This is a genomic window from Desulfosalsimonas sp. (assembly GCF_055149105.1).
Map to the genome: position 1 here is coordinate 1 of NZ_JBSRLA010000041.1, position 45,943 is coordinate 45,943.

Annotated in this window: 50 protein-coding genes, 1 tRNA gene and 1 riboswitch; of the genes, 35 read left to right on the forward strand and 16 right to left on the reverse strand. The window is 54.3% G+C overall.

Going from position 1 to position 45,943, the window contains the following annotated elements:
• Window positions 1–203 precede the first annotated feature (203 nt).
• The 4 genes from ACTCIA_RS10765 to ACTCIA_RS10780 form a co-directional block, all read right to left on the reverse strand.
• A complete protein-coding gene (locus ACTCIA_RS10765; protein ID WP_463001820.1) occupies window positions 204–1,196 on the reverse strand; it encodes a zinc-dependent alcohol dehydrogenase in 993 nt (330 codons plus the stop codon).
• A 45-nt stretch (window positions 1,197–1,241) separates the two neighbouring features.
• The gene (trpD, locus tag ACTCIA_RS10770) at window positions 1,242–2,354 is read right to left on the reverse strand and encodes an anthranilate phosphoribosyltransferase (RefSeq protein WP_463001821.1); all 1,113 of its coding nucleotides are present in this window, start codon (window positions 2,352–2,354) and stop codon (window positions 1,242–1,244) included.
• A 48-nt stretch (window positions 2,355–2,402) separates the two neighbouring features.
• A riboswitch (cobalamin riboswitch) is annotated at window positions 2,403–2,625 on the reverse strand.
• A 166-nt stretch (window positions 2,626–2,791) separates the two neighbouring features.
• Window positions 2,792–3,826 carry a DUF933 domain-containing protein gene (locus tag ACTCIA_RS10775; RefSeq protein ID WP_463001822.1) on the reverse strand — a complete coding sequence of 345 codons (1,035 nt, stop codon included), beginning with the start codon at window positions 3,824–3,826 and terminating at the stop codon, window positions 2,792–2,794.
• On the reverse strand, window positions 3,823–4,647 hold the full coding sequence (locus ACTCIA_RS10780; protein WP_463001823.1) for a TatD family hydrolase: 825 nt from the start codon (window positions 4,645–4,647) through the stop codon (window positions 3,823–3,825). Before ACTCIA_RS10780 ends, ACTCIA_RS10775 begins: the two co-directional genes overlap by 4 nt.
• A 263-nt stretch (window positions 4,648–4,910) precedes the next feature.
• Between ACTCIA_RS10780 and ACTCIA_RS10785 the strand changes: the two genes are divergently transcribed.
• Window positions 4,911–5,483 carry a nicotinamidase gene (locus ACTCIA_RS10785; RefSeq protein WP_463001824.1) on the forward strand — a complete coding sequence of 191 codons (573 nt, stop codon included), beginning with the start codon at window positions 4,911–4,913 and terminating at the stop codon, window positions 5,481–5,483.
• Here the strand turns inward: ACTCIA_RS10785 and thiD are convergent.
• The 4 genes from thiD to panB all read right to left on the reverse strand — a co-directional run bounded on the left by thiD (window position 5,471) and on the right by panB (window position 9,902).
• Window positions 5,471–6,322: a bifunctional hydroxymethylpyrimidine kinase/phosphomethylpyrimidine kinase gene (gene thiD / locus ACTCIA_RS10790; protein ID WP_463001825.1), complete on the reverse strand. Its 852-nt coding sequence runs from the start codon at window positions 6,320–6,322 to the stop codon at window positions 5,471–5,473. The genes ACTCIA_RS10785 and thiD overlap by 13 nt on opposite strands.
• Before the next feature lie 176 nt (window positions 6,323–6,498).
• Complete coding sequence (locus ACTCIA_RS10795) at window positions 6,499–8,145, reverse strand: glutamate synthase-related protein (RefSeq protein WP_463001826.1); 1,647 nt, start codon at window positions 8,143–8,145, stop codon at window positions 6,499–6,501.
• A gap of 233 nt (window positions 8,146–8,378) precedes the next feature.
• A complete protein-coding gene (locus ACTCIA_RS10800) occupies window positions 8,379–9,089 on the reverse strand; it encodes a GAF domain-containing protein (RefSeq protein ID WP_463001827.1) in 711 nt (236 codons plus the stop codon).
• A gap of 24 nt (window positions 9,090–9,113) precedes the next feature.
• A complete protein-coding gene (panB, locus tag ACTCIA_RS10805; RefSeq protein ID WP_463001828.1) occupies window positions 9,114–9,902 on the reverse strand; it encodes a 3-methyl-2-oxobutanoate hydroxymethyltransferase in 789 nt (262 codons plus the stop codon).
• Between the two features lie 313 nt (window positions 9,903–10,215).
• On the opposite strand from panB, the gene hisS reads away from it, so the two are divergent.
• The 21 genes from hisS to ACTCIA_RS10910 all read left to right on the forward strand — a co-directional run bounded on the left by hisS (window position 10,216) and on the right by ACTCIA_RS10910 (window position 28,831).
• Window positions 10,216–11,400, forward strand: coding sequence for a histidine--tRNA ligase (hisS, locus tag ACTCIA_RS10810; protein ID WP_463001829.1), 1,185 nt, complete (start codon window positions 10,216–10,218; stop codon window positions 11,398–11,400).
• Window positions 11,401–11,450: 50 nt separating this feature from the next.
• Complete coding sequence (aspS, locus tag ACTCIA_RS10815) at window positions 11,451–13,235, forward strand: aspartate--tRNA ligase (protein WP_463001830.1); 1,785 nt, start codon at window positions 11,451–11,453, stop codon at window positions 13,233–13,235.
• A gap of 74 nt (window positions 13,236–13,309) precedes the next feature.
• Window positions 13,310–13,385: transfer RNA gene (locus tag ACTCIA_RS10820), tRNA-Asn, on the forward strand.
• Window positions 13,386–13,773: 388 nt separating this feature from the next.
• Window positions 13,774–14,010: a helix-turn-helix domain-containing protein gene (locus ACTCIA_RS10825; protein WP_463001831.1), complete on the forward strand. Its 237-nt coding sequence runs from the start codon at window positions 13,774–13,776 to the stop codon at window positions 14,008–14,010.
• A 46-nt stretch (window positions 14,011–14,056) separates the two neighbouring features.
• Entirely contained in the window at window positions 14,057–14,659 is a 603-nt protein-coding gene (locus ACTCIA_RS10830; RefSeq protein WP_463001832.1) for a type I restriction enzyme HsdR N-terminal domain-containing protein, read from the forward strand.
• The gene (darT, locus tag ACTCIA_RS10835) at window positions 14,659–15,297 is read left to right on the forward strand and encodes a type II toxin-antitoxin system toxin DNA ADP-ribosyl transferase DarT (RefSeq protein ID WP_463001833.1); all 639 of its coding nucleotides are present in this window, start codon (window positions 14,659–14,661) and stop codon (window positions 15,295–15,297) included. The genes ACTCIA_RS10830 and darT overlap by 1 nt, the downstream gene beginning before the upstream one ends.
• Window positions 15,298–15,315: 18 nt before the next feature.
• The gene (gene darG / locus ACTCIA_RS10840; protein WP_463001834.1) at window positions 15,316–16,353 is read left to right on the forward strand and encodes a type II toxin-antitoxin system antitoxin DNA ADP-ribosyl glycohydrolase DarG; all 1,038 of its coding nucleotides are present in this window, start codon (window positions 15,316–15,318) and stop codon (window positions 16,351–16,353) included.
• 22 nt (window positions 16,354–16,375) lie between these two features.
• Complete coding sequence (locus ACTCIA_RS10845) at window positions 16,376–16,558, forward strand: DNA modification system-associated small protein (RefSeq protein ID WP_463001835.1); 183 nt, start codon at window positions 16,376–16,378, stop codon at window positions 16,556–16,558.
• Window positions 16,559–16,563: 5 nt separating this feature from the next.
• The gene (locus tag ACTCIA_RS10850) at window positions 16,564–17,436 is read left to right on the forward strand and encodes an AAA family ATPase (protein WP_463001836.1); all 873 of its coding nucleotides are present in this window, start codon (window positions 16,564–16,566) and stop codon (window positions 17,434–17,436) included.
• Between the two features lie 3 nt (window positions 17,437–17,439).
• Window positions 17,440–18,483 (forward strand): DndE family protein, encoded by a 1,044-nt coding sequence (locus tag ACTCIA_RS10855; protein WP_463001837.1) that lies wholly within the window; start codon window positions 17,440–17,442, stop codon window positions 18,481–18,483.
• Entirely contained in the window at window positions 18,477–18,965 is a 489-nt protein-coding gene (locus ACTCIA_RS10860; RefSeq protein WP_463001838.1) for a hypothetical protein, read from the forward strand. The genes ACTCIA_RS10855 and ACTCIA_RS10860 overlap by 7 nt, the downstream gene beginning before the upstream one ends.
• A gap of 4 nt (window positions 18,966–18,969) precedes the next feature.
• Window positions 18,970–19,677, forward strand: coding sequence for a hypothetical protein (locus ACTCIA_RS10865; protein WP_463001839.1), 708 nt, complete (start codon window positions 18,970–18,972; stop codon window positions 19,675–19,677).
• 71 nt (window positions 19,678–19,748) lie between these two features.
• Window positions 19,749–20,252 carry a hypothetical protein gene (locus ACTCIA_RS10870; RefSeq protein WP_463001840.1) on the forward strand — a complete coding sequence of 168 codons (504 nt, stop codon included), beginning with the start codon at window positions 19,749–19,751 and terminating at the stop codon, window positions 20,250–20,252.
• Window positions 20,246–20,875, forward strand: coding sequence for a hypothetical protein (locus ACTCIA_RS10875; protein ID WP_463001841.1), 630 nt, complete (start codon window positions 20,246–20,248; stop codon window positions 20,873–20,875). The genes ACTCIA_RS10870 and ACTCIA_RS10875 overlap by 7 nt, the downstream gene beginning before the upstream one ends.
• Before the next feature lie 48 nt (window positions 20,876–20,923).
• Complete coding sequence (locus tag ACTCIA_RS10880) at window positions 20,924–21,298, forward strand: desulfoferrodoxin (protein WP_463001842.1); 375 nt, start codon at window positions 20,924–20,926, stop codon at window positions 21,296–21,298.
• Window positions 21,299–21,395: 97 nt separating this feature from the next.
• Window positions 21,396–22,484, forward strand: coding sequence for a sulfurtransferase (locus ACTCIA_RS10885; protein WP_463001843.1), 1,089 nt, complete (start codon window positions 21,396–21,398; stop codon window positions 22,482–22,484).
• Between the two features lie 2 nt (window positions 22,485–22,486).
• A complete protein-coding gene (locus tag ACTCIA_RS10890; RefSeq protein ID WP_463001844.1) occupies window positions 22,487–23,017 on the forward strand; it encodes a YeeE/YedE thiosulfate transporter family protein in 531 nt (176 codons plus the stop codon).
• Window positions 23,014–23,547 (forward strand): YeeE/YedE thiosulfate transporter family protein, encoded by a 534-nt coding sequence (locus tag ACTCIA_RS10895; RefSeq protein ID WP_463001845.1) that lies wholly within the window; start codon window positions 23,014–23,016, stop codon window positions 23,545–23,547. Before ACTCIA_RS10890 ends, ACTCIA_RS10895 begins: the two co-directional genes overlap by 4 nt.
• A 1-nt stretch (window position 23,548) precedes the next feature.
• A complete protein-coding gene (locus tag ACTCIA_RS10900; RefSeq protein ID WP_463001846.1) occupies window positions 23,549–24,166 on the forward strand; it encodes a hypothetical protein in 618 nt (205 codons plus the stop codon).
• Window positions 24,167–24,427: 261 nt separating this feature from the next.
• The gene (gene rbr / locus ACTCIA_RS10905; protein ID WP_463001847.1) at window positions 24,428–25,003 is read left to right on the forward strand and encodes a rubrerythrin; all 576 of its coding nucleotides are present in this window, start codon (window positions 24,428–24,430) and stop codon (window positions 25,001–25,003) included.
• A gap of 144 nt (window positions 25,004–25,147) precedes the next feature.
• Entirely contained in the window at window positions 25,148–28,831 is a 3,684-nt protein-coding gene (locus ACTCIA_RS10910) for a transporter substrate-binding domain-containing protein (protein WP_463001848.1), read from the forward strand.
• Window positions 28,832–29,033: 202 nt separating this feature from the next.
• On the opposite strand, the gene ACTCIA_RS10915 is transcribed toward ACTCIA_RS10910, so the two are convergent.
• Window positions 29,034–29,351 (reverse strand): J domain-containing protein, encoded by a 318-nt coding sequence (locus tag ACTCIA_RS10915; protein WP_463001849.1) that lies wholly within the window; start codon window positions 29,349–29,351, stop codon window positions 29,034–29,036.
• Window positions 29,352–29,921: 570 nt separating this feature from the next.
• Between ACTCIA_RS10915 and ACTCIA_RS10920 the strand changes: the two genes are divergently transcribed.
• Entirely contained in the window at window positions 29,922–30,275 is a 354-nt protein-coding gene (locus tag ACTCIA_RS10920; RefSeq protein WP_463001850.1) for a DUF5320 domain-containing protein, read from the forward strand.
• 351 nt (window positions 30,276–30,626) lie between these two features.
• Complete coding sequence (locus ACTCIA_RS10925; protein ID WP_463001851.1) at window positions 30,627–33,251, forward strand: PAS domain S-box protein; 2,625 nt, start codon at window positions 30,627–30,629, stop codon at window positions 33,249–33,251.
• Here ACTCIA_RS10925 and ACTCIA_RS10930 read toward each other — a convergent pair.
• Window positions 33,234–34,037 carry a response regulator gene (locus tag ACTCIA_RS10930; RefSeq protein ID WP_463001852.1) on the reverse strand — a complete coding sequence of 268 codons (804 nt, stop codon included), beginning with the start codon at window positions 34,035–34,037 and terminating at the stop codon, window positions 33,234–33,236. The two genes, ACTCIA_RS10925 and ACTCIA_RS10930, sit on opposite strands and share 18 nt — an antisense overlap.
• A 222-nt stretch (window positions 34,038–34,259) precedes the next feature.
• On the opposite strand from ACTCIA_RS10930, the gene ACTCIA_RS10935 reads away from it, so the two are divergent.
• The 3 genes from ACTCIA_RS10935 (at window position 34,260) to ACTCIA_RS10945 (ending at window position 37,980) form a co-directional block, all read left to right on the forward strand.
• Window positions 34,260–35,180 carry a DMT family transporter gene (locus tag ACTCIA_RS10935; RefSeq protein ID WP_463001853.1) on the forward strand — a complete coding sequence of 307 codons (921 nt, stop codon included), beginning with the start codon at window positions 34,260–34,262 and terminating at the stop codon, window positions 35,178–35,180.
• A gap of 159 nt (window positions 35,181–35,339) precedes the next feature.
• Complete coding sequence (locus ACTCIA_RS10940) at window positions 35,340–36,713, forward strand: transporter substrate-binding domain-containing protein (protein ID WP_463001854.1); 1,374 nt, start codon at window positions 35,340–35,342, stop codon at window positions 36,711–36,713.
• Window positions 36,631–37,980: a transporter substrate-binding domain-containing diguanylate cyclase gene (locus tag ACTCIA_RS10945; protein ID WP_463001855.1), complete on the forward strand. Its 1,350-nt coding sequence runs from the start codon at window positions 36,631–36,633 to the stop codon at window positions 37,978–37,980. The genes ACTCIA_RS10940 and ACTCIA_RS10945 overlap by 83 nt, the downstream gene beginning before the upstream one ends.
• A gap of 37 nt (window positions 37,981–38,017) precedes the next feature.
• On the opposite strand, the gene ACTCIA_RS10950 is transcribed toward ACTCIA_RS10945, so the two are convergent.
• The 3 genes from ACTCIA_RS10950 to ACTCIA_RS10960 are packed head-to-tail and all read right to left on the reverse strand — an operon-like array spanning window position 38,018 to window position 39,913.
• Window positions 38,018–38,245: a hypothetical protein gene (locus tag ACTCIA_RS10950; RefSeq protein WP_463001856.1), complete on the reverse strand. Its 228-nt coding sequence runs from the start codon at window positions 38,243–38,245 to the stop codon at window positions 38,018–38,020.
• Entirely contained in the window at window positions 38,214–38,696 is a 483-nt protein-coding gene (locus tag ACTCIA_RS10955; protein WP_463001857.1) for an oxidoreductase, read from the reverse strand. The genes ACTCIA_RS10950 and ACTCIA_RS10955 overlap by 32 nt, the downstream gene beginning before the upstream one ends.
• A gap of 38 nt (window positions 38,697–38,734) precedes the next feature.
• Window positions 38,735–39,913 (reverse strand): FprA family A-type flavoprotein, encoded by a 1,179-nt coding sequence (locus ACTCIA_RS10960; RefSeq protein ID WP_463001858.1) that lies wholly within the window; start codon window positions 39,911–39,913, stop codon window positions 38,735–38,737.
• Window positions 39,914–40,158: 245 nt separating this feature from the next.
• On the opposite strand from ACTCIA_RS10960, the gene ACTCIA_RS10965 reads away from it, so the two are divergent.
• From ACTCIA_RS10965 to ACTCIA_RS11000, 8 genes are all read left to right on the forward strand, one after another.
• Window positions 40,159–40,401 carry a DUF6364 family protein gene (locus tag ACTCIA_RS10965; protein WP_463001859.1) on the forward strand — a complete coding sequence of 81 codons (243 nt, stop codon included), beginning with the start codon at window positions 40,159–40,161 and terminating at the stop codon, window positions 40,399–40,401.
• Window positions 40,398–40,838, forward strand: coding sequence for a PIN domain-containing protein (locus ACTCIA_RS10970; RefSeq protein WP_463001860.1), 441 nt, complete (start codon window positions 40,398–40,400; stop codon window positions 40,836–40,838). Before ACTCIA_RS10965 ends, ACTCIA_RS10970 begins: the two co-directional genes overlap by 4 nt.
• 200 nt (window positions 40,839–41,038) lie before the next feature.
• Window positions 41,039–41,272 carry an AbrB/MazE/SpoVT family DNA-binding domain-containing protein gene (locus tag ACTCIA_RS10975; protein WP_463001861.1) on the forward strand — a complete coding sequence of 78 codons (234 nt, stop codon included), beginning with the start codon at window positions 41,039–41,041 and terminating at the stop codon, window positions 41,270–41,272.
• Window positions 41,259–41,663: a PIN domain-containing protein gene (locus ACTCIA_RS10980; RefSeq protein WP_463001862.1), complete on the forward strand. Its 405-nt coding sequence runs from the start codon at window positions 41,259–41,261 to the stop codon at window positions 41,661–41,663. Before ACTCIA_RS10975 ends, ACTCIA_RS10980 begins: the two co-directional genes overlap by 14 nt.
• A gap of 31 nt (window positions 41,664–41,694) precedes the next feature.
• Window positions 41,695–42,099 (forward strand): type VII toxin-antitoxin system MntA family adenylyltransferase antitoxin, encoded by a 405-nt coding sequence (mntA, locus tag ACTCIA_RS10985; RefSeq protein ID WP_463001863.1) that lies wholly within the window; start codon window positions 41,695–41,697, stop codon window positions 42,097–42,099.
• Window positions 42,100–42,101: 2 nt separating this feature from the next.
• Window positions 42,102–42,521: a type VII toxin-antitoxin system HepT family RNase toxin gene (gene hepT, locus ACTCIA_RS10990; RefSeq protein WP_463001864.1), complete on the forward strand. Its 420-nt coding sequence runs from the start codon at window positions 42,102–42,104 to the stop codon at window positions 42,519–42,521.
• 199 nt (window positions 42,522–42,720) lie between these two features.
• Complete coding sequence (locus ACTCIA_RS10995) at window positions 42,721–42,861, forward strand: hypothetical protein (protein WP_463001865.1); 141 nt, start codon at window positions 42,721–42,723, stop codon at window positions 42,859–42,861.
• 248 nt (window positions 42,862–43,109) lie between these two features.
• A complete protein-coding gene (locus ACTCIA_RS11000; RefSeq protein ID WP_463001866.1) occupies window positions 43,110–43,526 on the forward strand; it encodes a hypothetical protein in 417 nt (138 codons plus the stop codon).
• Here the strand turns inward: ACTCIA_RS11000 and ACTCIA_RS11005 are convergent.
• The 3 genes from ACTCIA_RS11005 to ACTCIA_RS11015 all read right to left on the reverse strand — a co-directional run bounded on the left by ACTCIA_RS11005 (window position 43,502) and on the right by ACTCIA_RS11015 (window position 45,673).
• Window positions 43,502–43,837 carry a PIN domain-containing protein gene (locus ACTCIA_RS11005; protein WP_463001867.1) on the reverse strand — a complete coding sequence of 112 codons (336 nt, stop codon included), beginning with the start codon at window positions 43,835–43,837 and terminating at the stop codon, window positions 43,502–43,504. The two genes, ACTCIA_RS11000 and ACTCIA_RS11005, sit on opposite strands and share 25 nt — an antisense overlap.
• Window positions 43,834–44,073: an AbrB/MazE/SpoVT family DNA-binding domain-containing protein gene (locus tag ACTCIA_RS11010; protein ID WP_463001868.1), complete on the reverse strand. Its 240-nt coding sequence runs from the start codon at window positions 44,071–44,073 to the stop codon at window positions 43,834–43,836. The genes ACTCIA_RS11005 and ACTCIA_RS11010 overlap by 4 nt, the downstream gene beginning before the upstream one ends.
• A gap of 247 nt (window positions 44,074–44,320) precedes the next feature.
• The gene (locus ACTCIA_RS11015; RefSeq protein WP_463001869.1) at window positions 44,321–45,673 is read right to left on the reverse strand and encodes an alanine/glycine:cation symporter family protein; all 1,353 of its coding nucleotides are present in this window, start codon (window positions 45,671–45,673) and stop codon (window positions 44,321–44,323) included.
• Window positions 45,674–45,943: the final 270 nt, after the last annotated feature.

Genomic DNA, 45,943 nt, shown 5'->3' on the forward strand with positions numbered 1-45,943 from the left:
TTTCTCTGTGATGCAAAAAAACGACAAGCAAAACATTGCGAAAGGAAGAAGCCGGCCTCCCCATCATTGGGGGCTCTTATTGGTCACCGTGAATTGCTGCTATTGCAGTTTTCTTTTATTCTAAAAGTTTCCTGGGATACCTATTGTCCATCCCAAAATCTCTGATTTGGGATGGACAATAGGTAAAAATTCAGCTGATCATTTTAGCCGGGGATTTCTCCGTCCAGTGAGCCGGTAAAATCCAGTATATACTTAAATCCCTTTCCGGCCAGCACTTCCGGCAAGAGATCGGGGGCGTTTTCCGGGGCAGCAATGCCCTGGATCAATGTTGCCGGAATCCGTTGATGGGTATCCAGAAAGTCCACGGCGCGCTGCATATCCGCAGGTGCCAATCCGTAGCTGCCTGATATTGTAATTTCATGGTAGTGGATCAGGTCAATCAGGTCGGTGTCAATGGCCCCGTTTTTTGTCAGGCCGCTGAAAAAGACAAAATTTCCGCCTTTTCGCAGTTTTTTCAATCCATCGGCAAAGGCCCCGGTATCCGGGCAGGCATTGATGACAGCATCAAAGCCGTTTTTGCTGGTATGGGTCGTGCAAGTTATTCCGGTGGATCTGAGAAAGGGGCCTGCGGCCTGGATTTTTTCCTTGTTTTTTTCAATGACCATGGGATTGCCGCCGGCCGCCTGAATGAAGAGGCCGGCCAAAAGCCCCATGGTGCCGCCGCCGTAAATCAAAAAGCGCGGGTTTTTCTTTACAGGGAAGTTTGCCAGGGCATGGAAAATACAACCCATTGGCTCGGCAAAACAGGAAATGGCCGGATCCAGAGTTTCGGCAACGGAAATCAGGCTTTCTGCAGGGGCGATTATTTCGTCGGCAAAACCGCCGTCCCTGTGAAATCCCAGAATTTGTAACCGCTCACAACGGTTTTCCCGTCCTGCCCGGCAGTGCGCACATGCGCCGCAGCTCACACCCGGCCATATGACGTAACGTTTTCCCCGGGTGTCGGCAACCGCCATTTCATGGCCGGGCACCCGGGGCAGGATCAGATCCCGGTGCCCCTGGTCCCACATCTTTGCATCGGTCCGGCATATGGCGCAGTAGAGCACCCGAAGGCGCACCCCGTCCTTGCCGGTTTTTTCCGGTTTGTTGTTGTTTTGGATTTCCAGGCATCTGCGGCCGGTCAAAACCATCCTCATAAGGCCTCCTCTGCGGCAATCATCCCATTGTTTGCAGGGCTGTGGCTATTGAATCCATTTCTCCAGGGTTTGCAGTCCTGTCTCCGGGTCCCGGTTCTGGGCGGCAACCCAGGCCCGCAAGGTGTCAAATGTCTCGGCGCTTTCCATGGCATTGGCGGCGATTTCCAGGCCGTGATCAACGTCTGCAACCATGTCCGCGGCATAGAAAATCAATGCGGCATTGAGCATGATGGCTTCTTTCCGGAGACTGTTTTCCTTGTTGCACATAAGGCGGACAAAGCGGCGGGCCTCTGTGTCCATGTTGCCTGAAGGCGCCAGGTCCCCGGGATCGCCTTTGCCCAGTCCGTATGCCCGGGGATGAAGCGTAAAGGTTTCAATGTCCCCGGATTCAAAAAGCCTTGCACAAAAGGTGGGGCCGATTACAGAGGCTTCATCCATTCCGGCCCGCTCAGAAGCTGCGCCATCTGCCACCCCGTGGACAACAACGGCTTTTTGGTAGCCGATGGCTTTCATGGCGCGAATGACCGGCAGGATCATTTCCCGGTCATACACGCCCCGCAAACCCACTGTGGGCATGGCCGGATTGGCCAGTGATGCGGCAATATTCAGGGTGGAGCCAAAGTGAATCCGGGACAGAATCCGGCCCAGGGCCCCGGGATGAACAGTGGCACTCATCCCGTTGAAAAGGCCGATACCTGCGGTTTCAATGCTTTTGGCCACCATTTCGGCCGGGCATTCAACATCCACGCCAAGGGCCTCGGCCATATCCACAGTTCCGCAGCTTGAGGTAATGGATCGGGAGCCGTGCCGGGCCATGCAAACACCTCGTGCGGCTGCAACCAGGGCTGCTGCAGTGCTGATGTTAAAGGTCTTGAAGGTGTCCATGCCGGTGCCGCTGTTTTCAACAGGCAGCAGGCGGGGGCTGAGGGGGATTTTGACCGTGTCCAGGTGATAGATGGCATCCCAGGCGCCGGCGATTTCCGCCTCGGTTTCGCCTTTTGTCCTAAGGGCCGCAAGAAAAGCCCCCTGCTGCATTTGGGTGGTGGAATTGTTTAAAACAGTGGCAAAAGCCTGGGCGGCTTCTTTGCGGGCAAGGTTTTGACGGCGGGTCAGCCGGGAAATAAGGGCGCCGAACGCATGATGGATTTCTGCTGTCACAAAACACCTCCTGATAAAAATTATCAGAAGAATTTTGTCCAGCAAAAATTCTTGACTTCCGTCAGGGCAGGCTTTCCGGCTTACGGATCTTCCTTGAACCGCGCCTTCCCCCCAGGCAAAGACTTCCTGAAAGTGGCCTTATGCGGTTGTTGTCCCCGGATCACGGCAACGGCTGGTATGCGATGGACTTGCACCATCTTTCCTTTTACCCGGAAGCCGCCCGCCAAACCTTCTGCAGGTGTCTCCCGGCACCCTGACAGGTATACTGTTTTTTAATGCATGCACGGATTTGTTGTCAACAGCGTTTTTTCGTCATCAGGGCGTAAAAAAAGCGGGTATCACAATCAGTGTTGCACAGCGCGAACCAGACGGTGTTATTCTCATAGTGCCTGTGGCATTCCAGCATCGGTGCTTCTGCCGTGATGGTTTAAATGGTTTTACACATTGAACCGGAAATTGATGATATCCCCGTCAGCCACTTCATAGGTTTTGCCTTCAAGGCGCAGGGTGGCGTTTTTTTTGGCTGCTGCCATGGAGCCGGCGGCCATCAGATCCTCGTAGGAGACCACTTCCGCGCGGATAAAGCCTTTCTGGATATCTGAGTGGATCGCCCCGGCGGCTTCCAGTGCCGGGGTGCCCCGGCCGATGGTCCAGGCGCGCACCTCGTCTTCGCCCACGGTAAAAAAGGAGATCAGGCCCAGGATCTCATATGATGCCCGGATCACACGGTCTGTTGCCGGGGCCGCGATGTTGAACTCCTCGAGCAGTTCCGCGGCCTCCTGCTTTGACATCTGGGCCAGTTCATGTTCGAGCTTGCCCCGGATGACCCGGCAGGTCTCTTTTTGCGGGATTTGGCCCGCAGTCGGAAGGGCCTCGTCTTCGTCCGCGTTGTTAAAAAGCACCAAAGCGGGTTTGGCCGACATGAGCCCGTAGCCGCGCAAAAGCCTGGATTGGCCGATTTCCGGCATGTGCCGCAGGGGCGTTTCCTGCTCCAGGGCCTTTTTGCACTGCTCCAGCAGGGCCTGCTCCTCCTTGTCCACGGGCCGGCCCTTTTTGGCATCCAGGGCCATGCGTTCCAGGCGTTTTTCCACCACGCTGAGATCCGTTTGCATGAGCTCCTGGTCCAGAAGCAAAAAGTCGTTTTCCGGGTCCGGGGCTTCCATGCCGTATGCGGCAAAGTTTCGCACCACGTGGATCAGCGCATCAGTGTCGCGCACCGCGCGCATCAGGGCGCTGTCTTCGCTGCCGGCTTTTTTCTGTTCGCCTTTTCCGGGCAGCAGATATTCCACTTGGGCGTAGATGGTTTTTTGGGGCCGGTACATCTCACTTAAGATGTCAATGCGCTCGTCTGGCACGTGGATGGTTCCGATTCGGGTTTCAGTGCGGGCGCCGGTGGCGGCAAAATCCCGGGCCAGGGCTTCAAAAACCGTTGTTTTTCCGGAGCCGGCAAGGCCGATGATTCCGATTTTCATTGCAGGTTTTCCTTTTTGACGGATTGAATTGCCGGGCCTGCATCATTGATGTCAAACAACCGGCAGGTGTTGTCCCACAAGCTTCGGGCCAAGTCCCGGGCATCGGTGTTTCTCACCTCTGCCAGTTTTGTCAGCACCCGTTTGACAAAGGCCGGTTCATTGCGCCGGGTCTGGTTTTTTTCCGGTGCCGGGGTCAGGTAAGGGGCATCGGTTTCAATCAGCAGGCGGTCTTCCGGAATTGTCTCCGCCATTTGCCGCAGGGCCGCACCCCTTTTGGAGATGGTGAGAATCCCGGTGATACCGATGTAAAAGCCCATGTCCAGGTACTGGTGAAGTTCTTCTGAAGTGCCGGAAAAGCAGTGTACCACCCCCTGGATGCCTTTGGGCGCCCGGGTATGGATGAGTTCGGCAAACCGGCCCTGGCTGTCGCGTTCATGAAAGATCAGGGGCAGGTCCAGTTCGCCTGCCGCCTCCATCTGACGCACAAACCATTTTTCCTGGATATCTGCGGGCGAATACATCCGGTTAAAATCCAGGCCGGTCTCGCCCCAGGCCTTTACCTTTGGATTCCGGGCCATTTCTTTTAAGGCAGCCAGGGTTTTTTCGCTGCATGAGGCCGCGTCATGGGGGTGGATGCCCACAGATGCATAGCAGCCCTGATACGCTTCTGCAATTTCTATGGCCTGTTTGCAGGTTTTTTCGGTGATCCCGACGATCATCATTTTCCGGACCCCGGCTGCAGCAGCGTTTTCAATGACTGCGCCGCGGTCTTTGTCATAGGCCCTGTCGTTTAAATGGCAGTGGCTGTCAAAAATATTCAATGGTTTTTCCTTGAAATCATCGCTGGTTTGCATGAAATGATAAAGAAAAGGTATGTATCACCTGAAGCCGGGTCAATCAAGGAAATGATGGCGCCGTAAAATCCAATATCTGTGTTACGGGCAATTTCTCAGAATTTCACGTACGGATAAGTACGCTGCATTAAACTGGCATAATCGCCAACCAATAAAAAAATAACTTTCTGATTTTACTTAACACTTAATCACTTAAAACTTAACACTGCCTGAAACAAGGGAGGAAACGCATGACCCAGCCCAATGAAGTGCTCAAGCCCGGAGATGCCCTGCTGATTGTGGACGTGCAGAACGATTTCTGCCCCGGAGGGGCCCTGCCCATCGAGGAGGGCGACAAGGTTGTTTCCGTGATCAATCCCTGGATTGAAGCGGCCCGGGAAAAGGGCGTACCGGTGTATGCCTCCCGGGACTGGCACCCGGTGGGGCATGTGAGTTTTTCGGAGCAGGGCGGGGACTGGCCGCCCCATTGCGTGCAGGACACGCCCGGGGCCGCGTTTCACAAAGACCTGAACTTGCCGGCCAACACCATGGTGATCACCAAGGGCGTGCGCTTTGACCATGATCAGAATTCAGCCTTTGACCAGACCGGTCTTGCCGAGGAATTCCGCCGCTCCGGCATTCACCGGGTTTTTGTGGCCGGCCTTGCCTTGGATGTCTGTGTGCAGGCAACGGTAATCGATGCCCTGGCCCAGGGCTTTGAAACCCTGGTGCTGCTTTCCGCCACCCGGCCGGTGACCGAAGAAGGCGGCCGGATTGCCGTGGAAAACATGAAAAAGGCCGGGGCCGTGATTTACGACCAGTGATGGCCCCGCCCTGTATATGCCATTTTGTGGTGCAGCAGGGGGCCGTGTCCGCCGCCGATGGCGTGGTCAGCTGAGATGGAAATGAGATTGGCCGTCAGGTCCACGGCAGAGAAAAACGCCTGTTCAGGCCCCTTGCCCTGGGCCAGAAATGCCGCAAAAGCCGAGGAAAACGTGCACCCCGTGCCATGAGTGTTGCGGGTGTGGATATGGGGGTGCGCTGCGGTGACCGCCCGGACCGCCTTGTTTCCCCGGAAGATGAACCAGTCTGTGACCGTGCCTTCCCCCTCCTTTGCCTGCTGTGAATGCCCGCCTTTTAAAACCGCGCCGCAAAGATCAGGGTATTGGTTTAAAAGTTGCCGGCCCGCGGCCTCCATGTCCGTGACAGGGCCGTGGCAAAGGATTTCGAGTTCCGCCAGGTTGGGGGTGATAAAATCTGAAGCCGGAATCATCTGTGTCATCAGAGACTCCACGGCGGCATCGTCAATGAGCTGATGCCCGCTGGTGGAAACCATCACCGGGTCGCAGACAACGGTGAGATCCTTTACCCGGCCGGCGATGATTTCGCATATCTCCCTGTTGGGCAGCATGCCCAGCTTGACTGCATGGATATGGATATCAGCCAGAACGCTTTGGATCTGCCGGTCAACAAATTCCGTGGGCACGGCCATGGCCCCGTCCACGCCCCGGGTGTTCTGGGCGGTCAGGGCCGTGATCACAGCCGCCCCGTAAACCCCGGCGGCCATAAAGGTTTTCAAGTCCGCCTGTATTCCGGCCCCGCCCGAGGGGTCGGAACCGGCAATGGAAAGCACTGTGGGAATTTTTGCTGCATTTTCGGACATGGTTGCCTGCCTGTTGGCGTTTGGTGCAAAACAACTGCCTGTGATCTATAGCGCAGATTTTCGGAATTGTCCATTTTCGGGCCGGCAAAAAAAGCAAAAACCCGCAGCAGCGGCTCTCTGCACGCCGTGCTGCGGGTTTTTTTGAAGCCGGGCCTTATAAACAGGCTCTGGCGGCTTTAGCTGTTGAGGATTTTTTTGGCGGTTTCGTCATTGGCGTCGCAGACAAACGGGATGCCGGTGATCTCCGCGGTTTCACGGTTGCCGGAAAAAAGATCTTCCCGGGCCACCTCGGGCATGGAAAATTTCCGCGCGCCGGCCATGAGCTGCTGCAGGCCGCAGGTCAGCTTATCGGCCAGGGTCCAGAATCCGATGGCCCCGTAGGGGATGTTTTTCATCTCGTCCTTGCCCACCCGGGCTTCCACGTCATAATAGCTGGCAAAAATTTCCTCCGGGGTGGCCCCGAGCTGGCTGACGGTTTTGGGCAGCTTGTCCCAGTTTCCGCTGACCTTTTCCCGGCGGTCCGGATGAATGGCCCCTTCAATGTTGGCGCCCAGAAATCCCGGGATCATGATGGCCCGGCCCATGCACACCAGTTTGGTGTACGGGGCGCCCAGGGCCATGGCCTTGAAGATGTGGTCTTCCAGGGCAAACCCGCCGGCAAAGGAAAGATCCACAACATCCTCGCCCTTTGCGGCCAGCATGCTGTTGTATTCATGGGCCTTGGAATGCAGGTGCAGGGAGGGCACGCCCCAGCTCTGCATCATGTTCCAGGGACTCATTCCCGTGCCGCCGCCCGAACCGTCAATGGTGAGCAGGTCCAGTTTTGCGTCCGTGGCAAACTTGATGGCCATGGCCAGTTCCTCCATCCCGTAGGAACCGGTTTTGAGTGAAATGCGCTTAAATCCCAGACTTCGCAAATATTCCACGCTCTTCATGAACTCTTCGCGAACCAGATCCACCCGGCCCAGGTTGGTGGCGCCCAGCCGGCTGTGGCGGGCAAACGAAGTGATGGAGCCGTGGTTGAAGGCTTCCTGCACAGAGGGTTTTTCCGGGTCCGGGTCCACCACGTAGCCGCGTTTTTTCAAAAATATGGCATAATCTAGGCTGGTGACCTGGATTTCACCGCCGATGTCCTTGGCGCCCTGGCCCCACTTGAGTTCCAGGATGCACTTGTTGCCGTATTTTTCTGCAATGTATTCGGCAACACCGTTTCGGGTGTCTTCCACGTTCATCTGAACAATGATGGCGCCGTAGCCGTCATTGTAGCGCAGGTAGGAATCAATGCGGCGGTCCAGCTCCGGGGCTTTGGTGATCCGGCCGTTGGCCATTTCCGATTCCCGGTCCACGCCCACCACGTTTTCGCCGATGACCACGGGTATGCCCACCAGGGATGCGCCGATGGCAAAAGAATCCCAGTATTTGGCCGCCACAAAGGTCGAACCCAGCGCGCCGGTCATCAGGGGAACGCGGGCCTTGGTCTTGATTTCCTTGCCAAATTCGGTCTCCAGGCTCACATTGGGGAAAATGCAGTCATCCGGGTCCGTGGACAGGCCCTGGGACAGGCCGTGGGAGCCGTAGGCATAGCCCTGAATCCGCAGGGAATTGTAGGATGCGCCCACGTGGGTGGTGTTGTTGGCCCCGGCGGTGACAATGCCGAAACTTCGGGGATAGAGCAGTTTGCGGCCCACCAGGCTGGACATGAAGGTTTCGCATTTGCCCTGGCAGTCGGCCCGGCACAGGGTGCACAAACCGGATTCTGCAGGATTGCCCCGGTTGGCGGTGCCCAGTACATCATTGTTTTTGGAAAAACGCAGTTCAGACATGATTTTCCTCCTTGGTGCAAATTTTTCGGAATTAAATTATTGTTAATTATTTCAATGTATTATATTTATGCGAATTTGGACAAAAAAAGCGCCTCTACGCCGTTGTGCAATAGAGACGCCTTTGTCTGTAAAATAATCAGTAAAACCTGCACGCCTTTGTGCAAGTTAACAAATATTTATTAGTTCAAGGAGAGGTTTTTGTCAAGGTTTTTGTTAAATGCTTTGCATGTATATCAGTAAAGTTCTTCTGAAAGCAGGATGGCCTCTGCGATGCTGCGCATGGATTTTCGCGAATCCATGCTTTTTTTCTGCAAGCGGCGATAGGCCTCGTCGGCATCAATGCGGCTTCGCTGCATCATGGCGTCCTTGGCCCGCTCCACGAGCTTGCGTGTTTCCAGCTCTTCCTGGATCACCTTGGTCTTGATCACCAGCTCTGAGTTGTAAATGGCCACAGCCGCCTGGTTGGCCACGGTGGTGATCAGGTTGACCTCCACGTCGGTGAAGTCATGGGGCTCTGAGGTAAAGCAGTTGAGCACACCGATGACCCGCTCATCATGGAGCAAAGGAACACTGGCCAGGGATTTGAGCCCCAGGCTCCGGGCCATGTCCTTTTCCTTGAACCTGGGCTCGGACAACACATCCTTGATGATCAAAGGGTGTTTTTCCGCGGCCACATAGCCCACCACGCCTTCGTTGATGTTTAAGACCCGGTCCTTGACATAGGCGGGCTCAATGGTCTGGGTGGCCTTCAGGCGCAGGCGGGGCCGGCTGTCGTTTTCTTCGATCAGCCACAAGGAACAGATCTGCACCCCGGTAACCTGGGCCGTGACCATGACAATAAGCTTTAAGATCTCCTCGAGATAGAGATCCGAGTTGATGGCATGGCTGATATCCATCAATGCCTTGATATACTTGTCCGTGCTCACAGCACCCTTGGAATCCATGATATCTGACGCAAAACAATAGGGTTAATAACAATGCTCTTCAGACGGAAAGTCGCCTGATGCAACTTCTTTAACATAGGCGCGCAGCCCGTCCATGGCGTTTTGCCGGAGCTGCGCGTATTGTTTGACAAACTTGGGCACATGGCCTCCGTTTAAGCCCAGCATATCGTGGATCACCAGGACCTGGCCGTCACAGTCCGGCCCGGCGCCGATACCGATGGTCGGAATGCTGATGCTTTTGGTGATGGCCGCTGAGATGTCTGCCGGAATGCCTTCAAGGACCACGGAAAAGGCCCCGGCTGATTCAACGCGCCGGGCGTCTTCCATTAGCCGTTCCCGGTCCCGTTGGACCCGGAACCCGCCCATCTGGTGCACCGACTGGGGGGTAAGCCCGATATGGGCCATGACCGGAATACCGGCTTGGGTCATGGCGGCAATGGTATCGGCCACCGATGCCCCGCCTTCGAGTTTGACCGCCGATGCGCCGGCTTCTTTTAAAAAACGGCCGGCATTGATCAGGGCCTCGGATCTGGCGCTCTGGTAGGACATAAACGGCATGTCGCCCACCACCATGGCCGTGCGCGCGCCTTTGGCCACAATACGGGTGTGATAAATCATTTCATCCATGGTCACCCCGAGGGTGGTGGCCTCGCCCTGGACCGCCATGCCCAGCGAATCGCCAACCAGCAGCACGTTTACGCCCGCTTCATCGGCCATCTGGGCAAACGGATGGTCATAGGCGGTCAGAACAGTGATCTTTTCTCCCTTTTTTTTCATGTCCAGGAGTTTTTTCGTGGTTATTGCGCTTGCCATGATCGGTCTCCTTTTCGGCCTTTGCAATGATTCGCCGGTTTTGGCCGGGCGCCGGAATTTTCCGGATATTGCCGGATATATAAATTTTCTTGTATATAGTCCGTGCCCGGGATGTCAAGTTCAACATATGGGTTGACAAGATTTTGTTATTTTTCGTATCTATATAAGATTATACAATTTGCGGCCTGCGGGCCATGTCATACTATCCTGCAATCATTATAATCATCACCGGCAGGGTCACAATAATTTCCATTCGGGACGGCAGGCCTTTTTTATAGCAGGCCTGACCGGTCCAGTTGATTTGCGGACGCTAATGATACAGCTTGTCAGGGGTTTTAAAGACATTCTGCCGCCGGAAACTTCGGTGTGGCAGTCCATTGAAGATACGGCCAGGCGGCATTTCGAAAATTTCGGTTTCCGGGAAATCCGGCCGCCCGTACTTGAACAGGCCGCGCTTTTTCAGCGAAGCATCGGAGAGCATACCGATATCGTGGAAAAGGAGATGTATACCTTTGCCGGCAGCCGCGACACCCTGCTGACCCTGCGGCCCGAGGCTACCGCATCAGTGGTGCGTGCCTATATCCAGCACAAGATTTATGCAGCCGATCCTGCGGCCCGCTTTTACACCATCGGCCCCATGTTTCGAAAAGAGCGGCCACAGAAAGGCCGTTACCGGCAGTTTTACCAGATCAACGCCGAGGTCTTCGGGGTGGATTCCCCGTATATGGACGCCCAGCTCATTTACATGTGCATGACCTTTTTCCGGCGGCTTTCGGTTTCCGGTCTGCAGGTGCATTTAAATTCCCTGGGCTGCCCCGAATGCCGGCCCGCGTTTCGGGAAAAGCTTTCTGAAATGCTTGCCGGCCGGGCTGAGAATTTGTGTCCGGACTGCCTGCGCCGTCTGGAGAAAAACCCTTTGCGCGTGCTGGACTGCAAGGTGCCGGCCTGCAGGGAGGCGGTGGCCGATGCCCCGTCCATGCTCGATTTTCTCTGCGATGACTGCGGGCAGCATTTCCGGACCGTACAGGCGGCCCTGGCGGATATGGACATTGAGTTTCAGATCGATCCCCGCCTGGTGCGGGGGCTTGACTATTACACGCGAACCGCCTTTGAGATCCAGACCTCGGAACTCGGGGCCCAGAATGCGGTTGCCGGCGGCGGCCGCTATGACCAGCTTGTGGAAATGCTCGGGGGTCCGGCCCAGCCGGCCATCGGGTTTGCCATCGGCCTGGACCGTCTGGTGGAGCTGTTTGCCGCCAAGTTTCCGGCACCGGAAACAGGGCCGGAGGTGTTTTTTCTCCCCATGGGAGATGCCGCCCGGAAGCGGGCCGCCAAATGGTCAAGCCAGCTGGCCGACGCGGGCGTGCGCGTGGAGGCGGATTTTTCGGGCCGGAGCTTAAAGGCGCTTATGCGCCGGGCCGACCGCATGGGCGCGGCCCGGGTGCTGATTGTGGGCAGAATTTATATCCGAACATGTGGGCAGGTAGCGGAAAAATGATTTTCCGGCCGGTTTTGTTTGTAAAAAAACATCCATAAGGAGTCAGGGGATTGAACGATACATTGGGAGATATGCGGCGGAGCCATCACTGCAACGCCCTGGGCGCGGCGGATATCGGCGCGCAGGTGGTGCTGATGGGCTGGGTGCAGCGGCGCCGGGATCACGGCGGCGTGATATTTGTTGATTTGCGGGACCGGGAAGGCATCACCCAGGTGGTGTTCAATCCTGACCGGGATGCGGCGGTGCATGAAAAGGCCCATGCCATCCGCAGTGAATATGTGCTGGCCGTCCGGGGGGTGGTGGAAAAACGGCCCGAGGGGATGACCAACCCGGCTTTGGCAACCGGTGAAATCGAGGTCATGGTCTCGGAATTAAAAATTTTAAACCGGGCCCAGACACCGCCGTTTATGATTGAAGACCAGGTGGATGTCAATGAAAACACCCGGCTGGCCAGCCGCCACATTGATCTGCGCCGGCCGTCTTTGCAAAGCAACATCATGATGCGCCACAGGGCTGCGGCCGCCGCGCGCCGGTATTTAAACGATCAGGGATTTCTTGATATTGAAACCCCGTTTTTAACCCGCAGCACCCCTGAAGGCGCCCGGGACTACCTGGTGCCCTCCCGGCTGAATCCGGGTTCGTTTTACGCGCTTCCCCAGTCGCCCCAGCTTTTCAAGCAGCTTTTGATGATCTCGGGCTTTGACCGGTATTACCAGATCGTGCACTGCTTCAGAGACGAGGACCTGCGGGCCGACCGTCAGCCGGAATTCACCCAGATCGACATGGAGATGTCCTTTGTGGGCGAAGAAGACGTCATGGCCGTGGCTGAAGGGCTGATTTCCTCGGTTTTCCGGGAGGTGGGCCGGGCTGCGCCCAGCCCGCCGTTTGCCCGGATGACCTACCAGGAGGCAATGGATCGCTACGGACTGGACCGGCCCGATACCCGGTTTGGCCTGGAGCTTTGCGATATTTCCGATATCGTGGCTGAATCCGGGTTTAATTTGTTTTCCAATACAGTGAAAAAAGGCGGCATTGTCAAGGCGCTAAACGCCAAAGGCTGTGCCGGTTTCACGCGCAAGGAGATCGATGATTTCACCGATTTTGTGGCCGTGTACCGGGCCAGGGGACTGGCCTGGATCCGGGTGAAGGAAAACGAGTGGCAGTCGCCCATCACCAAGTTTTTCTCAGAGGAGGAAAAACAGGCCATGGCCGCGCGTCTGGACATGCAGCCCGGCGACCTGGTGTTTTTCGGTGCGGACCAGCCCGGCATTGTCAACGAGTCCCTGGGGCAGCTGCGCAATCACCTGGGCAAAAAACTGGGCCTGATTGATGAAAATACATACGCGTTTGTCTGGATCACCGACTTTCCCATGTTTGAATACGATGAAACCGAAAAGCGATACCAGGCCCTGCATCACCCCTTTACCGCCCCGGCGGAAAAAGATCTGGAAAAGCTGGCCTCCGATCCCGTGAACATGCGCTCAAGGGCTTATGACTTGGTGTTAAACGGCTCGGAAATCGGCGGCGGCAGCATCCGCATTCATCAAAAGGACGTGCAGGTCCGGGTCCTGGAGGCCCTGGGCATGGACCGGGCCGAATACGAGGAAAAATTCGGGTTTCTGCTCTCTGCCCTGGACTCCGGGGCGCCGCCCCACGGGGGCATTGCCTTTGGCTTTGACCGGCTGATGACCATACTTTGCAACACGTCTTCCATCCGGGAGGTGATCGCCTTTCCCAAGACCCAGAAAGGCGCCTGTCTGATGACCGCGGCCCCGGCTGCCGCGACCTCAGCCCAGCTCGGGGAACTGGGTCTGAAGATCCGGCGGGTGGAATAGTCCTGATGCTTGACATTTTTGCTTGACATTTTTATTGTCAGACCATAAATAGACATTCTTGATTCACACTTTGTTCCCCAGTAGCTCAGTTGGCAGAGCAGGTGGCTGTTAACCACCGCGTCCGTGGTTCGAGTCCGCGCTGGGGAGCCAAAATACGAATGCAACCCTTTTCCTAACCGGTTGCTTAACGAATAGAGCCCCGCATCAGTGATGTGGGGCTCCGTTGTTTTAAACGCATTAATTTCATAAAGTTACGCGATCTCCGACATTCCCGGCTGCATTCTCGATTCTCCGTTTTTCAGAATTCCTTGTTTAACAGGCCGGTTGCACTAAGGGTCGAAAAGCTCGGCCGGCAGTAGCCCAAAAATAGCCGAATATCCGTTCGGTAGCCGATCCATTCAGGAATTGGTCAAAAAAATACCCATGGTGGAATTGTTGCTTGACAGAAATTTTGTTTATCGTATGATTGATCATCTGATAGAGCGCGTGATATGAATTCTGTGAGATTAGGTTCCCCGGTTTTTTAAGGAGAGCGCCATTGAACGCCCAGACCGATATATCTGGACTGGTCCGTGAGCTGCGGGAGCGCACGGGCCTGACCCAGGAAAAGTTCGCCGCTATGCTCGGCGTGACCCTCCCCACCATCAATCGCTGGGAAAACGGCCGCGCCCGGCCGTCGCCCCTTGCCATGGAAAAAATTGAGGCGCTGCTGCGCAGTATGGGAGACCGGGGCAGCGATCTTCTCGTTGAACTTCTTGGCAATGAACCAGTGTAGCCTGGATGGGCTATGACATTGAAATTTGTGCTTCGGAGCAGACACAATGAGTATGAACACGACCAGGGAAATCATTGATCGAATCTTCAAAGAGCCGGGCATCAAATACGAACTCACCGAGTTTGAAACCCTGGGCAAGCCAATCCATGCAATTCTCGATATTCAGACCAAAACCGTGGACACCGGCCGGGATGCCGGCAAGACCAAGTACTTTCTGAAAAGCCAGGTTCCCTTTTCTTCGGGCAAGGAGGAGATTCAGGGCTATGTGGACGGCGGCAAGTCGGCGCCCGAGGAGATCGTTCGCCAGCTTTGGGTATACAAGCTAATCCATCAGTATGGGTATCAGCCTGATGAGATCGACCTGGAAAAGAGCGTCCAGTTCGGCACCGAGGTGGGCAACAAGGCAGCTGATATCATCGTATATACCGATGCCGACAAGGAAACGCCCAAGATCATTGTCGAGTGCAAGAAGCCCAAGCGCAAAGACGGCATCGAGCAGCTTAAAAGCTACAACAATATCCTTAACCAAGGAGAGTTAGCGGTAAACCGAGTTTTCAAGGAATACTTGACAACTGCCACTGACGGTAAAAATGGCTGCTGTAAATATTACCACATGATGGAAGCATTGGTTTTAGGGGAGAAACCATAATGGATACTCCCCGCCCGACACCCATCTATCGCCTCCTGCATATCGACAACCTTGAGGTGATCCTGGACTGCGGCGGGATGCATGCGCCCAACCACCCCCCTGAAGACGCATGCGATTATCGGGCAATTCACAATGTGGATATCCAGAAGATCCGCCGGCAGCGCCCCATTGCCTGCGGGCCGGGCGGTACGGTGCACGATTATGTGGCCTTTTATTTCGGTCCGCGATCACCCATGCTATTTCAGCTTCACACTGGCTGGGTTGAAAATTATAATGAAGGCCAGGAACCCTTGATCTATGCGGTTTCAACTGTCGAAACGATCACTCGGGCAGGGCTTGGTTTTGTTTTTTCCGACGGCCATGGCATTGCTGCCTTTACGCAATGGTTTGACGATCTCAAAGATCTGGATAAGGTCGATTGGGATATGGTCTATGCCGATTACTGGGCCGACACCGTGGATGACATGGACCGGCAGCGGCGCAAGCAGGCCGAATTTTTGGTGCATCGGTTCTGCCCGTGGGAAGTGGTCAACCGGATCGGCGTGTTGAATGAGACCACCAAGAAAGGGGTTGAGCGCGTCTTGAACCGAAAAAATGTTTCCATGCCGGTGGAAGTGCGCCGGCAATGGTACTACTAACCGGGAGGGTAAGAGAAAATGATTGAACCAACCCGCGGCAATATTTTTACAGACGATGCGGAAGCCTTGGTTAACACGGTCAATTGTGTCGGGGTAATGGGTAAGGGAATTGCTTTGCAGTTCAAGAAGGCGTTTCCAGAGAATTTTAAGGCCTACGAAGCTGCCTGCCGAAGGGAAGAGGTTAAACCTGGCCGCATGTTCGTGTTCGAAACCGGCCAGATGTTCAATCCTCGCTATATCATCAACTTCCCTACCAAGCGCCACTGGCGCGGCAAAAGCCGCTATGAGGATATTGAAAGCGGCCTCAAGGCCTTGGTGGGGGAAGTGCGGCAGCGCAAGATTCGGTCCATTGCCATTCCGCCACTGGGGTCAGGGTTGGGCGGCCTGCAGTGGGATCGGGTCAAAAGAATGATCGAAACGGCCTTTCAGAACCTGCCGGATGTTCATGTGAAGCTCTATGAGCCGAAAGGCAGCCCGGATGCCAGGGATATGCCAGTGGGCACCGCCAAACCGAAGATGACCGTGGCCCGGGCCTTGCTCATCAAGCTTATGAAACAGTATGCGCGATTCGCATACCGGTTGACGCTGCTGGAGATACAGAAGCTCGCCTATTTTTTACAGGAATCGGGCATGGATCTGAAGCTGCGGTATGTCAAGCACCTGTATGGCCCCTATGCCCATAACCTCAACAAGGTGCTGGAAATCCTCGAGGGGCACCATATTCGGGGTTATGGGGATACCCAGAAACCGGATGTGGAGATTACGCTGCTTCCGGATGCCGAAGAAGCCGCTGACCATTTCCTTCAGAAAAATCAAAGCGCCGCAGGGCACATCGAGCGGGTGGCGGATCTCGTGGATGGATTTGAGACGCCTTACGGCATGGAGCTGCTGGCTTCGGTTCATTGGGCGGCTGTTCATGACGGCGAAGTTTCGGATGCGGAAAGCGCCGTTGTTGCCATGGCCCGCTGGAATGACCGTAAACGGCGGTTGTTCCAGCCGGCGCATATCCGGCTGGCCTGGGAGAGGCTCCAGGCCGAGGGGTGGCTAAAAGCGTGACAAGCGAACGGGAGATAAAGCCATGAAGCTATCCGAAGAAGACCAGCGATTGCTCGATGAATTGTGCCGGCAAAACAATGTGAGCCTGGCCAAGGTGCGCAAACTGCTGGAAACGGTTTACGATTATGAGTTCAAGGAACGGCGAACCGGCGTTTATGACGCCTTACGAGAAATCTTGAAAAGTCGCCCGGCTGCTGAAGGATAATCGTCATGAAATTCCGTAAACTGATCATCGAGAACTACAAGTCCTTTCAGTTCGCCACGGAAATTCGTTTTCCTGTGGGCGAAGACGGCCGGAGTATCTTTTTGATCGGCGGCATTAACGGCGCTGGCAAGACCTCCATTATGGAGGCTGTCAATTATTGTCTTTACGGCGCCAAGGCGGATGAAATATTCCGCAGCATCAACCGCAGGGAAAAGACCCGGGGCAATGCATCGGTTTCTTTTGAGCTGGTGATGGAGATGAACGACCTTTCGGAGCTGGTGGTCAAGCGCTCCTGGAGCGCAGGGGTGGCCGACGATCCCAAACCCAGGGACCTGACGGAGGGGCTGGTGGTGGTGCGCGACGGCAAGCGGGTCTCGGTGCAGAACCAGGAGATTTGGCAGGATTTTATCCGCTCCGTGATCCCGCCGGGTATCACCCAGTTCTTCTTTTTCGATGGGGAGAAAATACAGGCCATCGCCGCGGACGACCACTCGGAGGTGCGGCTGAAATCCTCCTCGGAAGCCGCTCTGGGCATCCAGTACATCAACCGCTTGGCTTCCGACATTCTCTATATCAAGAACGAAGAACGGAAGGGGTTTGTGGAAATATCCGACGAAGACCTGGATTTCAAGCAAAGCGAATTGAAAAAAGAACCCAGCAAGCTAACTCGCCGGCAAACAGAGCGCGAGCGCGTGCAGCAGGAGCTGAAAGAATTCAAGCAGCAGCTCGAAGATGCCCGGCAACGCTTTACCGCCACCGAGATCGACAAGGACTACTACCGGACACTCAAAACCCGTCTGAGTGGGGCCGGGAGTCTGGTGTTTGACCAACAGCGGGAGCTGACGACATTTCAGGAAGGATGCTTCTGGGAGAATTAGACCATGGCCGACCGACTGTACACATCCAATGAGGCGGACGAGGTGCTCAGCGCCCTGAGATTTGAAACCAAGCTGGAAAAGGCGACCCTGGCCCGCATGGCTTTTGCCCTGTCCCTGGCCAAGGAAGGGACGGATGTGGCTCATAGCGCCAGTTTCACCGGCGCAAAGATGAAGCGCCCCACCTTTGTGGGCGAAGACGAAATCTTCATGCGGGCGCTGATCTGCCATGTCTACCGCAGACGCGATATTGATGAAGACGGATTTTTTTCCAACCGCTCCATCGTGAAAGACCATATCGACAGCGGGGCCGAACTGCTGGGCCGCCTGTATCAGGAATGCGGCCGGGATGCGGACAGTTTGCTAACGCACTTGGTGGACGAAGTGGAGTTCGGCGGGCGTAGGGAAACCGCCGGTCATGGACTGGATATTTTCATCGGCCGGACCCTGTTGCAGCAGCAAGAAATGATCATGGAACTCAACAATACCGCCAGGCATGCCAACTCGCACCTGGCCATCATGGGCAAACCAGGTACGGGGAAGACCCAGCTTGTATTGAAAATTCTGACCGATATGCGCCAGCAGTCCAACTATCAGACCAATTTCATCTATTTCGACTACAAGGGCGATGTGGTGGACAATGAACGATTTCTTGAAGCCGCCAAGGTCCATCCCTTCCGGCTGCTCCAGGGCGGAGAGAGCCTGCCTATCAATCCTTTTGTCTTGCCGGCCTATGATGGGCAGACCGTCAATGTGTCGGCCCCGGAAAAGGCCGAAAGCTTCGCCTCCATCAACAGCAAACTGGGGGTGGTCCAAAAGGGCGCGTTGACCGAGGCGATCCGTGCCGCCTATGCACAAAGGGCTGATTCGGCGGCTCCCTATCCGGATTTCCACGATGTGTATCGAATGGTGGCGGCCATGTATGAAGCAGACAACAAGAAAGACGACAGCCTTATCGAAGTGCTGCGGGACCTTTCGGATTTCGATCTGTTCTGGCGGCATGGAAGCGATATGGTCCCCTCGACCGGATTTCCAATCGAACATTGCTGATTGATGTGCACGCCATGCCGGTGTTGAAGGAATTAGTGGCTTACCTGGTGATCGAGCGGCTCTACAAGGAAATGGCGCTGTTGCCCGACAGCCCGGTCCGGGACGGGCGGCGCACCATTCGATCCATCCTGGTCATCGACGAGGCCCACAACTACCTGAGCCAGCGCAATATCTTTCTGCAGCGCATCATTCGTGAGGGGCGCTCCAAGGGCATCGTGGTGTTCTTTGCCAGCCAGTCCCCCAACGATTACCAGCAGAAGTTTTTCAATTTTCAGGAGTTACTGGAGTTTGCTTTCATCTTTCAATGCGAAGGGGTTTCGGCCGCATCGGTCCAGGATATCCTGGGTTGCAGCAACAAAACCGCCAAAGACCTGCAAACCGAAATCGCGCGCCTGGAACCCTGGCAGGTGGTGGCCCGCAGCCCGGAAAAGACAGAGGAATTTGTGAAATTTACGGCGGAGGCTTTTTATAGGAATTATTAAAACCATGAGCGAATACCAGTATTATGAATTCCTGGCCATGGAGCGGCCGCTGACAAAAGAGGAAATGGACGAGCTGCGGGCGCTTTCCACGCGGGCCACGATCACGCCAGTCAGCTTCACCAACGAGTACAACTGGGGCGACTTCAAGGGCGACCCGGAAAAGCTGATGGAACGTTATTTCGATGCCCACGTTTATGTGGCAAACTGGATGACAGCCATATTCATGGTGCGGCTGCCCATGGAGGCATTGACCCAAGAGACGGCCAAGGCCGTGGCCGCACCTTATCTTTTGGATATCAAGCCCACCAAAACCCATTGGATCATCATCTGGAGCGTGGAGGAGTCGGAAAACTACGACCGTTTAGGTATGGAGGACGGCCGCGGCTGGATGGCGCGTCTGGCACCGGTACGGGATGAACTGTACCGAAAGCAACGAGAGGTCAAGCACCGTGAGAAACGCAAGGCGTATCTGGAGAATCTATCCAGCGATTTTCCCAAGGCCTGGGCGTCGGTCAAAGAACCCGTCGAGCGCCGATCGGGGCGGGGCTATGGCGAGGCCTGCCGCATACTCGTTGACATCGCCGAAGCCTATGATCTGTTTGCGACCAAAAAGCAATTTCAACAAGAACTCAAAAAGTTCATGGCCGGCCACCTGCGGCGCAAGGCGCTGATTCAACGCCTGGTGACGGCCGGTATCTGGAGGGAAGGTTAAATGCAGTATCACAAGCCAAGGACACGGACCTGGACGGGTATTACCAATTTGGCCACAGCCGGTTCGACTATGTGCGAGTCCCTTCGGGTAAGCTCTGTCTGACTATTCATGACCGCAGCTATTTTTACAGCGACAATTTCCGGAAAAACCGGCGTGACACGAAGCGTAAACAGCTTGAAGACAGTCTGGATGCCTTTGTGATCGGACTCATCAAACGAGCCGCAAAGAAAAAGGAATACCGGCAACAGAAAGAGGAAGAGGAACGGAAGCAACAAGAGATGGCACGCCTGAGAGAGGAAGAGCGGCAACGCCAGGCTGAACTGAATCGCAAGATTCAAGAAGAGCGCAAGCGTGTCTCGAACTTGATCACCGATGCCGGGAACCATCAAAAAAGCATTCAGATCCGTGATTTTGCCGCTGCGGTCGAGAAGGAACATCGAAATGGCCATGTGGTATACGTCAATGCGGATGAATACGAGAGCTGGGTTACGTGGGCACGGGATCAGGCGGACCGCCTGGACCCCCTTCTTGGTTTCGGAGGCAGCACCACATCGCTGCTCTTTGCCAAATGCTGATCAACGGCAACGGCATGAATATTTATATCAACGGTGCGGGCGTTATTTCGCCCCAGCAGACATTTGACAACGAAACATTTCTGCCGGAGGTCATTGAGTATGACGGTAATGTACTGACCTGCATTGCGCCGAATTTCAAAGATTACATCAACCCCTTCCATATGCGCCGGCTCAGCCGCATGCTGCGCATGGGACTTTCTGCCGCCACCATCTGTCTTCGAAACGCCCGGCTGGAAACACCGGATGCCGCTGAGGTCTGTTTTAAACATTTAACAGGCGAATACGCCACGGCATCTTCCTTCGGGGTCTGGCTCGGTGCCGGGATATTGAAAACCCGGACCATCCCCGAGTCCGTCCTGGCCGCTCCAGCCACGTCCGATCGCCCGCTTCGGTTCGGACAGTTCTTGTCTGCAACCATTTTCTGGGCAGGAATTATTCCTTTTTTCTGCTTACGGCCTGAACCGCGTCTGTATCAACCGCAAGAACCATATTCCGGTCATTTTCTTTGTTGGCGTTTTTTTGGGTCAATGCATATATTGATAAATGAGATGCGGCAGGGTTTTTTCATCCGCGCTCAGTCGAGCGGGGCCGGAGCGGGCCGCAGCCTTGCGGGCCCGCCCTGATGCATTTAAACCAATACGTCCAAAAAAGCAAAGAAAGGAGACTTATCCATGGCAGAACAAAAACAGATTTACAAATGTGAAGCGTGCGGCAACATTGTTGAGGTACTCCACGGCGGCGCCGGCGATCTGGTGTGCTGCGGGGAGAACATGAAGCTGTTTGAGGAAAAGAGCACAGACGAGGGCAAGGAAAAACACGTGCCCGTGGTCGAGGCCGCTGACGGCGGCGTCAAGGTCAAGGTCGGCAGCAATCCCCATCCCATGGAGGAAAAGCATTACATTGAATGGGTGGAAATCATCGACGGCGACCAGTCCTGCCGTCATTACCTGAAGCCGGGCCAGGCGCCCGAAGCGGTTTTCAAGGGGACCGGCCCCAATGTAGTCGCCCGTGAATACTGTAACGTGCATGGATTGTGGAAATCCTAAAGCCCTTTTCGTCAAACGGAAAAGAGCCGGACCCGCCCGGCTCTTTTCCGTTCGCTGATCTGTATCCCGCATAGCGCGGCAACAGGAGACCCCCAAAATGAAAAAACGTTTTGCATTCAGGCATGTCATTATTGCCGTGATTTTGTTTTTGGGCGTGCTGTGGTCGTTTGGCTCCGCAGCCCAGGACACGGCCGGTTATCCCAACAAACAGTTTGTTGCCGATGCCCGCTGGGTCAAAGACCACATGGAAGACAAGGATGTGGTTATCGTTGATGTCCGCAGGGACAAATACTTTGACGGCCGGGTGATCCCCGGGGCGATCCGGATGCCCTGGTCGGAATTTCGTTTTAACGACATTGGCAACAACCTGGGTTCCTTATTCAGGGGGGTGGAGCAGGCCCAGCAGATTCTGGGCGGCCACGGCATAACCCCCACCGATACGGTGCTGCTTTATGACTCGGTGGAGCGCGACGGCGGGGCAACAGCCTCATATGTGTTCTGGATTCTGGATGTAATGGGCCATGAAAACAAGAAAATCCTTAAACGGGGCATTGACGCATGGGCGGATGCCGGCTATGAGATCGCAGACCAGCCCAGACAGCCCGAGCCCGTCACCTACCAGGCCGCATCTGAGCAAATGCGCAAGCATCTGCTGATTGACGCGGATTTCATTTACCGCCGCCTGGGAGATTTTTACTATCAGATCGTGGATGTGCGCTCCAGGGAGGAATATCTCGGAGAAAAGGGCTCCAAAGGCGTTGACGGCACGCCCCTGAAGCTCGGTCATATCCCTACTGCGGTGAATGTCAATTATCAGGATGCATGGACCGATCCGGAAACCAAGGACATCAAATCCTATCCAGCGCTCCGGGAACTCTACAAGGGACTGGACCCGGCCAAGGGCGTGATTGTTTACTGCGCTTCAGGAAGACGCAGTTCTTTTTCCTATTTCGTGCTCCGGCTCATGGGGTTTGAAAATGTTTACACCTACGAGGCGTCCTGGGAGGAATGGGGCCGGCCGGACAGGTTTCTTCCTGTGGAGACCACGGAGAATGAATTGACCGGGGATTTTCTGCCGCAGCCGGTAAAAATGACCGGTTCGGTTCAAAGCACCGGCGGCAGCCCGGATGCGTCCCGGCCCAAAGACGGTGAGTCTGCCGGCGGATACGTGTCCTGCGGAGGTTGATCATGGATAAAAATCAATTGTCACCGCCGTACTGGAAATGGGTTTCGGCAGCCTTTGCCCTGGCCGGGATTATTGTGTTTGTTTTTGCCACATTCGGCCCGCCGGCCTCGTCCTCCGGTTTTGTGGCCGTATTAAAAGGCGCCATTGCACCTGTTGCGCCGGATTATGTGGAGGCAAAGGCCCATTATCGCATGTCAGCAGGCCCGGGGGCATGGGTTTTTGCCTTTGTGCTGGGCATGGCCATTGGCGGGTTTATCGCGGCCCGCACCTTTCCCGCACCCGTGCGCGACATTCCTGAAATATGGGAGAAGCGCTTCGGCAGCAGCCGGATCAAGCGGTATGCAGCCACTTTTGCCGGCGGGTTTGTGATCCTGTTTGCATCCCGGCTCACCGGGGGCTGCACCCTGGGGCTGTTTATTTCCGGCTCCACCCAGCTGGCTGTCAGCGGTTTGTATTTTGGTGTGCTGATTTTTGCCTTTGCCATGCTCACAGCCCGGATTGTTTACGGCAGGGCAGGAAAGGAGGGCCAATGAGTTCCCAGATATGGCTTGGCTTGCTTTCCGGCATTGCGTTTGGATTTGTGATCCAGCGGGTCGGGGCCACCAACCCGGACAAGATGGCCCGGGCGCATTTGATGATCGAAGGCGGGATTCCGCGCTTCATGCTCCTTGCCGTGCTGCTGTCCGCCATCGGCCTGCTGGGGCTTGACGTCTCGGGCGTTGGCCGGACACTGATCATTCCCGCGAGCCTGGTGGCCACCGGGATTGCGGGTGTGCTGTTTGGTATCGGCTGGGGGCTTTGCGGCTATTGCCCGGGCACCACCTGGGCGGCGGCCGGAGAGGGGCGGATGGACGCGGTGTTTGCCCTGCTCGGCGGGCTTGCCGGTACCGCCCTGTTTGCCCAGGTGCATGAGATTTTGATCCCGCTTCTGCATGCGCCCACCAACCTGGGCCAGATCACCCTGGCGGATTGGTTCGGCAGTGAGCTTGCGGCCGCGGTGGTTCTTGTGGCGGTTTTTGCCGCCAGCATTTTGGGCATCGGCATGCTCTGGGAAAGGGATTGAAATGACCCGGTCGGTTAAAGGGCTTGTTTTTGGGGCAGCCGTTGTTTTGGCCTGCCTGCAGATAATCGGCTGCGGCCAGGCCGGGGAAAAGACCGCGGACCTGGAGGTGCCGCGGGGATATCTGGCACAGATCCGGGTGGAGCAGGGGGACCGGGTTTATGGTTTCGGGCCCTTTGTGGGCTATTATTTCCGGCCGGAAACGCCGGGGGATTTCACCCGGCTGGAGTTTGTCTGCTTTAACGAGCGCAGCTTTTATACCAAAGACCTTCCGGAAAACACGAGGCTTTTTGAAGGCACGGCCGTATTGGCCCGGCTGCCGGAATCCGATTTTGAGATACCCGCTTCCGGGCGGATCAACCCGGTGTATTTCCCGGAGGCCCCGGTACAATGGATAGAGAGCCGGCCGGCGCCAAAAGACGAATTCCTTCATTTTCATTCCTGCTATGACGCCCGGGGTGCGGTGCTCACCGGCTACTGGTTCCGGCATGCAGCCGCTGCCGAATTCACCTATGACATGGGCGGACGGGTGGGACCTGACAGCCCGCTTTATCACGAGGTTTTTCCGGGAGTTGACCGCGGCTTTGCCCGGATAATTGAATTTGACCACGGCCCGGAGTAAAAACCGGACAAGGATTTTGGGGTGAAAATTTTTGCATCTGCAGAGCGGAATTGTTATGTTGTGTGCTTATGATCAAAAGTACCGGCTCAACGCACCGGCACCATCTGAAATCAGACTTTTTACGGTGCCATCAACCACCGAAGAGACAACTTTCTGATTTTACTTAACACTTAATCACTTAAAACTTAACACTGCCTGTAAAAAAGACTTTTTACAGGCTTATCAATTTTAACCATATTATGAAAAAGGAGAAAGATCCATATGGCACGTTTGAAAGGAACACGGACTGAAAAGAATCTGCTGACCGCATTTGCCGGCGAATCCCAGGCCCGCAACCGGTATACTTACTTTGCCAAGCAGGCCAAAAAGGACGGCTACGTTCAGATCTCAGATATTTTCGAGGAAACCGCCAACCAGGAAAAAGAACATGCCAAGCGGCTTTTCAAGCTTCTGGAGGGCGGTGAGGTGGAAATCGCAGCAGCCTTTCCCGCAGGGGTCATCGGCACCACCCTGGAGAACCTGAAGGAAGCCGCAGGCGGTGAGAATTATGAATGGACAGATATGTATCCCGGCTTTGCCAAAACCGCCCGGGAAGAGGGGTTCGATGATATCGCAGAGATCCTCGAATCCATAGCTGTTGCTGAAAAACAGCATGAAAAGCGCTACCTGGACCTGGCGGCCAACATTGAAGCCGGCCGGGTGTTTAAGCGCGATTCCGCCACCACCTGGCGCTGCCGCAATTGCGGATACCTCCACGAAGGCACCGAGGCCGTGGAGGAGTGCCCGGCCTGCGCCCATCCACAGGCCCATTTCGAACTTTTGGGCGAAAACTGGTAAAGCATCATCATAAGTGAAAACCTGCTGGCGGATTTGTTTTTTAAACAAATCCGCCTTTTTTTTGGTTGAAGCCGGGGTTCAGCCGCGTTATGGTATAAAAGACAGGCCATGATCCGGGTTACCTTTAAACAGAGGCTGTTTGCTGTGGGCATAATCAAAAAGGTACCGACTGCCGAAGGGCTGCAAATAAAGGCTGTGATCGGCTCCTTTCGCAGGGCGCTGTTATGGACAATGATTCTGCCGGCGGTTTTCCTGTTTGCCCTCCCGGTTGTCGGCCGGGCCCAAACCCCTGTTCTTTCCGCATCAGAGATTGATTATCCGCCATTTTGCTTTGTTGACGAGCAGGGCCGTGCAGACGGTTTTTCCGTTGAACTCATGCGCGCGGCCCTGTCTGCAACGGGCCGGGACGTGGTTTTCCGCACCGGACCCTGGCATCAGGTCCGGGGCTGGCTGGAAGACGGCGAAATCCAGGCCCTGCCCCTTGTGGGCCGCACACCGGAACGCGAAGAAATCTTTGATTTCACCTTCCCCTACATGTCACTTCACGGGGCCATAGTCGTGCGCCGGGGCACCACCGGCATCTGGAAGCTTTCTGATCTGGAGGGCCGGCAGGTGGCGGTGATGAAGGGCGATAACACCGAAGAATTTCTGCGGCGCAAAGACCGCGGTATTGACATCCGCACCACGACCACCTTTGAAGAGGCCCTTTACGGATTGTCCGAGGGCCAATATGATGCCGTTTTCATCCAACGCCTGGTGGCCCTGCGTCTTTTGCAGGAAACCGGGCTCACCAACCTGGAAATCGTTAACAAACCCGTGGAGGAATTCCGCCAGGATTTCTGTTTTGCGGTCAAAGAAGGCGATCGCAACACCCTGGCCCTTTTAAACGAGGGCCTGTCACTTGTCATGGCAGACGGCACTTTCCGGCGCCTTCACGCAAAGTGGTTTGCCGCCATGCAGCTTCCCGGCCGCCAGATCCTGGTGGGCGGAGATCACAATTATCCCCCTTACGCGTTTCTCGATGAAGATGGCCGGCCCGCGGGTTTTAACGTGGATCTGATCCGGGCCGTGGCCCGGGAGGTGGGCCTGGATATCCATATCCGCCTGGGCCCCTGGGAAGAAATCCGCAATGCCCTCAAAAACGGTGAAATCGATGTGATCCAGGGAATGTTTTATTCTCCGGAAAGAGACCGGGTTTTTGATTTCACGCCTCCCCATAAGGTGAATCATTATGTTGCGGTGGTGCGCAAAAACCAGGGGCCTGCCCCGGATTCGGTGGACGAGCTGGAAGACATGCGCATTGTTGTCCAGGGCGGGGATATCATGCATGATTTTGCCCTGGAAAACGGCCTGGAGGACAGGATATCCGTGGTGGATGCCCAGGAAGACGCTCTCCGGGAATTGGCCCGGGGCCGGCATGACTGCGCTCTGGTGGCCAGAAGAAGCGCCCTTTACTGGATGGAGAAATACGGATGGGGCAACCTGGAAGTGGGCCGGCATGCGTTTTTGTCCCCCGAATACTGCATGGCCGTGAAAAACGGCCATCAAGCCCTGCTGGCCCAACTGGGCGAGGGCCTTGAGGCAGTTGAAGAAAGCGGGGAATACCGGCGCATTTATGAAAAATGGATGGGGGTTTATCCGGGTGAAGATCCGGATTTGGTCCAGATTCTCAAATATTTGGCAATGGTGCTGGGCCCGCTTTTGTTTGTGCTGCTGGCCTCTGTGGCCTGGACTTGGTCGCTTCGCCGGCAGGTGTCGCGCCGGACCGCTGAGCTCCAGGAAAGCGAGCAGCATTTCCGCAACCTGGCGGATTCCGGATCCGCCCTGATCTGGACCGCGGACGTCAACAAGCAGTGCGATTACTTCAATCGGGCCTGGCTGGAATTTACCGGCCGGAGCTTGTCCCAGGAAAAGGGCGAGGGCTGGATCCAGGGCGTGCATCCAGAGGACCGGGACCGGTGCATTGAGATATTTCAAAGGGCCTTTGACCGGCATGAGCGGTTTTCCATGATTTATCGTCTTCGCCGACATGACGGACAATACCGCTGGATTCAGGATGCCGGCAGTCCCAGATATGATTTCAACGGACAGTTTATCGGCTATATCGGCCATTGCCTGGATATCACCGATTTCAAGCGGGCCCAGGAGCGCATCGAGCATTTAAACAATGTTTTGCGTGCGATTCGGGACGTCAATCAGCTCATTGTCCGCGAACGCGACCCTGAAGCATTGATCCGGGAGGCGTGCCGGCTTCTGGTGGACAACCGCGGTTATGCAAGCGTGCTGATCGTTCTGGCAGATGACACGGGATATCCCGCATCCTGGAGCGAAGCGGGAATGGGAGAGGTTTTTCTGCTCCTCCAGGAAACACTTTCCAGCGGCGAGCTTCCGCAATGCTGCCGCCAGGCCGCGGAGGCGGGCCGGGTCGTGATGATCCATGACCAGGACAAGACCTGCGGGGATTGTCCCATTTCCGATCAATGCGCTGAAAGAGACGTCATGTGCGTGCAGCTTGCCCACGCGGAAAAAGTGTTTGGCTACCTTGCCGTGGCCCTCTCCCACGGGCTTGGCCAGGATACCGAGGAGCAGTCGCTTTTTACGGAAATAGCCGATGATCTGGCCTATGCCCTGGCTGTACTCGAGATGGAAAAACAGCAGGAGGTCTCCGAGCAGCAGCGGCAATCCCTTGAACAACAGCTCCAGCAGGCCCAGAAAATGGAGTCCGTTGGCCGCCTGGCCGGCGGCGTGGCCCATGATTACAACAACATGTTAAGCGTGATCATCGGATACGCTGAACTGGCCCTGGACAAGGTCGATCCGAAAGATCCCCTGCATGGGGATCTCACCGAGATCTTAAATGCGGCCAAACGTTCCAACGACATTACCCGTCAGCTGCTTGCCTTTGCCAGAAAACAGACCATCAACCCGGCTTCACTGGATTTAAACGAAACCGTGGAAGGTATGTTAAAGATGCTGCGCCGGCTCATTGGTGAAGACATTGATCTTTCATGGCGGCCCGGCCCGGAGCTGTGGCCGGTGAAAATGGATCCCACCCAGATCGATCAGATCCTGGCCAACCTGTGTGTCAATGCCAGGGATGCCATTGCCGGGGTGGGTCATATCACCATTGAGACCCATAATATCCGCATTGATGAGCAGTACTGCCGGGATCACGCGGGATTTTTGCCGGGCGAATACGTGCTGCTGGCTGTAAGCGACGACGGCGCGGGCATGGACAGGCAGATGGTGGAAAATATTTTTGAGCCCTTTTTCACCACCAAGGAAGTCAGTAAGGGCACCGGACTGGGATTGGCCACAGTGTACGGAATCGTCAAGCAAAACAATGGGTTTATCAATGTTTACAGTGAACTGCAAGAAGGCACCACTTTCAGGATTTATTTGCCCCGCCATGCTGATGAGGCCAAAACCCTTGTGCTGGACGAATCCGGGGAAGTTCCCCGTGGCAGCGGCCAAACCGTTCTGCTGGTTGAAGACGAGCCCGGGATCATGAAAATGGGTCAGATTATGCTGCAGCAACTGGGTTATGAAGTGCTGGTCGCAGACTCTCCTGCCGGCGCACTGGCGCAGGCACGGGGCCACGGCGGTCCGATTCATCTGCTGATCACAGACGTGGTTATGCCGGAAATGAACGGACGCCGTCTGGCAGAAGCTGTTGAGTCCATTTGCCCGGAGATAAAGGTGCTTTACATGTCCGGATACACAGCCGATGTGATTGCCAATCACGGCGTCTTTGACAAGGGCCTGCATTTTATTGAAAAGCCCTTTTCCATCCGGGAGTTTGCCGTAAAAATACAGCACGTCTTGTAAAAAGCCTTTTACCGCGTTCGCTGTTTTTGCAGGAAGGAAGCCCTGCGGCCGCGGCCCGGGATCGACCTATAACAGTAATTTTTTCTGAAGTTACTTAGAAGCCGGAACGGATTTGTTTTTTAAGGAAAATGAAATGCCATTTTACAAGGAAGGTTACGGCGAGGTCGAGGAGATGATTGCAGAGTTGAAGAAATAGCTGGTTTTATCCGCTTTTGTCCTTTTTTCCCCAAACCGGATCATCGCCAAACCGTTCCATCCAGAGTTCTCCGGGAGAGCGGTGTCTTTTTACGGTTTGCTCGGAAAAACAGTATCTGTAATTGTTGCAGTAATCCATGAGGGTTTTGTAGGCTTCCGTGATCTGCCGGGTCTTTTCAGCGGCCTTTTGCGGGTCCTGCGGGAACCGGTCCGGGTGCCAGCGATAGAGCAGTTCCCTGTAATTGGCCTTGATGTGCGCCATGGTGGCACATTCCGGAAGCCCGAGGGTCTTTCTGGCCCGGTCGATGGTATCAAATTTGCTCATATGAGTGCATTGCCATGACATGGGCATGGATTTAGCGGCACATGCTGCCGGTTTTCATGCCTTTTATGTTTTTCCCGGTTTTTTTTGATTTCTTTCCGGCTCCATTCAAACGCCTTTTGTTCCAGACGGATTTTTTTATTTTGCCCCCTGGTCTGCGTCCTTGTCAAGCCATCTGTTGGATTGGTTTATGGTATCAATTCTGCAGTTACCGCAGAGAAAAGCATTGCAGATATGCAATACACATAAAGCTCCTTTTTTCTTTATTTGCAATAAAATCATTAAAAAAACAATATATTCCATTTTAATAAAATCAGGAAAAAAGTTTGGCACGGCCGATGCAAATATATAATTGATAAATAGTGCCCGAACGAAAACCAGGATTTTTCGTCAAGGTCAAGGACGGCGAAAATTTTAACCGCAGGAATATTAGACGTATTTTGAGGATTAAAATTTGAGCCGGACGCAGAGATTGGCGAAAAAGACGGTTTTCGTTCAGGCACTAAATACACAATCCGGTCAGTCCCAAGCGGGCTGGCCGGCATCTGAAAAAATGAAAGGAGGTCTTTGATTATGCCAGCAGGAGATCGTACAGGTCCCATGGGAATGGGGTCAATGACCGGACGCGGTGCCGGATATTGCGGAGGCTTTGCTGCCCCTGGATTTGCCAATGCCGCTCCCGGACGGGGTCCGGGTTTTGGATTCGGCCGGGGACGCGGCTTTGGCCGGCGTTTTTTCAGCGGCGGTTTTGGTTGGCGCAACCGGTTTTTCGCCACGGGGCTTCCGGCCCGAGCGCAGGGTGCGCCCTATGCCGCAGCCGATCCGGAAGCCGAAAAACAGGGTCTGAAGCAGCAAGCCGATGCTTTGCAATCCGAACTGGAGATGATCCGCAAGCGTCTGGATGAACTCGCCGAGACCTCGTCGTAAAACAGGTGACAGCGGATGTTTAACCCCTGCAGGGGCTCCCGGAACCATCCGGGGGCCCCTGCTTTTGTTTTCCTTAAATTTATTCTTTGCCCTTGCCGGCAGGTGGGGTTTCGGTTTGCGAATCTTGCATTTACGGAATATATTAGACTTTTAAATGGAAATATATTTGATGGCACCGTAAAAAGTCTGATTTCAGATGGTGCCGTAAAAAGTTCAAGATCAAGGCTTGCGAAATTTCGAAGAATGCAGCGTACTTAGCCGTACGTGAAATTCTGAGAAATTGCGCGTAACGCAGATATTGGACTTTTTACGGCGCCATCATATTTGCCGGCAAAAACGGGGAAAACAATAGTGAGTCATCAAGCATGCGCACTTGTGGCAGGGTATCCGGATCTGATGGCGCGTCTTGACGCGCAGCGGCGGTATACGTTTGTAAATGAAAAATACGCACAAGTGGCCCGAATCCCGAAAGATCAACTGCTGGGCCGGGTTGCGGGTCAGGTAAAGTTTTCGAAAAAATGGCTCCGATCCATTCAGGCCGCCATGGACGCTGCCGCGCAACAGGGGCAGACGCAGAAGCTGGAGGTGAAATTTGCAAAGCAATGGTATGCCACCAGTATTGTGCCGGAATGCGACGCATCCGGAAATCTGATTTCCTATATGATATTTGCCCACGACATCACCGAAATCAAGCAAACCCAGAACGCCCTCAAACAGAAGCAAAAACAGCTTGCCGAAAGCGAAAGCCGATTCCGCACAGTTCTTGAAAACTCCCTGGATGCCGCCTATCGCCGGGATATTCAATCTGACGCCTATGATTACGTGAGCCCTGTTATTGAACAGATCACCGGCTATTTGCCTGAAGAATTCAGAGCCATGGGCATCAGTGATTTTCTGGCCCGGATTCACCCGGACCACATTCAGGAGGTGGAGGGCAAACTTGAATTGATTCAGAATTCTGAGCGTTCCTCCGGGCTTCTGGAATATGCGTTTAAGGCCAAAGACGGCGACTACAGATGGCTGGCCGATTATTTCCGGGTCATCCGGGATGAAAATGGCGGCCCGCTTTACCGTATCGGGGTGATGCGCGATATCACCGGGCGCAAAGAGACCGAGGAGATGATGATCGCCTCTCTGAATATGGCTCAGCAGCGTGCCCTGGAGGCTGAATCCGAGCGCCGGATCATTGAGACGGTCATCAATAACGTGCCTGAGGGGTTTTTGCTCGTCGATGCCCAAAGCCGGCGCGTTTTGATGGTCAGCCGGCATTTGGCCGAATTTGCCGGAAAGGACCAGGAGGCGTTTAAAAATATCTCTCTTCAGCAATATGGCCGGTTTCTCAATGTTGCCGGTATGAACGGAGAACCCCTGGCCTTGGAACAGATGCCCATCTGGCGCTGTATTCAAAAAGGCGAGGTGGTCATGAACGAGGAATGGATGATGGCCCGGCCCGATGGCTCGCAGTCCGTGGTTTCAATGATCTCCGCTCCTGTTTTGGATGACAGGGGGGAAGTCACCCATGCAGTGACCAGTTTCCGGGATATTACAAAAAGCAAGAAAATGGAGGCAGCCCTTCGGCGCAGGGAGTTTGAGTTTCGCACCCTGGTGGAAAATTCCCCGGATGTCATTGTGCGGTTGGATCCGCAGTTGCGGTGTCAATTTGTCAACGCCGCTTATGAGCGCATGACAGGCATCCCCAGGGAACGATGCGTCGGCCGGACGTGCAGGGAGCTGGAAATGCCCGAGGCGTATTGCGCCCTTTTGGAAAAAGAAGCAGGCAAAGCCATCAGCTCCGGAAGGGAAATCAATACGGAGTTTGGCTTCCGGGGATTGTTTGAGCAGCGCTATTTCTGGGGACGGCTGATTCCCGAGTTTGATCCTCACGGGCGGGTGCGCAGTGTAATGATGGTTGCCAGAGACATTACAGAGCGCAAAAAGGCAGAAGAGCATATCCGGTATGTGAGTTTTCACGACAGTATCACCGGCCTGTATAACCGCGCTTATTTTGAAGAAGAAATCAAGCGGCTGGATACCGGCCGGAACCTTCCGGTGAGTTTTATCATCGGGGATTTAAACAATCTCAAGCTGGTCAACGACACATTCGGCCACGAGGAAGGCGACCGACTTCTGCAGAAAATTGCGGAAATATTGAGGAAAGCCTGCAGAAACGAGGATGTGATTGCCCGGTGGGGGGGTGATGAATTTGCCGTTATCCTGCCGGACACCTCTGCGGCCACTGCCGGCAGTGTTTGCTCCCGGATCAAAAGGCAGGCCGAGTTAAGCAATGGAACAGCGGTTGCGCCGAGCATTGCACTGGGCTTTGCGGAAAAAAGCCGGGCAGCCGATAATATCTACATGGTCATCCGGCAGGCCGAAGAGCAGATGTATGAAAACAAACTGGCCGAAAGCCGGAAAAACCAGGAGCTTGTCCTGTCCTCCCTGCTGCGCCGGCTGCGGGTCAAATGGCCGGATCTGGACCGTCATGTGGAGCGCACCTCTGAAATGGCCCAAATGTTTGCAGAAAAGCTGGGTTTTTCAGACAGTCAAATGGAGGATCTGGCTTTGTTTATCCGGCTTCATGACATTGGCAAAGCAGTGGTGCCGGACGACCTTTTGAGCAAATGCGGGGACCTTACCAGTAGCGAATGGGAGCAGGTCAAACGCCATGCTGAAGCGGGCTATCGGATTACAAACACGTTTGGGGATACAGCCAGGATCGCTGAAGCCATTTTAAGCCAGCGGGAATGGTGGGACGGCAGCGGCTATCCCAGAGGGTTGAAAGGAAAGCAGATTCCCTTTCTTGCAAGGATGTTTTCAATTGTTGACACATTTGACACCATCACCCACCATCGGCCCTATGATCGTGTCTTTACCCGGGAGGAAGCGGTGGAAGAGCTGCAGCGGCATGCGGGAAGACAGTTTGATCCCGAGCTTGCAGAGGCCTTTGTGGCTTTTGTATCAGCAAGCGTTCACTGAATTGTTTCGGATGGTGCTCAGCAGCTCGTGTTTGTCACCGTTTTTTTTCAGGTACTGGCCGGCCCCGGCCTGCCTGATTTCTTCGGCCTGATCCGAGGGGTCAAACATGGACAGCCCGATGATCCGGATATGCGGCATTTCGGCTTTGATGATGCGTGTGGCCTCGATTCCGCTCATCTCCGGCATGCTGATATCCATGAGGATCACATCCGGGTTGAGTTCCCTGGCCATTTCCACCGCTTCTTTTCCATCCGCGGCCTCGCCCGTGACGCTGATGTCATCGTAGTTGGACAAAAGCATGGCAAGCCCCTGGCGCATTACTTCATGGTCATCAACAAGCATGACTTCTATTTGCGAATCGGTTGGCTTTTCAATTGTTTTTTCTGCTGACGTATCGACCGGTTCCTGTCCATCCCCGTTTCCGGGTGCAGCGTAATTTTGGACCATCACGCAAACGGCTTTCAGATCATTGACGTTAAGACTGTGCATAGACGCACGGCACAAAATTTTATCCCCGTTTCCGGGCTTAAAGTAAAACTCGCCTGAAACCTGCTCCTGTTGATGGGCCTGGCCAAGCAGTGTAATCATGCGTTCCTGGTCTTTTTTTCCAACAAGATCGGTTATTGGCGTGCCGATTGTTTGTTTGGATGAACTGTCGGCCAGGGCGGCAAACCTGCTGTTGCAATAAAGGATTTTGTAATCTTTTGAAACAACAGCCAATCCTTCCTTGGATGCTGCTTCCTGCTGGAAAATTTCTGCTCCGCTGTTCATATTGGTTTCAGTCATGTTCGTCTTGTTTGTTTAATGAAATTGGGAGGCGCTGTTTACTGTAAATGCCGGGTATTTGTTTAAAATGGCAATGATCTTTTAAAAGTCAAATCAAAATATTATATTTCTTATCCGACAAACAATACCAAACTTTCTGTTTCGTGTAAATGCATTTTTTGGCTTCGTTCCCGGACAGGGAAATGGCATAAATTTACGGGATATGTTATAGGTTCTCTGTGTATGGGTGACAAAACCACAAACAAATATGAAAATGCACGGATTGGCAGAGTTTCCCCCCGCATCAAAGGCCTTTTAATGACCCTGGCAGGGGCGTTTTGTTTTTCCCTGGTTCCCATCTGGGTGCGCGCCATAGATGCCTATTCGCCCCTGAGCATCGTGTTTTACAGGGCGGTCATCGGTGTTGTTCCGCTTTTTTTATGGATTGCCCGCACCCCGGAGGGCCGGCGGGATGTCTCTTTGCAGCAGCTTGATGCCAAGCACCGCTGGGTTCTGCTGGCAGCGGGCCTTTCCATGTGCGGCACAGCCACCACTTATTACCTGGCCATCTTAAACACGTCCGTGGCAAAGGCGGTTTTGCTCCATTACACGGCACCGATCTATGTGGCCATTTTCAGCCCTCTTATCTTAAAGGAAAAAAACACACCCCTGACCTGGCTTGCCGTGGCCGCCGGATTTTTGGGAACAGCCTTGATTGTAGAGCCCGCAGCGCTTGTTCACAGCGGCTCAGGTGAACTGCTGGGCATTGTTAGCGGACTTTTTTCCGGGTTATTTCTGTCAGGGGTGTTTTTGTTCGGCCGCTTTCTGGCCGGCCGTTTGCCCTCCCGGGTCCGCACCCTGTGGGGCAGCGTGATTGTGGCACTGATACTTTTTCCTTTTGGTGTTCAGGTCCCGGGGGGACACTTCTGGCACAACCTGCCGTTTCTGATCATGCTGGGAACCGTTTCCCTGGCCCTTCCGTATACGCTTTTTTTTAAGGGCCAGAATTACATTTCCGCTCAGGTGGCCTCGGTGACCGCTTTGTTTGAACCGGTATGCGGCATTGGCATCGGTTTTTTGTTTTTTGCTGAAAAGCTCACGCTTACGGGATTTATTGGTGCGGGCATCGTGCTGCTGAGTATCTCTATTGCGGGCCGGCGATAGGGCGGAGTGCCCGGGTCTGTATCGGTGATCCTCAGCTTTACATATCGCTTTAATTTTGTTATAAATTTTAGAATCCAACCGGGCATTGGTTTTATTGATAAAGCCGGGACGTTTACGGATCGCCTGGATCAGGTGTCCGTGTCCCTGACTGGAAACAAGATGAAGCGTTTCTGCACATCGCCTGTTTTTATTTTTCTGCTTCTTTGCCTTCCGGCTGTATTATTCGCGGCACAGGGATCTTTTGCCGAAGACAGCCCGGCCGGCCGGCCGGATCTGCTGCCTTCGGCTGTCTCTGTTTCCCCGAAAATTGAACTCAGCGCTGAAGAAAGGGCCTTTCTTGAAAATCATCCGGTGATCCGGGTGGGAAACGAGGATGACTGGCCGCCTTTTGACTTCAGCGAGCACGGCCGGCCCAAGGGTTATGCCATTGATCACCTGGAGCTTCTGGGCCGGCGCCTGGGGATATCCTTTCAATATGTCAACGGCTATAGCTGGTTTGAGCTGCTGGGCCTGTTTAAACAGGGCAAAATCGATCTTTTGCCATGCCTGTGGATATCCGGGAGCCGGGAGCGGTTTATGCGGTTTACCGGACCCTACCTGGAACTGCCCTATGTGATTGTTGCGGCAAAGGAAAATGCAGAAAAATTTCAGACAGTAGAGAATCTCAGCGGCAAGACCGTTGCGGCTGCCAGGGGTTATAAGCAGGAAGAGGTACTGCGCTCGGCTTATCCGGAAATTGACGTATTTCAGGTTCAAAATACCCAGGAAGGCCTTGAGGCGGTTGTATACGGCGAGGCTGACGCCTACATCGGCTACCTTGGAACCGTGGCCTATCTCATGGCCACGCGCTTTCTGGGCAGCCTGCAGATATGCGGCGAGACCAGGGCCCCTGAACTGGGTCCCCAGGGACTCCACATGGCTGTGCGCCCGGAGATGGATCTGCTTGCAGGGATTCTTGAAAAAGCCATGGAAACAGTAACAGACCGGGAAAAAGTGGAACTTGCGGAAAAATGGATTTCCGTGGAACAGACCCGCGTTTCGGACCTGACTGTGGCGGAAAAGGTTTTTTTGCGCAAAAATCCCGTGCTCCGGGTGGACAACGTCCAGAACTGGCCGCCGTTTAATTTTAACGACAGGGGACGGCCCAGGGGGTTTTGCATTGATTATATGGAACTTCTGGCAGACAATCTCGGTGTTGAAATTGAGTATGTCACTTGCCAGGGCTGGAACGATATCATGGAAATGCTGCAAAGCGGTGATATTGACTGCCTCTGCGATGTGGTACCCACGCCTGACCGCAAAGAATACATCGCGTTTACCGATTCTTATTTAACCATTTTTTCCGGCATCGTGGTGCGCCAGGGAAATGAGAGGCTCACGCGCTTAAGGGATCTGGCCGGCCGGAGGGTGGCTGGACCGGGAGCAGACCGAGTGGGGCGGACTCAGGGTCATGCTTTCCCAGCAGGAGCGCCAGTGGCTGGAAGAAAAGGGGGAAATCCGCATCTGCGGCCGGCCTTCATGGCTTCCCTTTGAAGAAATCGATGAAAAGGGGACTCACAGGGGGATTTCGGCAGATATCATGGCTCTGCTGGAGGAAAGAATCGGCGTGCCCATCCGCTTTGTGCCCACAAAAAGCTGGGAGCAGAGCCTGGACGCCCTGGAAAGCGGCCGCTGCGACCTGCTTTCCGCAGTGTCGAAAAGCCGCCGGGAAAAAGGCCCGTTTGTCGTGTCCAAACCGTATATCGAATCTGTTAACGTGATGGTGGCAAGAGACGGACAGCCTTATATTCCGGATCTTCACGCCCTGGAAGGCCGAAAAGTCGGTATTGTGCAGGACAACCCGGTGGCGGATTATTTGCAGGATCAGTATCCCGGCATCCGGCTTCGTTTTTATCCGGACCTGAAGGGGGTTTTGCGGGCAGTGGCCAGGGATGAGGCTGAAATCGCCCTGGGAAGCCTGCACCGGGTCAGCTATATCCTCCACGAACTCGGGCTTTATGATTTAAAAATCGCCGGGCAGACCCCGTACAAGGAACAACTGGGCCTGGGCATTGCCGAAGACAATCAGGCCCTTGCCTCCATCATGGACAAGGCCCTGGAGTCGGTCTCCGGCCGGGAGGTGAGCCGGATTACCCGCAAATGGCTTTCGATCCGGTATGACAAGGGATTTGATACCCTGCTGCTGTTTCAGATTCTGGGGGTTGTGGCTGTGCTCATGAGTCTGTTTGCTTTCTGGAACAGAAAACTGGCCCGCTTAAACCGGGATCTGGGCATTGCCCATCAGGCGCTGGCCCTTAAAAGCCGGGAACTGGAAAGGCTTTCGGTCACAGATGCCCTGACCGGCATTTTCAACAGGCTCAAAACCGAAGATCTCCTGCTAAACGAAATCCGGCGCATCCGAAGAACCCGCCAGCCGTTTTCCGTTATTATGCTGGATGTGGATCACTTCAAGAAAATCAATGATTCGTACGGCCATCAGGCCGGAGACCATGTATTAAAGCAGATCACCGGTCTGTTGCATGCCAATATCCGACAGGCCGACAGCATCGGCCGGTGGGGCGGGGAGGAATTTTTGGTCCTCTGCCCGGATACATCAATGAAAGGGGCGGTGATTTTGGTCCAGCATCTGCGCAATTCGGTTGCCGGGCAGCGGTTTTCCGCCGCCGGCCGGGTGACCTGCAGTTTCGGGGTTGCCGAATATTATCCGGGAGAAGGCATTACCCAGCTTTTGCGCAGGGCGGACAGGGCCATGTACCGGGCCAAGCAGCGCGGCCGAAACCGGGTGGAAGTTTTGGAATAAGCCGGTTCACTTCAGACGAACCTTTTTATGGCCTTGTTTACGGCAGCGGCTCGTCGGTGTAGGCCACATTGGCTTCCTGCGGAGTGCGGGGTTCAAGCGGCCTGTTGTTGGCAATGTCATCGACCCAGTTGGCATTGAGCAGCAGGGATTTGCCGGATAAAACAATGTCTGCGTCCTGCAGGGCCTGGTCGGCTGTTTTGCGGTCATAGATCCCGCCGCAGATCATCAGCGGCTTATCGGTTTTCTGCCGGGTGAGCCGGATCAATGTCAAATCGGCTGATTTCATCAGGCACCGGAAAAGGCTCTCCGGTAAGGGGGTTTTCCTGTTTGGGCGCCACCGGGCTCGGGGCGATGATCCGGCCGGCGGGATTGATCTCCGGCCAGGCCACCCGGCCGCAGTGAAACATCTGCATGACCGCTGTGCTGCCGGCCTCCCGGATGGCCCGGACCACCGGTTTCCAGGCTTCGATCTGGCGCTGGGTGACCATCCGGGACTGGCGGGGATAGCCCTGGGCGCTTTCGTAGTCTGTGAGCACGGCTTCGGTGAAAACAAGGCCCACGCCGTTTTGGGCCCGCCGTACCAGGAAGTCGAGCACATCCCGGCGCGGCACGCTGTCTTTGACAGAAGACGTGCGCGTCATGGGCGCCAGGCCAATGCGGTTTTTCAAATGCGCGTTTTTGATCCGAAATCCCGAAAACAAGTCTTTTTCCGCCATGATGGGCTCCTTTGTCTTTTTTCGCCCGCCGGGGGGATTTATGCCAGCTCCAGGTCTTTGTGCTTTTTGGCAATGGCTGCGGCCATGTTATCGAGTGTCTTGAAATCGTTTTCCGAGGCAAGGCCCTTGCACAATACCGGATCAATGACCTCCACTTTGAGGTTGCCGGTCATGGACGCAAGGGTTTCCACGGTTTTGCCGCCCCAGCCGTAGGAGCCGATAATGGAAAGAAACTTGGCCTTTGGCCGCAGGGCATTGGCCAGAAATGCGGCGTATGCGGCCATGGGGTGCGGGCCGGCCAGGACCGTGGGCGTGCCCACCACAATGGTGGCCGCATCCACCAGGGACATGGCCAGTTTGCCGATATCGGTGACCGGCAGGTTAAACAGCTCCACGCGCACGCCCTGGTCTGTGAGGGCTGCGGCCAGGTGATCCACCATCTGCCGGGTGCTGCCGTGCATGGAGACAAAGGGCAGCACCACCAGGTTTTTGGGCGCGCCGTTGACCCACTGATCATAGGCATCCATGATCCAGCCGGGCGCATCGTAGATCTGGCCGTGGCTTGGGGCGATCATGTCAATGTCATAGGGTTTGAGCTTTTCCAGGTTTTTGGCGATGATTTTGGAAAACGGCATCATGATTTCGGCAAAATAGCGCTTGGCGGCCTCGTATACCCGTCCCTGGTCGGTGACAAAAAGATCGGAAGTGGCAATGTGGGAGCCGAAAAAATCGCAGCTAAACAATATGCGCTCTTCCTCCAGGTAGGAAACCATGGTTTCGGGCCAATGTACCCAGGGCGTATAAATAAATTTTAAGGTTTTATCTCCCAAAGACAAAATATCGCCGTCTTCAACAGGGGAAAATACGCTTTGGTCAAGCCGGAGCATGTCCATGAGCATGTCTTTGGCCTTGGGAGTGACCACCACCTTTGCTTCGGGAAATTTTTCCAGCACCCGGCCGAGGGTGCCGGAATGGTCCTGCTCGGCATGATGGGAGATGATGTAGTCGATTTTTTCAACCCCCCGGAGCTGCTCCATGAGCGTGTCTTCCATGGGCGGATCCACAGTGTCCAAAAGCGCGGTCTTCTCGCTGCCCTTGATGAGATAGGCATTGTAGCTCGTGCCGTCGGGCAGGGGGATCAGGGAGTCAAACAGCCGCCGGTCCCAGTCAATCGCGCCCAGCCAGTAAATATTTTCCTTGATTTGTCTTTTTTTCATGACCGCTCTCTCCTGTGTTTTTGCCCCGGCTGTGTGTATGTCGCCGGAAAGGGTTGAAATGAAAAACATGAAATGGCTTTTGAATTCATAAATATAGCTTTGCCTGCGGCAAAGGTCAAATTTGCCCGCATCAGGCCGGTTCTCTCCAGCAAGATAACCTGTGCATGGAGATTTTCGTCTTGACTTTGGCGGTTAGGGGTTTTATTTGTTTACACATAAGGTTTATATGTGTAAAGGAGGTTGTAATGAATATAACACTTTCCGCAGATGAAGAGCTTGTAAAAAAAGCACGGGAATATGCAGCCCGGCAGGGAACCAGTTTGAACCGTATGATCCGGGAGTACATGGAACAGCTCGCCAGCATATCGGATACGGATAGAATCGCGGAAGAGTTTGCCATGCTGGCAAAACAAGAGGGGGGAGCCAGTCCGGAAGGTTTTGTTTTTGACCGTGAAGCGGCCCATAAACGAAAGACGGTTGTTTCATGATGCGGTATTTTATTGATTCCAATATTGTCATCTATGCCAATGACCGCAACGCGGGAGAAAAGCAGGCCAGGGCGATAGAAGTGATTCAGAGGGGCATGAGGGCAAAAAACGGGGTGCTCTCCATTCAGGTGCTCCAGGAGTATGCCAATATCGCACTGACAAAACTGACGCAGGATGCCGCTGTTGTGCTCAGGCAGCTCAAGCTTCTCGAAGTCTTTAAAATCATTGCGCCATCGCCTGCTATGGTACGCCGGGGGGTTGAAATCCGGAGTGCATACCGGCTTTCCTTCTGGGATGCCAGCATTGTCGCCGCGGCTGAAACCGCCGAGTGCGATTATATCCTGTCCGAGGATCTGAATACAGGTCAGTATTATGCCGGCGTGAAGGTCACAAACCCCTTTGCCCCTGACTTTGATTTGTCTGAGCTGGACAAATAGTCTTTGCGCCAAAATGCCGCCTGCACGAATATTTTCACCTGATTTTTTCCTGCTGCGTGAAAATTGATGGTTTCGTAAAAAATAAGTTTTTAGATGGCGCCATCAAAATTGTGGGTTCCGGTTTTTGGCGGTTAAGAATTGACTTTGCCCGGACAATTGATATACTTTATAAAAAAGTATATCCAGAGGAAGGATGGAAAATGCGCGTTTCAAAATGGGGAAACAGCCTGGCCCTCCGCCTGCCCGCCTCGGTTGTCAAAACCCTGGGGCTGAAGGAGGGAGACGACATTGAGATCGTAATCGCAGATGAACGGGTTTTTCAGATCCGCAAAAAACCCGGCAGGGAGGCTGCTTTGTCGAAATTGAGAAAATTCCGGGGAAATCTGCCGTCTGATTTCAGATTTGACAGGGAAGATGCCAATGCCCGCTCCTGAACCTTTCATAGACACCAATATCCTTGTTTATCTCCTCTCTGAAGATGATTTTAGGGCGGACCGGGCCGAAGAGATCCTGCGCGCGGGCGGCCGGATCAGTGTGCAGGTGCTAAACGAACTGGCAAACGTTGCCCGGCGCAAACTCAATATGTCGTGGGAGGATATCACAGAGGTGTTGACCCTGGTTCGCTTGGTCTGCCCGGCCGATTCCCTCACCCCTGAAACACATGAAACGGCAATGGCAGTAGCAAAGCGTTACGGCCTGAGTGTATATGATTCAATGATCGTTTCAGCCGCACTGATCGGAAACTGTGAAATCCTGTATTCCGAGGATATGCACGATGGCCGGATCATAGAGGAAAAACTGCAAATCCAAAATCCATTCAGGTGATCAACCGGAAAATCGGAAGCAGGGGAAGAATATGGCCGGCATGGATGAGAAAATCAAAAATTATTTTCAGCATAGACAAGAGGTGGCTTCGGTTTACCTGTTCGGTTCCCGGGCCGCTGAAAGACAAAGAACTGCAAGCGACGTGGATATCGCCGTCCTTCTGCACCATAAATATCTTGGATCCGCAATCACGCTTCAGGAAAAATACCTGGTTGAACTCGGCAGAATCCTGAAAAAGGATATTGACCCGGTAGTGATGAACCATGCAGGAGAAGTGCTGCTCAAGCAGATTCTGACCAAAGGCAGGCGCATCCTGGTGCGCGATTCATATTTTGACGCTTATTTTACAATGATTGCCGTCTCCAGGATTGCGGATTTCAATTATTACCTGAAACAGATGCAGGACGGCATGAAACAAAAGATTCTGGAGTCGTGAAAATGGTTGACAAAGATGTCCTGCTGGCAAAAATCAGCGCGGCCAAAAAGCACCTCACCCGTTTGCAGCGCCTGCCTGTGGGATCTTTCCGGGTTTTTTCAGAGGATTTAAATACCCAGGACATCGCCCTTTTCAACCTGCAGCTGGCCGTCCAGAACTGCATTGACATTGCATCCCATATCATAAGCACCCAGGGCCTGCCTGCTCCCGGCAGCACCAATGAGATGTTTTACTGTCTTGAGGAAAACGGATATATTGACAGGCCCCTTTGTGAAAAAATGGTTAAAGCAGTGGGATTGCGAAATCTCATTGTACATGAATACGGCAAGCTGGACCTTGAAAGGATTTACGGTATTCTTGACAATGACGTCAGGGATCTTGATGCATTTTTAAAAGCCGTGATTCAGAAATTCAATTTGTGAGTTCTTCCGGCTGGTTCACCCCCAATCTTGATGGCACCGTAAAAAGCAATTTACACCGCCGGGGCGGCATCATGCGAAAATGATAGAATCAAGCACGAATTCCTTAAAACCCCGCCTCAAGCCGGTTATCTCCGGCGGGGCGGTTTATGCATAAGTTTTTTTACCTTACCTGAAACAGCAGTAAATCCCGGGATGACTCATGACTTCACAGACGGCTTTTTCCCAGCTCCAGGTATTTTTAAAGGAGGTGTTCCAGTTTGACGACCATGATCTGGATTTCGGGATATACCGGATCATCCGGCTCAAGCAGCATTTTATCAGCGCCTTTATTGACGCCTAAATTGAGCGTTTCAGATTTTTAAAAGCAATTAATTTTAAAGGATAACACCAATTTATATTTTAAAAATCTGAAACCCTCCGGGATTTCCAATTTTACCGCAGCTACTGCGTCAGATGCAACCTCGCATAGTTGACTATAGCGAGTCTGCCTCTTCCTTGTATCTACGGCAAACTTGAAAATCGCTCAAATTAGGTGACGGTGAAGGAAAAGATTCCCTCCGGGCGGTGGTAAAAGAGGCCCTGGCAGGCGTGCAGCAAACCTCGGCCGAGACGGCCCGCAACTGGCTGGCAGCTTTTGCCGCGCAATCCGGCAAAACAGGGGAAAAGCTGTGGCAGCCCCTGTGGGAAAACCCCAATGACGCGGCTGCCCGGCAGGGGTTTGGAAAGCTGCAGGAACTTGCCGATGAGGCGGATCGCAAACAAGCCGAACACCATCTGGAAACCCTGGCGCAGGCGGAAAAGCTTTCCCTGCCGGATCTCGAAGCCCGGGTTTACAATCACCTGCTCAATTTTTTCAGCCTGTATTACAGCAACGGCGATTTCGATTACAACACCCGCGCGGCCCATGCCTTTCAGGTGCCTTATGAAGCCGGTTATGACGGCGCAGACACCATGTTTCACTGGAAGCACAAGGATTCCTATCATCCGGCTGAACGATTTTTATAAATAATGACATAGTCTGAAAAATCGGCTGCTCCCCTCCGATAGGCGGCAAGTGCAGATCCGGTGGTATGCGGCTCTTCGATGGCAAACTCTTTTGTGGAGAGAATCTGCTCAAGAACCTTGATCACCCAGTGTTTTTTGTATTTGTAGGCTCCGCGCAAAACCCATACCAATTCACTGAGAACAACTGTTGCGATCATTGCCGGAGATTCCCTTGTACAACACGACTCGATCAAATGGTTGGCCTGCGCGGACTGCCCGGCATGATCCTGGGTTAGATAGCGGACCAGTACATTGGTGTCCAGGCCGATCATTCTTTTCGGCTTCCTTCCTGGATGGCCCGGTCCATTTCCTCAAGCGATACCGGCTTTTGGGGCCTGGGCAGCATGCCCTTGAGCCTGCTGACCGGTGTATGTCTGGCCACCAGTCGTACGCCATGGTCTTCTTCCAGTATAAATTCTATCCGATCTCCGGTTGTAAGCCCGAGTTTTTCTCTTAAATCTTTCGGCAGCGTAATCTGCCCTTTGCTTGTCAAGGTTGCGTGCATCATGATCTCCTGCTGTAATCTGTTGTTCCTTACCTTAAAGTAAGAAAATGCAGATTCCCGGTCAAGCCTTTACTAAAAATTTTTGTTCAATCCACTCTCGTATCATATAAAATTCTGTCCCGGCTTTCCTTAAAATCAATGGCAGCATGCAGCATAGGAACTGCGATGGCCGATCCCCTGCCGGCCTTGGCGGCCGGCAGGGGATCGGGTCCATGAAAATTCAGAATTTCAGCAGCGTTCCGTGCCGTCGTTATCCGATATCTGCGGGATAGACCCGCTTGGGATCGTTGAAGTATTCCCGGGTCAGGCGGATGATGACCGGGCTTAAAAAGATCAGGGCGATGAGGTTGGGCCAGGCCATCAGCGCGTTGAATATATCCGAGATGGTCCAGACTGTGGACAACTCCACATAGGCGCCCACCGGCAGAAGCAGGCAGTAAAGCACCCGGTAGGGCATGACCAGTTTTTGTCCGAAAAGATAATCAATGCAGCGGTCACCGTAATAGGACCAGGTAATGGCCGTGGAAAAGGCAAAAAAGATAATGCCGATGGCCACGATGTATCCGCCCGGGCCGGGAAGTCCCATGTTAAATGCCTTGGCCGTCAGGTCCGCACCGGTCTCACCTGTGGTAAAGGCGCCGGTGATAATAATGACAAGACCGGTCATGCTGCAGACCACAATGGTGTCAATAAAGGGGCCGAGCATGGAAATCAGACCGGCGCGCACCGGTTCACTGGTTTTGGCCGCACCCCAGGCAATGGGTGCGCTTCCCAGACCGGCCTCGTTTGAAAACACGCCCCGGGCCACGCCAAAACGGATGACCTGTGCCACGGCTGCGCCGGCAAAGCCGCCGGTGGCAGCCGTTCCGGTAAAGGCGTCAGTGAAGATCATGGCAAAGGCGGCCGGAACCTGGCCGATATTGGCAAAGATCACCACCAAAGAGCCGATGACATAAAAAGTGGCCATAATGGGCACCAGCCGGCTGGCCACCTGGCCAATGCGCTTGATGCCGCCCACAATCACAAGGAAAACAAGGATGCCGATGAGCAGGCCGGTCACCAGCTTGGGAATCCCGAAATAGGTCAGCACGGGTTCAGCCACGGAATTGGCCTGGACCATGTTGCCGATGCCAAATGAGGCCACGGCTGCAAATACGGCAAACAAGACCCCGAGCCATTTCTGCCCCAGGCCCTTTTCAATGTAGTACATGGGCCCGGCACCCACCACGCCGTCGGGGTGGATGGTCCGGTAATGCAGGGAAAGCAGGCATTCCCCGTATTTTAAGGCCATGCCGAAAACCGCGGTGACCCACATCCAGAACATGGCCCCCGGGCCGCCAATGGCTATGGCTGTGCCCACCCCGGCAATATTGCCCGTGCCGATGGTGGCTGAAAGCGCTGCTGTCAGGGCCTGGAAATGACTGATTTCTCCCTTGTCCTTTGGGTCGTCATACTTGCCGGAGATCAGTTTCCAGGCATAGCCGAACTTTCGAAGCTGAATCAGCGGAACCACAATGGTCAGCAAAATTCCCGTGCCGACCAGCAAAACGATTGTTACAGGTCCCCAGACAAATCCACTGATCATACCAAGGAAATCTTCCATCCATCCCCCTTTCAGTTCAATTATCAGGTTAATGCAACTTTATGGTTATACCGGGCTGTGTTTGCGCTTTCGTGGTGCTGTGCAGGTTGCAGACGGGAAAAAACGGGCCGGGGTTCTGTTGCTGCCGGTTGTTTTTCCGGTCAAGTAACAGTGATGGCGCCGTAAAAAGTCCAATATCTGCGTTACGCGCAATTTCTCAGAATTTCACGTACGGCCAAGTACGCTGCATTCTTCGAAATTGCGCAAGCCTTGATCTTGAACTTTTTACAG

Bases quoted from the DNA above. Each gene is read 5' to 3' on its own strand.
- ACTCIA_RS10765 (WP_463001820.1), bottom strand. From the start codon at position 1,196: ATGAGGATGGTTTTGACCGGCCGCAGATGCCTGGAAATCCAAAACAAC.
- ACTCIA_RS10775 (WP_463001822.1), bottom strand. From the start codon at position 3,826: ATGAAAATCGGAATCATCGGCCTTGCCGGCTCCGGAAAAACAACGGTT.
- ACTCIA_RS10785 (WP_463001824.1), top strand. From the start codon at position 4,911: ATGACCCAGCCCAATGAAGTGCTCAAGCCCGGAGATGCCCTGCTGATT.
- thiD (WP_463001825.1), bottom strand. From the start codon at position 6,322: ATGTCCGAAAATGCAGCAAAAATTCCCACAGTGCTTTCCATTGCCGGT.
- ACTCIA_RS10795 (WP_463001826.1), bottom strand. From the start codon at position 8,145: ATGTCTGAACTGCGTTTTTCCAAAAACAATGATGTACTGGGCACCGCC.
- ACTCIA_RS10800 (WP_463001827.1), bottom strand. From the start codon at position 9,089: ATGGATTCCAAGGGTGCTGTGAGCACGGACAAGTATATCAAGGCATTG.
- panB (WP_463001828.1), bottom strand. From the start codon at position 9,902: ATGGCAAGCGCAATAACCACGAAAAAACTCCTGGACATGAAAAAAAAG.
- hisS (WP_463001829.1), top strand. From the start codon at position 10,216: ATGATACAGCTTGTCAGGGGTTTTAAAGACATTCTGCCGCCGGAAACT.
- ACTCIA_RS10830 (WP_463001832.1), top strand. From the start codon at position 14,057: ATGAGTATGAACACGACCAGGGAAATCATTGATCGAATCTTCAAAGAG.
- darT (WP_463001833.1), top strand. From the start codon at position 14,659: ATGGATACTCCCCGCCCGACACCCATCTATCGCCTCCTGCATATCGAC.
- darG (WP_463001834.1), top strand. From the start codon at position 15,316: ATGATTGAACCAACCCGCGGCAATATTTTTACAGACGATGCGGAAGCC.
- ACTCIA_RS10845 (WP_463001835.1), top strand. From the start codon at position 16,376: ATGAAGCTATCCGAAGAAGACCAGCGATTGCTCGATGAATTGTGCCGG.
- ACTCIA_RS10850 (WP_463001836.1), top strand. From the start codon at position 16,564: ATGAAATTCCGTAAACTGATCATCGAGAACTACAAGTCCTTTCAGTTC.
- ACTCIA_RS10855 (WP_463001837.1), top strand. From the start codon at position 17,440: ATGGCCGACCGACTGTACACATCCAATGAGGCGGACGAGGTGCTCAGC.
- ACTCIA_RS10865 (WP_463001839.1), top strand. From the start codon at position 18,970: ATGAGCGAATACCAGTATTATGAATTCCTGGCCATGGAGCGGCCGCTG.
- ACTCIA_RS10875 (WP_463001841.1), top strand. From the start codon at position 20,246: ATGCTGATCAACGGCAACGGCATGAATATTTATATCAACGGTGCGGGC.
- ACTCIA_RS10880 (WP_463001842.1), top strand. From the start codon at position 20,924: ATGGCAGAACAAAAACAGATTTACAAATGTGAAGCGTGCGGCAACATT.
- ACTCIA_RS10885 (WP_463001843.1), top strand. From the start codon at position 21,396: ATGAAAAAACGTTTTGCATTCAGGCATGTCATTATTGCCGTGATTTTG.
- ACTCIA_RS10890 (WP_463001844.1), top strand. From the start codon at position 22,487: ATGGATAAAAATCAATTGTCACCGCCGTACTGGAAATGGGTTTCGGCA.
- ACTCIA_RS10895 (WP_463001845.1), top strand. From the start codon at position 23,014: ATGAGTTCCCAGATATGGCTTGGCTTGCTTTCCGGCATTGCGTTTGGA.
- ACTCIA_RS10900 (WP_463001846.1), top strand. From the start codon at position 23,549: ATGACCCGGTCGGTTAAAGGGCTTGTTTTTGGGGCAGCCGTTGTTTTG.
- rbr (WP_463001847.1), top strand. From the start codon at position 24,428: ATGGCACGTTTGAAAGGAACACGGACTGAAAAGAATCTGCTGACCGCA.
- ACTCIA_RS10915 (WP_463001849.1), bottom strand. From the start codon at position 29,351: ATGAGCAAATTTGATACCATCGACCGGGCCAGAAAGACCCTCGGGCTT.
- ACTCIA_RS10920 (WP_463001850.1), top strand. From the start codon at position 29,922: ATGCCAGCAGGAGATCGTACAGGTCCCATGGGAATGGGGTCAATGACC.
- ACTCIA_RS10930 (WP_463001852.1), bottom strand. From the start codon at position 34,037: ATGACTGAAACCAATATGAACAGCGGAGCAGAAATTTTCCAGCAGGAA.
- ACTCIA_RS10935 (WP_463001853.1), top strand. From the start codon at position 34,260: ATGGGTGACAAAACCACAAACAAATATGAAAATGCACGGATTGGCAGA.
- ACTCIA_RS10940 (WP_463001854.1), top strand. From the start codon at position 35,340: ATGAAGCGTTTCTGCACATCGCCTGTTTTTATTTTTCTGCTTCTTTGC.
- ACTCIA_RS10945 (WP_463001855.1), top strand. From the start codon at position 36,631: ATGCTTTCCCAGCAGGAGCGCCAGTGGCTGGAAGAAAAGGGGGAAATC.
- ACTCIA_RS10955 (WP_463001857.1), bottom strand. From the start codon at position 38,696: ATGGCGGAAAAAGACTTGTTTTCGGGATTTCGGATCAAAAACGCGCAT.
- ACTCIA_RS10960 (WP_463001858.1), bottom strand. From the start codon at position 39,913: ATGAAAAAAAGACAAATCAAGGAAAATATTTACTGGCTGGGCGCGATT.
- ACTCIA_RS10965 (WP_463001859.1), top strand. From the start codon at position 40,159: ATGAATATAACACTTTCCGCAGATGAAGAGCTTGTAAAAAAAGCACGG.
- ACTCIA_RS10970 (WP_463001860.1), top strand. From the start codon at position 40,398: ATGATGCGGTATTTTATTGATTCCAATATTGTCATCTATGCCAATGAC.
- ACTCIA_RS10975 (WP_463001861.1), top strand. From the start codon at position 41,039: ATGCGCGTTTCAAAATGGGGAAACAGCCTGGCCCTCCGCCTGCCCGCC.
- ACTCIA_RS10980 (WP_463001862.1), top strand. From the start codon at position 41,259: ATGCCCGCTCCTGAACCTTTCATAGACACCAATATCCTTGTTTATCTC.
- mntA (WP_463001863.1), top strand. From the start codon at position 41,695: ATGGCCGGCATGGATGAGAAAATCAAAAATTATTTTCAGCATAGACAA.
- hepT (WP_463001864.1), top strand. From the start codon at position 42,102: ATGGTTGACAAAGATGTCCTGCTGGCAAAAATCAGCGCGGCCAAAAAG.
- ACTCIA_RS10995 (WP_463001865.1), top strand. From the start codon at position 42,721: ATGACTTCACAGACGGCTTTTTCCCAGCTCCAGGTATTTTTAAAGGAG.
- ACTCIA_RS11005 (WP_463001867.1), bottom strand. From the start codon at position 43,837: ATGATCGGCCTGGACACCAATGTACTGGTCCGCTATCTAACCCAGGAT.
- ACTCIA_RS11010 (WP_463001868.1), bottom strand. From the start codon at position 44,073: ATGATGCACGCAACCTTGACAAGCAAAGGGCAGATTACGCTGCCGAAA.
- ACTCIA_RS11015 (WP_463001869.1), bottom strand. From the start codon at position 45,673: ATGGAAGATTTCCTTGGTATGATCAGTGGATTTGTCTGGGGACCTGTA.